This window comes from Acidobacteriota bacterium (assembly GCA_016196065.1).
Classification (GTDB): Bacteria; Acidobacteriota; Terriglobia; order Terriglobales; family Acidobacteriaceae; genus Acidiflorens.
Window position 1 is genome coordinate 403,700 of sequence record JACPYL010000008.1, and the last position, 57,671, is coordinate 461,370.

Consider the following 57,671-nt stretch of genomic DNA (forward strand, 5'->3'; position numbering starts at 1 on the left):
GCGGCTCGCAGCTACTTCACACCCACTCCACCCGCGGCGTCACTGGAATAATCCCCGCCTTGTGTCCCATATCGAGCAACCGCCGGACCGCTTCCCTGCCGTCGTCGCCGTAGTCGAGGGTGCGTTCGTTGACGTACATGCCGACAAATTTGTCGGCGAGTTGGGCGTCAAGGTCGCGGGCGAATTGCATTGCGTAGGAGAGAGCTTCTTCGCGGTGATCGAGGGCGTACTGGATGCTGTCGCGCAGGGCCTGGGTCACATTCGTGATCGTTTCAGCGCCGAGCGAGCGGCGGATCGCATTCCCGCCTAGCGGCAGGGGCAGGCCGGTGACTTTCTGCCACCATTTTCCTAGGTCAACGACGCGCTGCAATCCGGCTTTCGAATAGCTGAGCTGGCCTTCGTGGATGATCAGTCCGGCTTCGAATTTGCCTTCCACTACCTGCGGGATGATCTGATCGAAGGGAACAACTTCAGTTTCGATCCCCGGCGCGAATAGTTCCAGGGCTAGATAGGCGGTCGTCAGTTTGCCGGGAATGGCGATTTTGATTTTCTTGATTTCAGTCTGCGAGAAGGGGCGCGGCGAGACGATCATCGGACCGTAGCCGTCGCCGACGCTGCCTCCGCAGGCCATGAGCGCGTAGTGGTCCTGGATGTAGGGATAGGCGTGAAACGACACTGCCGTCACGTCGTAGACCCCCTCCTGCGCTTTCTGGTTCAGGGTTTCGATATCGCAAAGAGTGTGGTTGAAACGCAGTCCGGGCACGCGGACTTTGTTGGTGGCGAGGCCGTAGAACATGAAGGCATCGTCAGAGTCCGGGCTGTGAGCCACGTTGATATCGCGAACGGGAGCGGAGACAGTATTCATAAGAATTCAAGGATTTCTACAAGCGGAGGGCTAACCCCTCAGGGGCTAAAGCCTGGTCTTCCACTCCGGCATAATCGCAGCGCTGAAGCGCTGCGCCACCCAAAAGCAACGTCATGAATACAACGGCACAGAAGCAACCTCGTGAAAGCAACGTCACGATAGCAACGTGGCGAGAGCAGTGTCACGATAACAACGTCTTTGAAGCAACGCCTTGAAAACAACGTCCGTTCTAGGAACGTGGAGAAAGCCGTTTGTTCCAGCGTTCTGCGAAACCGGCGGCCATTACGATCTTGATCACTTCGGCGAATACGAACCAGTACAAGCCCCACTTGATTGCCTGCGACATGGAGTGCGTCAGAGCGAACAGCCATCCCAAGCCACCTGCGAACAACACGATCTCACCGGCGAAACCTGCAACGGCCGCCCACGCGAAGCGTCGCGAGGAATGTTCGTAGATCCATCCGGCAACAAACGCTACCAACGGATACGCCATCAAGAAACCGCCTGTCGGCCCAAGAATCTGTGCGATTCCGCCGGGGCCAGCCGGATTGAAAACAGGCAGACCGGAGGCTCCTTCCATCAGGTAGACCGCCATCACGGCAAAGCCGCGGCGCGATCCCAGGAGCAATCCGACGAGCAAGACCCCAAAATTTTGCAGGGTCAGCGGCACGGGCGTAGGCAAAGGCACGGTCAGGCGTGCGCACAGAGCCACAAAGAGGCTGGCGCCGATCACAATACCGGCCTGCTTGGCCCACTCCACGGACCGGCTGGGGCGTTCGAGAGCTTGGATCGCTACTTTGGACATAGAAAATCCTCTCTGCGTGGGCGAATCGTACATCTGCAGGTCACACCTCTGCAGATCAAGCCTCGGAAGGAGGCTGGTCGTGGTCATCCAGTGGCGGCTTGGGACTAGCGGCAGGGCGCTTCATTTGATGGCGCACCTGCACATACAGAAGCATCCCAACCACAACCACTACCACCGTACTGGCTCCGAGTATGAGGAACCACCAGAGCATCCGCACAGCAATTTAGGATAGCAGAAGCGAGGGCCGCCGGATTGTGACTCGTGTCACTTGGAGGGCTTTGCCATCGATTTCAGGCGCTGCTGGACGTTTTTCGAGACGCGCTCCAGGCGTTTGCGGGCCAGCTTTGACCCCGTAGCGAGCTTCTCAATGTTGGCGAAGGCATCGGGATTGCCCATCTTCTCGCGGATTTCCTTCAAGAATGGCTGGATCTTCGCGAAGATGAAAAACATCTCGCCGCTCACTCCACCTTGCAGGAAGAGTTCCTGGTTGACCGCGCCGAGCAGAACCATCGACGACGCCATGTCCCAATAACCGCCTACCTGGCGCAGCCAGGCATTTTCCTGACCGGGAAAAGCGTTGGCAACCTTCAGAAATTCGTCGGCACTGGTAGGCCAGAATTCGGCTGTGGCCCAGTGGCGGGCCTTGCGCATCTCCGCTTCGCGGCGGAGATCGTACAGTTGCATGATGACCTGGGCGTCGTGGGCAGTTGGTTTTTTTGCCATCGCATTGTCCTCAGTATTCTGAATTTGAAAGTAGCGCCCGCTCCTTTGTCTGGGACAGGGCGCCGCTACGAAACTGTTGCTCCCGCTGCATCCGCGCTGGTTGGTTCCGCGGCGCGCTCGTAATCACATTCCTTGTTGGGGCAGGCAATCACTGTGCCGTCCTTGCGCAGGCGCTCGACCAGAAATTCGTGACCGCAACTCGGACACTTCTCCGCAATCGGTTTTGCAGCCGAAGTGAACTTGCACTTTGGATAGCGTCCGCATCCGTAGAACGTGTTGCCTTTGCGGGCACGCTTTTCGACCAGGTCGCCTTCCTTGCAATCCGGGCACTTTACCCCGATGAAATTCTGCTTCACGTACTTGCAGTCGGGATACCCGCTGCATGACGTGAACTCACCGTAACGCCCGTGGCGGATGATCAGGTTGCGCGTCTTGCACTCCGGACAGATCTCTTCGAGTGGAATATCCGGCACGCGCTTGCCCTGATCGAGTCGGCGTGTCGTCTTGCAATCAGGATATCCAGTGCAGGCCATGAACTGGCCAAAGCGTCCGCGCTTGAGAACCATGACCCGGCCGCAGTTCTCGCAATATTCCTCCTGCGCCGTTTCCTGCATGTCGGCAGAGTCGAGGTCGGGCAGGTTAATCGGATTTTCTTTGGTGAACTTGCAGCTTTCAGGATTTTCCTTGTCGTAGGTGCTGCACGCATAGAAAGATCCGTGCTTGCCCCACTTGATAACCAGCGGCGAACCGCAGAGTTCACACTTTTCGTCCGTCGGCTTCTCCATACGCTTGATGTTTTCCATGTGCTTCTCGGCGTATTTGAGATCCTTGGAGAATTTCTTGTAGAACTCGGCGAGCGTGTCGGTCCACGTCTCCTTGCCTTCTTCAATGTCGTCCAGCTCTTCTTCCAGATGCGCGGTGTACTGGAAATCGAAGATGTCCTTGAAGTTTTCGACCAGCAGGTCGGTAACAACCAGGCCGATTTCGGTCGGAGCAAACTTGCCGCCAATCTTGGTGGCGTACTGGCGCTCCTGAATGGTGCTAAGGATGGTTGCGTAGGTCGAGGGACGCCCGATGCCGCGTTCTTCCAGTTCTTTCACGAGCGACGCTTCGTTGTAGCGCGGAGGCGGCTCGGTGAAATGCTGTTCGGGCTTCAATTCTTTCAACGTCAGCTTCTGTCCGGTTTCGAGCGGCGGTAGTTTGTGTTTTAGCTCTTCGTCCTCTTCGTCCTTATTGTCCTTGGACTCTTCATAGACTTTGAGGAAGCCGTCGAACTTCATGACCGAACCGGTGACACGGAACCAGAATGTTTCGCTGGCGGACTTCGCGTCAATGTCGACCGTCGTCTGATCGAAGATCGCCGGATTCATCTGCGACGCGATGAAGCGCTGCCAGATGAGTTTGTATACCTTGAACTCGTCTTCCTGCAGATATTGCTTGACGGTGTCGGGATGCCGCATCGCCGACGTCGGACGAATCGCTTCGTGCGCGGCCTGCGCTTCCTTCTTCTCCTTATATGTATTCGGCGTCTCCGGAATGTACTGAGGGCCAAACTGCTCGGCAATGTATTCGCGCACTTCGACGATGGCGTCAGGAGAGACGCGGGTCGAATCGGTACGCATGTAAGTAATCAGGCCGACCAGCCCTTCTTCGCCCAGTTCAATGCCTTCATAGAGTCGCTGCGCGATCATCATCGTGCGCTTGACGCTGAAGCGCAGCTTGCGCGACGAATCCTGCTGCAACTTGCTGGTCGTGAACGGAGGAGTCGCATTGCGGCGACGCTCTTTCTTTTCTACCGAGCGAACCAGCCAGTCGGACTTCTCCAGAGCCGCGCGGATCTTTTCGGCGTCCTCGCCGTTGGTGACTTCTACTTTTTCTTCGCCTTTACCGACGAAGCGGGCGTCGAACGCCGGGGGCTTGTCGCCCGACAGATGGGCGTCGATGGTCCAATATTCTTTCTTTTCGAAGGCCTTAATCTCGCGTTCGCGATCAACGATCAGGCGCAGCGCAACGGTCTGGACGCGTCCGGCGGAAATACCACGGCGAACTTTGTCCCATAAAAGAGGAGAGACCTGATATCCCACCAGACGGTCAAGAACGCGGCGAGCCTGCTGGGCGTCGACCAGGTTGCGATCGATGTCGCGAGGATTTTCAAACGCAGCCTTCACGGCGCGCTGGGTGATTTCGTTGAAGGTGACGCGGCGGATGTTCACGCCATCGGGATGCTCTTCCAGCTCCTTCTGCGCCTTCTTGCTGACTTTCCCCTTTTTCTTTTTCTTTTCGCCGTCGCCAAGTTCAAACGCAAGGTGCGCAGCGATGGCTTCGCCTTCGCGGTCCGGGTCTGGCGCCAGGTAGATCATGTCGGCTGACTGCGCCAGCTTCTTCAGCTTGGCGAGCACCTTCTCTTTGCCAGGGATGACGATGTATTCGGTTTCGAAATCGTTGTCGATGTCGACGCCGAGACTGCTCTTGGGCAGATCCTTCACGTGGCCGTACGAGGCATCCACGGTGAAGCCCTTGCCTAAATACTTCTGAATTGTTTTCGCCTTGGCAGGCGATTCGACGATGACGAGTCCTTTGGACAATGGTTCCTCAGTTTGCCAATTGTTGGATTTGAAACTAGCACGAACAGGCAAGGGGCAACAACTGCACTTCCCCGTTAGCTACTAGCTACTGGCTGCTAGCTACTAGCAATCACGAGCTTTGCCGCCACTATGATCCTAGCCGGATCGCCGTACGGGTTGGACCTTCTGAACAAGCGAAGTCAACATTCTTTGCACCTCTTGGATCTTCTGTTCCGTCTTTTGGAAGTCGGCTTCTAGAAGGAGGCCCAAGTCCTTTGCTAGAAGCAAGTGGTATTCAGTTTCACTGGCGGAACCTCGCGCGATTTGCAGGAAGCGCGTCATCTCTCGTCTGAGTGCCGCCCGCAGCCTTCCGCGATATTCGCTCCGATCGAAGCCGCGGAACGCCGCACTTGTGAGGCGATGCCGTAAATTTCATCGCGAGGAAACGATCGCGTCACACCATAGATCAATACCGTCAATTCGTGAGCCTTTGACCACACCCTCAACTCCTTAAAGTCCTTCATATTGCCTCCGTTCGAGTAGCTGTTTGCTAGAGGTCAGAAGCTAGTAGCTAGCAGCCCGCAGCTAAAAGCTCTTCACAAAATTCTTTCCCGGCAACTGCCGGATTTTCCCGCTTAGTTCCAGCTCAAAAAGTGCGGCGAAGATTTCTGAAGAGGAGACTTCGCTTTCCAGGGTCTCGACGATCTCGTCAATGTGTGTCGATTCGTCTGGCTTCAACAATCGAAGGATTTTCCTTTCATACGGCGAGGTGTCGTCTTCGGGGAATAGAGATGCGGTTTCGGAGGCGGAAGATTCATCGCGGACGGCGGTGAGAGTGTCTTGAATGTCCGTAGGTAGTTCTTCCCAAACGTCTTCCCAGGTTGCAACCAACTTGGCACCCTGCTTAATCAAAGTGTTCGGTCCCCACGATCCTTTATTGGTTACGTTGCCGGGGACGGCATACACGTCACGGTTCTGTTCGAGCGCGCAGCGGGCGGTGATCCGCGTTCCGCTATATTCAGCAGCTTCGACGACCAGCACGCCGACCGACATGCCGCTGATGATGCGGTTGCGGATCGGAAAATTCTGAGGCGCGGCAAATGTGCCGATCGGAAACTCGGAAATCAGTGCGCCTCCGAGGCTCAGGATCTGCTCCGCGAGGCGCGAATTTTCTTTGGGATACAACACGTCAACGCCCGTGCCAAATACGGCAACTGTTTTTCCTCCCGCTGCGATTGCGCCGCGATGCGAGGCGGTATCCACGCCACGCGCCATGCCACTGATGATGACCAGTCCGCGGGCGGCCAGATCTTTGGATAATCGCTCGGCCATACCAAGTCCGTAGGGCGTTGGGTGCCGCGTGCCGACCATCGCGATACCCGCCAGCGAGAGCACTTCGACGCTGCCGCGCACAAAAAGTACAACCGGCGGATCGTAGATTTCTTTCAGGTGACTTGGATACGCAGGATCGTCGAGAGCGATGATCTTCGCGCCGCAAGCGACTGCCTTTGCAGTCTCCTGCTGCGCCAGTTCCATCGAGTCCCCCGTGGCCAACGATTGCGCGGAGGCAACGGGCATCCCAGTCGCTTCCAGTTCCGTGAGGGTGGCCTGAAACACGCGTTCGGCGCTGCCAAAGTGCTCAACAAGTTTCCGAACACGCGTGGGACCAAGGCGCGGCGTCAGCGCGAGGGCCAACCAGTAGGCGGCCGGTTGCAGCGTGGAATTCGGCGTACTGAGGACAGGGCTCGACATGGTGCGTGGACTCTACGGGCTTGGCAAGCGGCTGTCTGTGAGGGCGCGCACACCATATTTGTTAGAATTCGTAAATCAATGAGCCGGTTGAAGATTTCGGCGATTTCCTATCTGAACACGGCCCCGCTCCTGTGGGATTTCGAGCATGGAGATGCGGGCGCTGACTTCGAAATTTCCTACACGGTGCCGTCGGCCTGTGCGGCGGCCCTGCACTCAGGAACGGCGGATATCGGGATCATTCCCGCCGCTGCCTACAGCACCATCCCCGGCCTGGTCATTGTTCCTGAAATCGCGATTGCGGCACGCCACCCGGTGCGATCCATTCTGCTGGTCAGCAAGGTTCCTATCGAAAAAGTACGCACGGTGGCGCTCGACACTTCGTCGATGACCTCGGTTGCCTTAACTCAAATTCTGTTCGCGAAGTGGCTAGGCGGCGCGCGCGACTACAAGGCCATGGATCCCGATCTGGACGTAATGCTCAGCGCGTGCGATGCCGGGTTACTCATTGGAGACCCGGCCCTGCAAGTTGACCGTGGGCGTTACGTCACGCTGGATCTGGCCGAGGAGTGGATCGCGCGAACGGGCAAGTCATTCGTGTTTGCGTTCTGGGCGATTCGCCGGGAAGCGCTTGCCGGACGCGACGCCCCTGCAATTGGCGATATATTCAAGAAATCGCGGGATCATGGTTTGCGTCCAGAGAATCTGGAGAATGTTGTGCAGGAGTGGGGGCCGCGGCTGAATTTGTCCGCCGCGGTGATCCGGAGGTATCTCACACATAACATTCATTACTACCTCGATCCGCCGTGCCTGGAGGGATTGCAGCTTTTCTACCGCTACGGGGCGGAACAGGGCGTCTTGCCTTCGGTGCGGGAATTGGAATTTGCAGTTTAGGAAAATTGGCCCCCTCTCCATTCTCCCCAGACCATGCGCCATGAACTTCGTCCCACGACCGCCATCGGTTCGTGTTTCGGGCGGATTGCGCAAACAGTTGCCATTTAGCTGCACTCCGGATGATCGTTGCATATTTATTTTCGAAACATCGCCGATTGGCGCCCGGAATACGCACTATTGTATGAACGGGAATTTCTGTGAGGAGAAAATCGTTTATGAAGGTCGTCGTCTTTGCTTGTTGCTGTCTGTTGATGGTTGGTCTCGCAACGCAACCGTCCCTCGCCGCATGGGGACCATTCGCTTCGATGGGAAGCACTACGGTGAATTCCGATCCCTCGTGCGCGCCGATGCCCGGAGGAAAAGCAGTCTGCTCGGCACGTGGTTTCACCAACAGTCTGCTGGTCAACCAATTTGATGGAACCGCCTGGTCGGGCTGGACGAAGCTTGCCGGGACGGTGACGTCCGGTCCCAGTTGCGCAACAGACGGCAATGGGAAAGTGATTTGCGCCGCGCGCGCCGCAAGTGGCGTGATGGTCTACACCATCTTCAATGGCACCACGTGGTCCGCGGAGGTGAAGCTCAAGGGCCTGTTGGCGAGCGGCCCGAGTTGTGCCAGCCTGGGCGCTGGGCGTGTGCTCTGCGCTGCGCGCAGTTCCAGTGGCGGCCTCACATCCAGCGTCTTTAGTGGAACGGCCTGGAGCACCTTCGATAACCAGGCCGCGACCAGCACCAGCGAACCGAGTTGTGGCGGTGACGATGCCGGTCGAGCAGTCTGCGCCATGCGGGACACGACGGGAAAGATTATCGTCAACCGCTACAACGGAACTGCCTGGGACGGATTCCTCAACATTGGGGGGCTCGCCAGCGACGGGCCGGTTTGCTCGAACTTCGGCATCGGCAGCCATGTAGTGTGCTTCGCCCGCGGGACCGACATGAACTATTTCGGCAGTCAATTCTTAGGGGGATCATGGGTCGCGGCGCAATGGACGACATGGTCATCGCTCGCAGGAGGGTTCGTGTATTCCAAAGGCGGTTGTGCCGTGATTGGAACCGGACAAATGATCTGCGGAGTCATCGCCGTGACGGACAGTGGCTTTTACATCACGCAATTCAATGGGAGCAACTGGAGCAGTTACCTCGGCCTCGGGCAGACTTCAATCGGCAACCCGGGGTGTACCACGCTAGGCGGCGGTAAGGCGCTATGCACGGTCGTCGGTGTGAACAACAAGGTGCAGAGTACGGTCGGGCCGTAAGTTGGCTGAAGCCTAAGAGGACGGGCACAGGGGCGAGGGATCCTCCAGGTTCGGTGCGCTTTCGGTAGTGGGCTACTTTGAAGTACCGAATAGATTCAAGCCCACTAGGAACGCCATAACTGCAGCCCCTGACACAATGACAAGAAATACGAGAGTGCCTACAGCCATGCCAATCCAGTAGCTGATGGGTTCCTTGTCCCGGCGAGAGGTGTGGCCTTTGACCGTAAGGACACCACTGCGGAAGGATTCGTAGTAACCCTTCCCAAGGAGGAAGGCCACCGTCGCACACAAAAAGAATATGCAGAGTTCGCGTGCCATTTTGAATCACGATTCTAAGCGGAAGTAGCCCATTACCGCGCTGTCACATCGCAACTTCCTCGCTCCAATCCTGTTTTAATAAGGAAATGCCATCGTTCGCGGTTGTCCTGCTTGCCACCCACAAGAGCGCGTTGCGATGGCTGATTGGCTTGGGCGGTCCCGGTTTGATTCTTCTGGGCCTCGCCGACAACTCGCTCGTTCCCATGCCCGGTAGCACCGACGTGGTCACGATTCTTTTGGCGGCACACCACCGCGAATGGTGGATCTACTATGCGCTGATGGCCACGAACGGAGCCGTTCTTGGCGGTTTTCTAACTTACCGGATGGCGCGACGAGGCGGCAAGGCAACGCTGGAGAAAAGGTTCTCGCAGAAGAGAATCAAAAAGGTCTACGCGATTTTTGAGCGATGGGGATTCGCGTCGGTAGCAATCTCGGCAATCCTGCCGCCGCCCTTTCCGATTGTTCCCATTCTTCTGGCCGCCGGAGCCATGCAATATCCCACCAGGAAGTTCCTGAGCGCTTTGGCGGTTGGGCGCGGCATTCGATTCACGATCCTGGGATATCTCGGAGCGCACTACGGAACGCACATCGTGCGTTTCTTCGCGAAGTACTACTGGCCGGTGCTGATCGTTTTGATCGCTTCAGCAGTTTTAGGCGCGCTGCTCGGGCTGTACCAGTATTTGCGGAGAAAATAACGCAGTGCTGCAGTGCGACGCATCATTGATTCGTATCAGGGGTTTGTCGTGGATTGGCATCAGGGATGCGTAGCGGGGATTCGTATCAGGGCATCGCTTTAGCGATGCCGCAATGCCCGGAACAGAGACGCGGCTTTAGCCGCTGGGGGCAACGCCGGCGCTGAAGCCGATCGAGTGGTCGATCCTTGGGCGGGCCTGAAGACCCGGCCCTGTTACGAATCTTTTCAAACGGCACCTCCGACGAAAATAACGCAAACTCGCACCCAACTCGTATCACCAGCTAAAATAGAGGTGATTGAGGGGTGAGAGGATGGCGTTGACCAAACAGCAAGCTCTGGAGATGTTTCAGTCCGATGATCTGATCGGCATTGGCATGGAAGCCGATGCGGTGCGCCGCCGGATTCATCCCGAGGGCACGGTCACCTACATCATCGACCGCAATATCAATTACACGAATTTTTGCACCGAGTACTGCACGTTCTGCGCTTTCTACCGCCCACTGAAGGGACCCGCTTCCAAAGAAGGCTACATCCTCGATTTCGAAACCATCTACGACAAGATTCAGGAGACGGTGGAACTGGGCGGCACGGGCGTTCTCATGCAGGGTGGACTGCATCCGGACCTCAAAATCGATTGGCACGAAAAAATGCTGAGCGGCATCAAGCAACGCTTTCCAAAGATTCATCTGCATTGCTATTCCGCGTCGGAGATTTTAGCGATCGCGGAATACAGCGATCTCAACGTGCGCGACACAATCGTCCGCCTGCGTGACGCCGGATTGGATTCCATCCCTGGTGGTGGAGCTGAAATTCTCGACGATGAAGTTCGGCACAAGATTGCCCGTCTGAAATGCCTGACCGAGGATTGGCTGCTGGTGCATCGCACGGCACATCAACTCGGCATGCGTACGACGGCCACCATGATGTTTGGCGTTGGCGAAACCGCGGAGCATCGCATCAATCATTTCCAGAAGCTTTATGAACTCCAGGAAGAGACGGGCGGATTCACCGCTTTTATCCCGTGGAGTTTCCAACCAGCCAACACGGCCCTGGGCGGACGACGCTGGGAGGAAGCCACTGCGGTGGAGTATCTGAAAGTTCTGGCGATCTCGCGGCTGTATCTGTCGAATTTTCTGAATGTGCAATCGAGTTGGGTAACGCAGGGATTGAAAGTCTGCCAGATGGGCCTACGTTTTGGCGGCAATGATGTCGGCTCCGTGATGCTGGAAGAAAATGTGGTGCGGGCGGCAGGCGTCACGAACTGCACGACGGAGGAAGAATTGCGCCGCATTATCCGCGATGCCGGATTCCGTCCGGCGCAGCGGGATACGTTGTACCGGCAGTATTTCCTGAATTAGTTGACCAGGGCGTCGATTTTGGGTGGCGCAGCGCTTCAGCGCTGCGATGGGGATCATTATCTGCTTGGGCTTCAGCCCTGAGGGCCCGTCATTGTGCGGTTCTTCTAATTTTCGGGCGCAGGAGTAACTGACATTGCCTCTTCCTTGCGACCACTCGACCGCAGCGGCTAAAGCCTATTTATTTTTTAGCGGTGATCGCAGCGGTAAACCGCTGCGCCACCCAAAACCAACGACAGCATCGACTTTCGTTTCCGTTTTCAAATCTGCGCTCACAGGGATGAGATTTACCCCTATCAATCGCTCGTTCGCTCTCATTTTCCTTGTTGGCTTCATTCTGTTGATTCAGGCAAGAGCGCAAGACGCGACTCACACTTCTACCGCAACGTTGGCAGGCGTGGTCGTCAAGGAACCAGGTAGCCAGCCACTGAAGAAAGTCTTGCTCCACCTGATTGCGGAAGATCAAAAAGATGGCGGCAACTACACTGCTGACACCGACTCCGAGGGACATTTTCAGTTTGAGAAAGTGCAGCCAGGACGCTACCGCATGCTGCTGGAGAAAACTGGATTCCATCCCATCAATCTGCGCGGGCGGCAGTCGGACGGCTCGGTCCTCAGCATAAGGACGGGGCAGGAAATCAACGACTTGCTCTTCCAGATGGTATCGGCGGCCGTCGTCACTGGCCGGGTCGTCGATGAAGACGGCGATTCACTGCCGGCCTTCGGGGTGACACTCTGGCGCAGGCGTCCCGGCAAAACGCGAGATCCAGAGATTGCAGGGGAAGAACGCACCAACGATCGGGGTGAGTACCGATTTTCGGGACTCTTCCCGGGTCAGTATTACGTCGCGGTGATTCCACCACCGGACGTCCGCAATTTCATTCGTACCAAAGAGAAAGATGATCCTCCCAAACCGAATCTGAGCTATTTGACCACGTACTATCCGAGCACCAACGATTTCACGCAGGCGGCGGCGATTGATCTGCGGGCGGGCGACGAGATGCCGGTGAACTTCTCGCTGATTCCCGCACGGACGTATCGCATTCGTGGCATGGTCACGGGTATTCCTGCCAACCAGAAACCCATGGTGCAACTGATGTCCAAGGGAGTGGGGCGGACGATGAATGGAGCCGACGTGGCGGCCGATGGCCAATTTGAGATTCGAGGAGTTGCGCCGGGATCGTATTCGATTACAGTTTTCGCCGGCTCGGAAGGGCAAATACTGAGTGCCCGGGAGAGCGTGTCAGTGGTTGCAGCCGACGTAGAGGGACTGAAACTCACTCCCGTTCAGCCTTTCACCATCGCCGGGGCCGTCCGTTTCGACGCCCCAGTTCCGCGGCAACTTGCGCAATGTTCGGTCTATCTGCGCGCGCTGGAAGACGACGAGTCAACATCCAGCCCTGGCGGTGTCGTGACTGCGCAGGTCGATCGTTTCGGAAGTTTTCAGTGGACGGGCGTTATGCCTGGCGCCTACGTCGCGCAATTCAGTTGTGACAGCGAGCGCGACTTGTATTTGAAGTACGTCCGAATCGGTGCCAGCCACAACGATGCGGGCTTTCGTTTAACGGGACCTGCTTCCGTAGAACTGGTAGTAAGTCCGAAAAGTGGGATTCTCGAAGGCGTTGTCATGGATCACGACAATCCGTCATCCAATGCAAATGTTGTGGCCGTTCCGGAAGAGAAGTATCGAAAAATTACAGAACACTTCGGCACCGGATCCACGGATCAGAACGGACATTTCACGATTCGAGGGCTCACCCCGGGCAGCTACATGGTTTTCGCGTGGCAGGACTTGGATGAAGGCTTGTTCTACGATTCCGCATTTCTCAAATCTCAGGAATCGAATGGCGTGTCGTTGAAGGTCGAAGAAGCGTCAAGGCAGAAGATCGAGTTGAAAATCTCGGATGTCGGCGACGACTGGCGATAGGCTGGGTCGCAGGTCTTAGGTGTCAGGAAACCCGCTGTCGGCTGTCAGGTACAATGACTGGTCGTCTCTACCCTTCTGAATTCATGACTGTCATCCTCTCCAATGCTGCAATCGTGTTGGCTTTTGCGCCGAAGGGCGTATTGCCATATATCCGGCAGCATTTTCTGGATAAGACTTTTCAGGGACTTTACAAAATCAATGGATTTGATCTCGCGCTACTCATTCCCTATTTCATCGTTCTGATTATTCTGGCCGCGTACGGCGCGCATCGCTATTGGCTGGTCTATCTTTATTACAAAAACAAGAAAAACAAGACGACCGAACCCGCCGCTCGTTTCGACGAACTCCCGCGCGTCACAGTGCAACTGCCAATTTTCAATGAGCAGTATGTTGTGGATCGCCTGCTGGACGCGATCTGCAAACTCGATTACCCGCGCGAAAAGCTCGACATACAACTGCTTGACGACTCAACCGACGAAACCGTCGCCGTAGCGCGCGAACTGGTCGAGCGTTATGCTGCGCTTGGACACCCTGTTTACTACCTCCACCGCGAAAATCGCGCCGGTTACAAAGCAGGCGCGCTTGAAGAAGGACTGAAAACTGCCAAGGGTGAATTCGTCGCGATCTTCGACGCCGACTTCGTGCCTCCCACAGATTTTCTGATGAAGTGCATTCATCACTTCACGAATCCGAAGATCGGGATGGTGCAAACTCGTTGGACTCATATCAACCGGACCTACTCGTTGCTCACCGAGGTGGAAGCGATTCTGCTCGATGGCCACTTTGTGCTGGAGCACTCCGGACGCGCCCGCAGCGGTGTTTTCTTTAACTTCAACGGCACGGCAGGCATGTGGCGGCGTGTTGCCATAGAAGAAGCGGGAGGCTGGCAACACGACACACTGACGGAAGATACCGATCTTTCTTACCGGGCACAGCTCAAGGGATGGAAATTTCTCTATCTACAGGACGTGGAGTGTCCTGCCGAGTTGCCGGTAGAGATGACTGCCTTCAAGACGCAGCAGGCGCGCTGGGCAAAGGGATTGATCCAGGTATCGAAGAAAATTCTGCCGAAGGTATTCGCCAGCGATGTGCCGCGGGCGGTTAAGGTCGAAGCGTGGTATCACCTGACCGCGAATCTCAGCTATCCGCTGATGATCGTACTTTCCGTGCTGTTGATGCCGGCCATGATCATCCGCTTCTACCAGGGCTGGTTTCAGATGCTTTATATCGATCTGCCCTTGTTCATGGCATCGACGTTTTCAATTTCGAGTTTCTATCTGGTTTCACAAAAGGAACTTTTCCCGAAAACGTGGCTGCGCGCATTTCTCTTCCTGCCGCTTCTGATGGCTCTGGGGATTGGCTTGACCATCACCAACACGCGCGCGGTTCTGGAAGCGCTGGCGGGCAAGCAAACGGCATTTGCGCGCACTCCTAAATATCGTGTGGAGTCAAAGAAAGACAAAGTGGGCGGCGCCAGCAAATATCGCAAGCGCCTGGGATGGGTTCCCTGGATCGAGCTAATGATTGGGACCTACTTCGCGGCAGCGGTGTATTACGCGATCGACAACGAAAACTACTTCACGGTTCCCTTCCTCCTGCTCTTCGTGCTGGGCTACTGGTGTACTGGCCTGATGTCGTTGCTGCAAGGCCGCTTCAGCGGCATGTCGGTCAGTTCCGATGCGCACAGCAAGCCTTTCCCGGTGGGCGTCTAATCCAGCAGATGCGAGGCCGCGCGCTGCGAAAAAATCCCAGCGCTTCTCCTGCAACCGTTGTGCGAGAAGAAGGGCCGGGATTCAAACCTGCCTGCTTTCTAACTCTGCGAACTAGTTAAGATCGGACAGGACAATCGCCGTCAGCGGCGTTCCTCCGTTCTGCTTGTCGAGCGCTACAGCAGTGCGAATCTGACCTGCCGTAAGTGTCAACGCTCCGCTGTCGATCGCGATCGTCTTCGATCCGGTCGGCGTGATAAACACTTCGTAGCTGCCAGCAGCCACGCTCAAATAGTCCGACACACCCTTGAAAGGCACATTGGTGAGCGTTGGCGTAACAGTAGTGATATCCGTTCCTGGGGCTTCGACATAGATATCGACCGGGCCCGCGCTGGGCGCCGCATGGACCAATCGCAATTTGACTTGTCCCGCAGCAGGGGCGGTGTTGTTATCGGTGAGCAGCAGTGGTTCGATGTTTGCCAGCGTATTCACCGCCAGCAACGTGTAATCGCCGTTGGCAGAGAAAACCGGCTTGGCATCAATCACATCGGTAGTTCCGCCCGTGGCGCGCACTTCAACGTGGCGAGTACCCGAACCCACAGTCAAATACGCGGACGCAGTCTCGTAGGCTGCGTTGGTCACAACCGCCTTGCCGTCCACCAGGACGTCAACGTTGGGCGCATCCGGCGAGGCATGGACAACCCGCAATCGTGAGCGATGGTCGTCGCCGCATCCAGTAGTAAAAAGAGCTGCACCGAGAATGATCGTGCTCAAGGCTAGGGAAAGAAAACGTGAATACATGGACATCATTCGAACTCCTTATGGTTTTGCCCCTAATGGGGATCGTTTGCAAAATGACCGGTCGCACCGGCCCGTGGATGGTCGATCTACCTATGGGTCGCCGGGAGTCTTGTGCACTCCGTTTGGCTGTACCTTCTCGGATGGCGAAAACAGGTTTGCTGTTGGCGACAAACCAGGCGGGGACGAAGTTCTTTTTCCTTACGTTCAAAAGGCTACGGAGCGTTTGCCTGTCAATCCCAGGGATTTAGGAAGAGGCAGGCGGGCCCTTGGTGGACGGGCCCGCGCAAGGCATGGATTGATGGAGTGGGACGGTTGAAATACTCTCTTAGTTCGCGTCGGTCAACATCGTGAACTCAAAACCGCCAACCGGATTGTTCAGGCCCAAAGCTGTGCGAATCTGACGGGAGGCAAACGTGATCTTGCCGCTGTCGAGATTGATAAATTTCTGCCCGGGCACAGCGAAAATGACGTGATAGTCTCCCGCCGCCAGGCCGGAGTAAGTCGTGACGCCTTGAAATGCCAATCCCGGAAACGTTGGATCGACGGAACTGATATCAGTGCCGTCCGGCACGATGTAGACATCCTGGATACCCATCCCTGGAGACGCATTGATGACGCGCAACTTGAAATTGCCTGAGTCGGGGGCAGTGTTGTCATCGATCAGTAACACGCTTTGCGGATCGAAGGAGAAGTTCATGGAGAGCAAGGTGTAGTTCGTGCCGGCCGAGATACTGTCGGATCGATCCGCCAAAAGGTTAGTCGCGCCGGTCGGTTCGATCTGCAACTCACGAGTCCCGGTCGCAATGGTGATGTACGAAGAGGAAGCGCCATAGGCAACACTGGTTGCAGCGCTCTTGGTGTCGATCAGCAGGTCGAGGCCGGCCTCGTCAGGTGTGCCGTTCACCAGACGAACTTTGGCGCCAGTGGAAGATGATCCGCAGCTAGTGGTGAAGGCGGTGAGAGCAGTAAGAGTGAAGACGGCGGCGAAAAGTACACACGTACGACGAAGCATTCGCGGGAACTCCTGGATAGTGAAGGTTTTTGGTGAACACTTGACTGGATGCGCACGACAGATCGCAAAGTTGCCGGGGTTCTGTAAATAGTCGTCAATGCGACGTAAAGTCTTGTAAAGCAGAGACGTCTATCTCTGTTTCGCACTCTGTTTAGAAGATCGAAGCGATAGAAGTAGGATGCCGAAAAAGGCGGCGAGGTTCAGCCATGCGAACCAATCGCCGAGGCGACGGTAAAGCGTAGATTCGTGGATCGTGGGGAGCGACACGCTTGCCATGGCAAACGTGGAAGAAGAACTGTCCGCTTCCGCTAGAATGCGGCCGCGACTGTCATTGATCGTGAGGAGCCCGTTGCGCGCGGATCGCGCGATCCCAAACCCATTCTCCACGCTGCGCAGTACGGCCATGCGGCCGTGCAGCCATCCATCGACGCGAAAATCCCACGCAGGCACAAGCAGCAATGTCGCTCCGTCACGGCCGTACTCGCTGCTCAGAGCGGGGAAATCCATGTCCTTGCAAATTTCCAGCCCCCACGCGCCCGCGGGTTGCGGCACCAGCGTTCGAGAGGAGCCGGGAAGTTCTGGCTCGAGCCCTGGGATCAGGTGGTGTTTGTCATAGCTGGCCTGCAACTTCCCTTCGGGAGAATAGTAACGGGACTCATTGAACGACCCGTTTGCAGTACGGCGCACCAGGCCAACGACGATGCCGGAATGGAGATCCGCGGCTGCGCGGGAAAATATCTCGTCGACTTGCGGGCGGGCGCCTTCCGAGACGCGCGCAATTTTTTCGGGAAGAACAATCACTTGTGTTCCTGGAGGCGTGATCCGCCGAAGTTCATCCACATACTCGTGGAGCAACGCCAGTGCCTCCGCATCATGCCCGGGATACGCGCTGTCTGGGACATCCTTCGCGACGAGCAAGACGGCCGCAGTGGAATCCGAGGAAGGACGACTACTCAAGCGCAAAGCTCCGTAGAAGAAGACGGCTCCCAGGATCAGGCCCACTCCGCACGCAAGGCTCCGCCGCTGCTTCGCACTAACTTTTTTGTTGAGGAGAGTGGCGAGAGTCCCCGCAAACAGAAAGATCACAAAGCTGATGCCCCAGATTCCACTGAGTGAGGCGATCTGAATCACCGGCAGAAAGTTCATCTGCGAGTAAGCCAGATTTCCAAACGTACTGTGCGGAGAGGTAACCGCGTTCAGGTATTCGTAGCTCACCCAGAAACTGGGTACGGCGAGAGCGGCGAGCCAGTATCTGCCTTTCAGCAACAATGACCGATGAAGGAGAACTGTCAGTCCGAAAATCAGCGCAGGGCCGGCGACAGCGAGAATCACGATGCCGAGCGGAATGCCGAGGATCCCGCGTAAGTACGGCCACATGTTCAGACCGCCCAATCCCCAGGCAAGGAAGGCTACGGCGAAACTGGAGGATCGCGAAAGCGACGGGGCCGCCATCAGGACAGGCGCGGGAGCAAGCCACATCACCCACCAAATAGGGTGAAGTCCGCTGCCGAAGTAGACGAGAACAGCGCCCGCGAGCGAAGCGACGGCGGCCAGAAGTGCAGTCCGGTAAGGCATCCGAACGAATATACATTCCACAACGATGCACACAAAACGGGTCCACCGTTACCGAGGCAACAACACTGGAGACCTGCCTGGAGTTGTATTGTCTGGATGCTTCCGGAAGCGCATTTTTACTGCACCAAACTAACCAACACGAGGGTCTGTGTCGCGCATGCTACGCTGATAACGCTCTGGTTTCTCAGCTGGCGCTCCGCGTGAGTTCTTGCAGGGAACCAATCTGAAAAAGCTGTTACGCACCGTGGAAGCACTGGCCGAGTTGGGTCCGGAACTGACAGCGGACCGCGACTTCGGGCAGACCGCGCGCACCATGCTTACGGCCATTATTGAGGCCGCGGGCGCGCGCGAGGCAGTCCTATTCTCATTCGGCGAGCGACCTTTTCTCCTCACCTCAGTCGGTGCGCAAGGATTCGCGCTCCTTCCCGAACCATCCCTGATCCCTCTTCTTCCCCGTCATGTTCACACCCTGGCCGCAGCGGCGGGACCCGTTCTACTGAACAGCAGCACGTATGACGTTTTCCTGAGTTCGAATGGCAATGTAGCTCCTGAATTATTCAAGTGCATTTGCCCCCTCAAAGTACGTGGAAGGTTGGTGGGAGCAATCGCGCTGGGCCGGCGAGTGGGCGATGCGGCCTATGAAGAAGACGCGCTCGACGCCTTACATTTGATCAGTAACTACGTGGCGTTGTCGATTCAGAATCACTCCTTGAGCCAGACTCTGGCGCAAAGGGTGTCCGAGAATTTGCGGCTGCTCGCTTCCCTGCATGGTTTTTACGACAACGCGCTCGAAGCCTTTGCCAGCGCCATCGACGTGAAGCACGTCAATATTCACGGCCATTCGCTCCGGGTGGGACGATACGCGCAAGCCATCGGAGAAGCACTCGGGATGCAGTCGGAGCAGGTGGGAGCGCTGCGATCGGCGGGTTATCTACACGACATCGGAAAGGTTGCGGTCGACAAAAGGCTGTTCAGCAAACCGTCGTCACTGAATCCCGAGGAATTTCGCGAGATGGCTGACCACACCGTGGTTGGCCACCAGATTGTCAGCAATGTGCAATTCCCGTGGCCGCAGATTCCCGAAATCGTGCGCTGGCATCACGAGCGCGGAGATGGAACGGGATACCCCGACGGACTCCACCGGGACGAGATGCCCCAACCCGTCCGCATCATCGCGTTGGCCGATACCTTCGACGCGATGGTCAGCGCGCGTCCTTATCGGGAACCATTGCCACTCGGGAGCGCCCTGCAGGATCTGATTCGCATGACTCCCCAGAAATATGACGCGGAAGCGATGCAGGCTTTGCTCATCCAAGTGCGGCGAGATGCGGTGGGCAGCAACCGCGTGCCGTTGCTCGAACCCGGAGTCGTGAACCTGTCTGCCAGCGATGTGGATCAGTTGGCTTCTACATTGCACCACAAGATCACCCAGAACAAAGTATTCCTGACATAGGGCCCTTTTTCCGAAATTGTGATCTTGTTCTTGCGAAGAGGGCTGCCGGGATGCAAAGTCCACAACCCGCAGATTGTCTCCGGTGTAAAATCGAAGTTCAACCATGAAGGCAGGTCTCTGCAACAAAATGCCCTGATCTTCATCTAATTATCCGTACATCCCGGGATCCCAAAGACTGAAGAGGGGGACTTGATGGCCGTAAGCGATCAGGCTGTAGCCACCGATGCAAAGCTCGATCAGCTCAGTATCAATACCATCCGGACACTTTCGATGGACGGCGTGCAGAAGGCGAACTCGGGACATCCCGGGACGCCGATGGCGCTCGCTCCAGTCGCCTATACCCTCTGGCAACAGTTCCTTCGCTATGACCCGGAAGATCCGCTTTGGCCTAATCGCGACCGTTTCGTGCTATCGAATGGACATGCCTCGATGCTGCTGTACTCGATGCTGCATCTAGCGGGCGTTCGGTCCGTAAACAAGAAAGGCGAAGTCCTGCCCGACTTGTCGATTTCCCTGGATGATCTGAAACAGTTTCGCCAGATCGGCAGCAAGACTCCTGGACATCCTGAATACGGCTTTGCCACTGGCGTGGAAACGACTACAGGCCCCCTGGGCCAGGGCGTTGCGACCAGCGTCGGGATGGCGATCGCGGGCCGGTGGCTGGGCGCGAACTACAATCGTCCTGGATTCGACCTCTTCAACTACAACGTCTGGGTATTCTGCGGCGACGGCGACCTCATGGAGGGTGTCTCCTCCGAGGCAGCATCCGTTGCCGGTCACTTGAAGCTCTCCAACCTGTGTTGGGTGTACGACAACAACCAGATTACGATCGAAGGAAACACTGATCTCGCGTTCAGCGAGGATGTGACTGGACGGTTCAGGAGTTATGGATGGGATGTAACCCACGTTACCGATGCCAACGATCTCGGACAACTTGCGAAAGCTTTCCAGCACGCGACCGGCGTGCAGGATCGGCCGCAGTTGATTATTGTCGACAGCCATATTGGTTTTGGATCTCCCCACCGGCAGGACACGAAAGAAGCGCACGGCGAAGCCCTCGGCGACGAAGAAGTGAAGTTGACCAAGCGCGCCTATGGCTGGCCCGAAGACGCACAATTCCTGGTTCCGGATGGAGTCCGCGAGTGTTTCCGCGACGGCATCGGCAAGCGCGGCAAACACCTGCGCGATCAGTGGACCACGATGTACAACAAATACGGCGAGCAGTTCCCCGACCTCTCTAACCAACTCAGCCAAATGCAGCAGCACCAACTTCCGAGCGGCTGGGACAAGGATCTGCCAAGTTTTCCCGCGGACGCCAAGGGAACAGCAAGCCGCGAGTCTTCGTCCAAAGTTCTGAATGCGCTGGCGAAGAATATTCCGTGGCTGATGGGTGGCGCGGCGGATCTGTATCCGAGCACGAAGACTCGCCTGACGTTCGACGGTGCCGGGGATTTTGAAGCGGGCAAATATCAGGGCCGCAATTTCCACTTTGGTATTCGCGAACACGGGATGGGCGCAATCGTGAACGGCATGACGCTCTGCAATGTCCGCGCTTACGGTTCCACGTTTTTCATTTTCACCGACTACATGAAGCCGGCGATGCGGCTCTCCGCTCTGATGGAGATACCGGCGATCTGGATTTTCACGCACGATTCCATCGGCCTCGGCGAAGATGGTCCGACCCACCAATCGATCGAGCAACTGATCGCCTTGCGGGCAGTTCCGGACATGACTGTTCTGAGGCCGGGCGACGCCAACGAAGTAGTGGAAGCGTACAAGGTGATCATGAAGCTGCAGCACAGGCCAGCGGTTCTCGTGTTGAGCCGGCAGAATCTGCCCACTCTCGACCGCACGAAGTACGCCTCCGCGGCAGGCGTGGCCAAAGGCGCGTACGTTGTCGCTGACGCCGAAGGCGGCAAGCCGCAAGTCATCCTGATCGGCACCGGCAGCGAGTTGAGCCTGTGCGTTGACGCTTACGAAAAGTTGAAACAGGAAGGCATCAAGGCTCGAGTGGTCAGCATGCCTTCATGGGACATCTTCGATCGCCAGGAACAGAGCTACCGCGATCAAGTGCTTCCGCCGGATGTCACGGCGCGGCTGGCTGTCGAAGCCGGTTCGGCGCTTGGGTGGTCGCAGTATGTCGGCACCAAGGGCCGGGTGATCGGGATGCACACTTTCGGCGCTTCGGCTCCCCTGAAGGACGTCATGAAGAAATTCGGCTTCACGGTCGATAACGTACTGCAGAATGCGCGCGAACTGGTTGCAAAGTAACGAATCTGTAACGTCCATCGGCGAATCTGGTCGGGACATGAGTAGTCGTGAGGAGAGGTCATGAATCCTGTTGGAACTTTGGAAACGAGCAAAGCCGTCAACCCGTTGAAACAGCTGCAGGGGCTCGGCCAGTCGATCTGGCTGGACTACATCCGCCGCGATCTGATGACCGGCGGCGAACTCAAGCGCCTGATTGACGAAGATGGGCTCGCAGGCATGACCTCGAATCCGGCGATTTTTGAAAAGGCCATTGTCGGCAGCACGCTCTACCAGGATTTTCTCGACTCGCTTGCGAATCGCACCGACCTCGACGCCAAGGGTCGCTACGAACTGCTCGCTCTCCGCGACATTCAGGACGCCGCTGACTTTCTGCGGCCGGTATACCAAAGCACGAAACGCCGGGATGGCTACGTCAGCCTGGAAGTTTCTCCGTACCTGGCCAACGACACGCAAGGGACGATCGAAGAAGCGCGCCGTCTGTGGCGAGCGGTTGCCCGAGAGAACGTGATGATCAAGATTCCCGCCACACCCGCGGGGATTCTTGCCATTCGCCAGATGCTGAGCGAGGGCATCAACATTAATATCACTCTGCTCTTTGCCCAGAGCGTGTATGAGGAAGTCGCGCAGACGTATGTCGATGCGCTGGAAATCTATTCGGCCGGCGGCGGCGATGTCAGCAGAGTAGCCAGCGTGGCCAGCTTCTTTATCAGCCGCATTGATTCGCTGGTGGACTCGCTGCTCAACGAACAAATCAAGAAAGAAACCGATCCCGCGCGGAAAGCCAAGCTGCAAGGGATCCTCGGCAAGGTCGCAATCGCGAACGCCAAGCTGACCTACGAGGCCTACCAGAAGATCTTCTCCACTCCACGCTGGAAAGCACTCGCTGCCAAGGGAGGCCAGACACAGCGCGTATTGTGGGCAAGCACAAGCACCAAGAACCCGGCATATCGCGATGTCATGTACATCGAAGAACTGATTGGGCCGGACACAGTAAACACCGTGCCTCCCGCGACGCTCGACGCATTTCGAGATCACGGCAAAGTGCGTTTGAGCTTGACCGAGAATATTCCGGCAGCGCGCCAAACCATGGCCGATCTGGCTGCAGTCGGCATTTCAATGAAAGAAGTCACGGAAAAGCTCATCACGGACGCTGTAAAGCTTTTCGCCGACCCCTTCAAGCTTTTACTTGACGCAGTCGAGAAGAACAGCAAGGGCGGTGGGGCGAAGACCAACGCTCAGACCGCTACACTGCCCGCCGACCTTGACGGTGCCGTAAAAAAAAACCTTAGCGACTGGCAATCCGGCAACAAAGTAAAGCGTCTGTGGGATCACGACCAGACACTCTGGACGGGCGAAGACGAAGCAGCCTGGCTGGGATGGCTCGACATCACTGAGCAACAACTGGCCAATGTCGGCAAGTTGAAAGAACTCGGCGCCGAAATCAAGAGCGGCGGCTTCCGTGACATTCTCCTTCTCGGCATGGGCGGATCCAGCCTCTGTCCGGAGGTCCTGGCGCTTACATTCGGCCAGCAGCCTGGTTTTCCGAAGCTTCACGTCCTCGATTCCGTTGATCCGGCGCAGATCCGGCACACCGAAGCCAAGATCGATCTGGCCAAGACTCTCTTCATAGTCTCCAGTAAATCGGGTAGCACGCTCGAACCGAACATCTACAAGCAGTATTTCTTCGAACGCGTGAAGCAGGTACTGGGTGCGGACAAGGCAGGAGACCGCTTCATCGCGATCACCGATCCAGGGTCGAAAATGCAGCAGGTCGCGGAGCGCGACCGCTTCCGTCACATCTTCTACGGGCTTCCTACGATCGGCGGCCGCTATTCGGCTCTTTCGAACTTCGGCATGGTGCCAGCCGCTGCGATGGGACTTGATACGGAGAAGTTCCTCAATCGCACCGAGCAGATGGTTAAGGCTTGCAAGGCAAACGTTCCTGTCGCAGAAAATCCCGGAGTGGTGCTGGGCCTGATTCTGGGCACGGCCGCGAAGATGGGACGCGACAAGATCACGGTTATCACGTCGCCCGGTATTTTCGATCTCGGCGCTTGGCTCGAGCAATTGATTGCGGAGTCAACCGGCAAACTAGGCAAGGGCATCATCCCAGTGGATCGCGAAGCACTGGCTGCACCGGCGGTGTATGGCAAAGACCGTATCTTCGCCTACGTTCGACTGGAAACTGCGCCGGACGCGGCCCAGGACGCCAAGGTCGCCGCACTGGAAAAAGCAGGGCATCCCGTCGTTCACATCACCATGACCGACACCTATAACCTTGGCCAGGAATTCTTCCGCTGGGAAATTGCGACCGCCGTTGCCGGATCAATCCTCGGCATCAATGCGTTCAACCAGCCCGACGTCGAAGCCAGCAAGATCGAGACCAAGAAACTGACCACGCAATATGAGACGAGCGGTTCACTTCCAACCGAAACGCCAATCCTCGAAGACGCCGGCTTCAAACTCTTCACTGATCAAAAGAATGCGGATGCGTTGGCAATCGCAACTGGCTCTGACAAGTCAGTGAAGAATTATCTGAAAGCGCACCTGGCTCGCCTGGGCGCGGGCGATTATTTCGCGGTACTCGGCTACGTAGAGATGAATGCGGAGCACGAGGCGATACTGCAGGAACTACGAACGGCCGTCCGCGACCGCAAGCGCGTGGCGACTTGTTTGGGCTTTGGACCACGTTTTCTGCACTCGACGGGTCAGGCATACAAAGGCGGCCCAAACAGCGGAGTCGTACTGCAGATCACATGTGATGATGCCCAGGATTTGCAGGTGCCCGGACAGAAATTCACATTCGGTATTGTGAAAGCGGCACAGGCTCGCGGCGACTTTGCCGTGCTTGCTGAGCGCAATCGGAGAGCGCTGCGGATCCATCTCGGTCCGGATGTGAAAACAGGGCTCAGCAAGTTGGCGGAGTTAGTAAAACAAGTTCTAGCGTAAGTGCAGCGTAGAGGCTCGGCTTGCCTCATCTTCGTTGCGACAGAGATGCGGCAAGCCGTGTCTCTACATTCAGATTTTGGTGTCTTGAACGTTTTCTGTGTTTCCGAAAATAAGGAGCATGGCATGCAATTAGGAATGGTAGGGCTGGGGCGCATGGGCGCCAACATGACGCGGCGACTGCTGCGCGGTGGACACAAGCTGGTCGTTTCCGATCTCAGTTCCGAAGCGGTCAAGCAACTGGCCGGCGAAGGAGCCTCTGGATCGACCTCGCTCCAGGACCTGGTCAGCCAATTGAGCGCTCCCCGCGCAGTCTGGGTGATGGTGCCCGCAGGCGGGCCAACCGAGAACACGGTGCAGTCGCTCCTGCAGTACATGCAACCGGGAGACGTCGTCATTGACGGCGGTAACTCCTACTTTAAGGATGATGTGCGACGTTCGCTGATCTGCAAGGCAAAAGGTGTCGATTATGTGGATGTAGGGACCAGTGGCGGCGTCTGGGGACTTGAACGCGGCTATTGCATGATGATCGGCGGGCCTGACGGTGCTGTAAAACGCCTCGACCCGATCTTTAAGACGCTGGCTCCCGGACGCGGCGACATTCCGCGTACTCCGGGCCGCGAGAAGATGGGCGGCACGTCGGAGGATGGCTATATCCATTGCGGACCGTCCGGCGCGGGACACTTTGTGAAGATGGTGCACAACGGTATCGAGTACGGCATGATGCAGGCCTATGCCGAAGGCTTCGACATTTTCAAGAACGCGACCAGCAAGGACCTTCCCGAAGAAATTCGCTACGACCTGAATCTGGCGGATATCGCGGAAGTCTGGCGACGGGGCAGTGTGGTCAGTTCATGGCTGCTCGACCTCACCGCCATTGCCTTGGCGGAAAATCCGACGCTCTCTGAATACAGCGGATTTGTGCAGGATTCGGGCGAAGGCCGCTGGACGATCCAGGCAGCCATCGAAGAATCCGTTCCTGCGGAAGTACTGACTGCGTCGTTGTTCACGCGCTTCCGCTCTCGCCAGGAACATACGTTTGCAGAAAAGATACTTTCTGCGATGCGCCAGAAATTCGGCGGACACGTCGAGCCGAAAGCACAACCGAAGAAAGCGTAAGGGGCGCTCGCAAACTCCCCTGACAGGACAAACATGGCTTTGACCGAAGCGGCACCGACTTCAGCAAAACCGCGCGTTGGACGCGTGGCCGATCCCTGCGTGATGGTGATTTTTGGCGCGACTGGCGACCTCACGCGCCGGAAACTGATTCCCGCGCTTTACAACCTGGCCAGCCAGCAATTGCTGTCGCGGGAGTTCGCCATCATCGGAGTCGGACGCACTCCCATGACCAACGATGAGGCACGCAAGAAGCTTTCCGAGGACTTCAAGCAGTTCGCGACCGGCCCGGTTGATCCCGATTTGTGGGAATGGTTTGTCCGGCACTTGCACTACGTGTCGGGAAACTTCGACGATCCTGCAACCTATGACCGGCTGAAGCAGGAACTCACGAAGGTGGAGAAGGACCATTCCACGCATGGCAACGTCTTTTTCTACCTGGCGACAGCGCCGAACTACTTTTGCGAGATCGTGCAGAGCCTGGCCAAAGTGGATCTGATGAAAGAAGAGAACGGCCAGTGGCGGCGCGTGATTGTTGAAAAGCCGTTTGGCCACGACTTGGAGTCGGCGCGAACGCTGAATCAGAATCTTCTCAAGTTCGCCTCCGAGCACCAGATCTACCGCATTGATCATTATCTGGGCAAGGAAACGGTCCAAAACATCCTGGCGTTTCGGTTTGCGAACGGAATCTTCGAACCCATCTGGAATCGCCGCTACATCGACAACGTGCAGATTTCCGTGGCCGAAACAGTGGGCGTGGAAGGCCGCGGCGGTTACTACGATACGGCGGGAGCTCTGCGTGACATGGTGCCGAACCACATCATGCAGCTGATCACGCTCACGACGATGGAGCCTCCGATTTCGTTCGAAGCGAACGCGGTGCGCGACGAACAAGCCAAAATCCTGCACGCGATCCAGCCGTTCACTTCCGAAGACGTGCTCAGCAAAACCGTCCGCGGGCAGTATGGAGATGGTGTAGTCAACGGTCAGCGTCTGCCTGCATACCGTTCGGAACCCGGCGTTCCCGCCGACTCCAAGGCTGAGACCTACGTCGCCATGAAGCTGCTGATCGACAACTGGCGCTGGGCGGGAGTTCCCTTCTTCCTGCGCACCGGCAAGCGCATGGCGAGCCGCAATACCCATGTGGTGATCGAATTCCGGCGCGCTCCGTTCGTGCTGTTCCGGGAGACGCAGGTGGAAGACCTGATGCCGAATCAACTCGTCATGCACATTCAGCCCGAGGAAGGCATCTCACTGCGTTTTGCGGCCAAGACACCCGGCCCCGCAATGAATCTGGGCGAAGTCGATATGGACTTCAAATACGCCGACTACTTTGGCGAGACCACCGCCACTGGATACGAACGCCTGCTCCACGATTGCATGATTGGCGACGCTACGCTATTTCAGCGTGCCGATATGGTTGAGGCGGGATGGAGCATCGTCACTCCTGTGCTCGATGTATGGAAAGCGTTGCCTCCGCGCAATTTCCCGAACTATCCGTCGGGCGCGTGGGGACCGAAAGACGCGGACGAATTGCTGGAGCGCGATGGCCGGGCGTGGAGAAATTTCGAGAAATAATGCGCCAGCCACTCTAGCCAGGAGCATCCTCAGAACGTATGACGTGCATTCGGATCATCGAAGTACTTCCCGCGCCTGCCGAACTCTTCGAAGCTGCCGCGAAAGAATTCGTTCGCATTGGCCGCGCCGCCATCGCCGAACGCGGACGCTTTACGGTGGCTCTCTCCGGCGGTTCGACTCCCCGAACTCTCTATTCACTGCTCGCTAAAGAGCATGCCGACTTTGCATGGAAGAAGACTTTCCTCTTCTTTGGCGACGAGCGCCACGTGCCACCCGACCACCACGACAGCAACTATCGCATGGTGAACGAAGCGTTGCTTTCAAAGGTATCGATCCCCGCCAAGAATGTGTATCGCGTTCAGGCCGAGGACCCGGAAGCAGCGATGGCGGCATCGGATTATGAAAAGCAATTGCGCAGCTTCTTCAAATTGACACCGGGAGAGTTTCCGCACTTCGACCTGATCCTGCTGGGACTTGGACCCGACGGCCACACGGCTTCCCTGTTTCCCGGCTCAGATGGATTGAAGGAACGTTCCCGTCTGGTGATCGCGAACTGGGTGGAGAAGTTCAAGACCCACCGCATCACCTTCACGTTCCCGGTTTTGAACCACACGACCGACGTCATGTTCCTTTCGAGCGGACCCGAAAAAGCGGATATGGTTCGCGAAATCCTGGAAGGCCATCACAGGCCTCCCTATCCTGCACAGCAAATTGAGCCCGAAGGTCGGTTGGTTTGGATGCTGGACGAGGCTGCGGCTGCAAAATTGACGAGCTAAGTTGTGATCCTGATTATCGGAATCGGGCACGGTGCTCTTTCAGAATGCAACGGTCCATTACGACGAAAATCCCCGCCTGGCGGGCCTTTTCAGCGGCCTGTTCGTTGATCACATCTTCCTGAAGCCAGATCGCGGGAATCTTCAACTGGATGGCTTGCTCAACAATCTCATCCACATATTCTGGACGTCGAAAAACGTCGACGAGATCAATCTTGCCGGGGACATCGAACAGGGACGGATAGGCTATTTCTCCCAACGCCTCGGAAATGTGCGGGTTCACGGGAATGATTTTGTATCCCTGCGATTGCATGTACGCAGAAACGCCATGGCTCGGGCGCATCGCACTATCGGACTGTCCCACGACGGCAATGGTTTTGACCCGGGACAGCAATTCGTAGATGGCGTCTGGTTGCTTCAAGAGAGCACGCTCACTGGTTGCAGCTGGCAGAAATTAGTCTTTGCCACCCTTCTCCATTTTCTGTTTGAACATCCGCAAGGCAAGCTTGCGAACCGTGTCGGACACTTCTTTGTTCCCCGACAGATTCTTCAAATCGTGAATCAACAGGTTCTTCATGAGGCCGAGCGAGATATCCAGCGGCGTGCGTGGATTGAACACCAGATTGCGCACGATCGTGTAGTTCTTCATGAAGCGGCGGCGCATGGGTATGGCGCGCAAGACCGCCTCCAGTACATTCTTCTGGAGTGCGAATTTTTCTACCTCGCCGTCGGAGACTTTCGGAGAATCGAGTACCGCCAGTGCCACCAGTTTGGTGCTATCGCGGATTAGGATGGATCGCTCTTCTTTGCTGCCGCGCATCGCCAGCGCAATGCGCCCCGTAATGTCGAGCTTGGAGATCTTCTGGAGCGTGCTGTCACGCTTGGTGTCCCCCAGTGCCACGATCGGCTTTCTGCCTGCCTTGATGCCGGCGGCACTCGGCGATGCAGGAGTCGCGGGAGCTTCCGGTACTGGTGCGGTTGCGGTTCCACCCTCGATGCCAGTTCCCTCCTGCACAACGACTGCTTCAAACGGCTTATCGCCTGCCGCAGCCAATTCGGATTGATTTTGCTTCAGGTAGTCCACAATCGCCTGCTCAACGGCGGGTTCGTTCACGCCTTCGGAGTCGTCCGCAGGAATTGAGGGATCCACAATCGGAGCCGCCCCAGCTTCTGGATTCGCAGCCGCCGTCTCAACCGGCGCAACGGCTTCCACGGGAGGCGTCGCGGGCGCTGTGGCGGACGCGCCTTGTCCGGGATTGACGAGTGCTGCCAGTTCATTGGCCCGAACCCGCGGATTGCTTTGCAGCGCCGTCATGAGCGCAGTTGATTTCTTGAAGGTCTCGTCGGCAAGCAGCGCCTCGACCACCCAACGAGCACCTGTGCCGGCTACTTCCAATAGCGACTTTTGTGGGACCGCGGGATTCTTCAATAGCGCCGGCAGCGTTACCGGACGAAGGTTCTTCGGCGACACCAGGTATCCCAAAACCTCAGCGCTGGTATTCGGGTCGGCGGCAACCGATGTTGATGCATTTTCATCCCAGCCAGCCAGGGTCATACGCGCCTGTTCCGCAAATACCTTGTTGTGGAGGGCGAGGTGGACGAGAATTTCCATCATCTCGGCGGGCTGTACAGAGAGCGCACCGCGCGCCGCCGCCTGCATCATTTGCGATGACATCTGCGATTTGCGGACCAGATCAATCATCCGATGCTGCATGATTCATCTCCCTCGTTTGTCCTGAACCCTTGCTGCGCGCCGCTTTCGGGCGGCTCGGGGCGGTTTTACCCCGGCCATCATTTCCAGTTCGCACACGACAATCGCCAGCTGACGGGTGGTCCGATTCGCTTTGCGGCGCTGAAATTCTTCATTCAAGGCGCGATAGTACCAGAGCGTGCCGTCACGGCCGCCGCTGAAACGTTTCCAGATGGACTCCCCGTCGTAGCGATAGTCGGCAATGATGGTGCGAACGTTATGCAACTTGTCGGAAGCTGAGACCAGGCGGGTTTCGGCGTCTTCGCTCTTCAGCCGGGATAGATATTCGCTCTTGCGGACGATCCACGGCAGTTTCGGATCGGAGAACGAATCCGTGCAGCCTTCGACAATCTTCGCTACACGGCCGCCAAACATTTTATGAACCTCGCGCAGCCTCGGCATGCCGCCACAGTCTTCCACCACATCGTGCAGGAGTGCTGCGATGGCCATATCCTCGTCGCCGCCGCTTTCCATTACCAACGACGCAACCGCCATCAGATGCGACAGATAGGGCACGGCAGTTTGTTTGCGAGTCTGTCCTGCATGCTTATCGGCAGCATAGCGAAATGCCTTCTGCAGACGCGGGCCTAAGTGTGGCGGCTTGGGGGCGCCAGGTTTCATGTTGTTTTTTCACCTCTCCGCATGCGCAGGTACGCCTGCATGAACGGCCTCAAATTGCCGTCCAGTACACGGTCTACGTCGCCGACTTCGAACTTCGTCCGGTGATCTTTGATCAGGCGGTACGGTTGCAGGACATAAGAGCGGATTTGCGATCCGAAACCGATATCGAGTTTGGAGTCTTCAATTTTCTTGGTTACTGCGCGCTTCTTCTCCATTTCGAATTCGTAGATTTTTGAACGCAGCATGCTCATCGCCTTTTCTTTGTTCTTATGCTGGGAGCGTTCGTTCTGGCAACTGGCAACAAGTCCCGTAGGGATGTGCGTAATCCGCACCGCCGAATCGGTTGTGTTGACGTGCTGGCCGCCCTTGCCGCTGGAGCGATAGGTATCGATACGAATATCGTCCGGCTTGATGATGACTTCGATGCTGTCATCAATTTCCGGCGACACAAAGACGCTGGCAAACGAAGTATGGCGCCGCTTTGCCTGGTCGAAAGGTGAAATGCGGACGAGGCGGTGTACTCCGATTTCGCTGGAAAGGTAGCCGAAGGCATACTGGCCGTTGACCACGAAGGTCGCGGACTTGATGCCCGCTTCTTCGCCGGGCTGCTCGTCGTACATTTCCGTCTGAAAGCCCTGCTGCTCAGCCCATCGCAGATACATACGCAGCAGGATCTGCGCCCAGTCCTGGGACTCCGTACCGCCCGCACCCGGATGGATGGTCACGATGGCGTTGCGTCCATCGTTGTCGCCGGAAAGCAGCGTTTCAGTTTCTACGCGGTCGACAAGTTCGGTCAGGCTCGTCAGGTCGCGCTGCAATTCGCTGGTGACGTTTTCGCCTTCGCCGGCAAGATCAAAATACGCGCCGATATCATCGGTGCGCCGCGCCAGATCGCTTTCCAGGGACAACATGCCTTCCAGGCGCTTGCGTTCCCGCATCACTTGTTGGGATTTCGCGGGATTCGACCACAGACTCGGGTCAGCCGCCTGCTTTTCGATTTCGGCTAACTGCGGGCGCAGTTTACCGGCGTCAAAGATACTCCCGAAGGTCGTGGACTTTGCTTTTGAGTGCGGTGTATTGCTGCTCGAGTTCAGCTAGAAGGTTGTCGCTCATATTTGCGAAAAACAAAACGCGCTGGGATTGCGCCTAAAGAAATTATCGCACAGAGAACCGCGAACCAATCCCCATGCCGCGTGTAGAACGTGGTACTCGAAAGCAGGCTGTAGGGTGCGGAAAGAGTCGTACGGAATTTACGGCCCGTGGCGGCCACGATCCGGCCATAAGGATCGACCGAGGCGGTCTTGCCGGTATTCGTTGCAACCAGCATCCAGCGGCCATTTTCGATGGCCCTCATCTGCGTCATTTCAAGATGCTGTTTCCAGGCGCCGCTGTCGCCGTACCAGCCGTCGTTGGTCAGATTGATCAGGACGTCGGCTCCACGCTGCACGTATTCGCGGACTTCGTCGGGAAAAATTGATTCGTAGCAGATCGCGATTCCCAGCTTTTGCCCGCCTGCCTCCAGCGGCTCCCGGGAGTGCCCCCAGGCGAAGTTGCCGATCTGGTCGGTCAACATATTCATGAACGGGAGAAGGCGCTGGAATGGAATGTATTCGCCGAAAGGTACGAGATGAGTCTTGTCGTAGCGGGCGGCCAGTTCTCCGGACGGGTTAATCAATCCGGCGGAATTGAAGACTTCACTACGATGTTCGAACGACATCGATGCATTTTGCACGCCTATACTGCCAACCAGCAGCCAGGACTGGCTTTGACGCGCCAGTTCCTCGACGGGTCGTCGAAAATTGGGGTCGTTCAACAGGAATGGCGAGGGCGACTCGGGCCAGACGATCAAGTCGTAATGCTGGCCTTCTTTTCCGCCGGGAGGATGCAGGCTGATCCACGACAAGTCCCGCAGCGTCCCTTGAAAATAGTCGGTCGTCCAGGTCGATTCCGCCGGAATGTTCTGCTGCACAAGAAGGGCTGTATGGTCGGTGGAAACGGGCGGCGGCGATATCAATTGTCCAGCCTGCAATACACTCGCTGATGCAAAAGCCGCTGCCAGAAGCCACTTTCGACGATCTTTCGGCACCAGGAACGCAGCGGCGAACACGCTGTTTACCAGCATGATTTCAAACGACAGTCCGTAGACTCCCACCAGCGTTGTCACGCGGGCGAGCGCTGCATTGTTGGTTTGCGTGTAGCCGAGCAATTCCCATGGATACGCCGAGATCCGTGTCCGCGCCAACTCGATTGCGACCCACAGGAACGGGGCCACGGCCAGCGCGCGGCGCTGCAAGACTTTGTTGCCCGCGGAGTGTGCGAGAAGCAGTCCGAACACTCCGTGATAGGTGCCCATGTACATGCAGGCAGCCAGCAGCACCAGCAGTGCGAGCGGGATCGGCAATCCGCCATAGTGGCGCATGGTATCGAAAATCCAGTAGCAGGTTCCGAGGTACCACAAAGTGCCGCAGGTGTAACACATCAGGAATGCCTGCCAGGGGCTGGCGGGTTCGAGCCGCACGGAAGCATCCACTTGCAGGCTACCGGGCGTCTGGGTACGGCGCAGGGCAATCAGTAGGGGCGCCACTGCGATCCAGGAAAGCCAGAACAACCCGGGCAAGGGAAAAACTATAATCTGCAGAATCGCTGACAGCAGAACCAGAAGCCACGCGCTGGAGTGGATCTTTCGCACGCCGCAAGAATAGCAAATTCGTTCCCATTTCTGAGCCACCTCTGAGCGGAAGCCTGTTCTCCAGAGCGAGTATCAGATACCATGTTGTACTCATGCCTTTGCGGGTCGAACACATCGCACTTTTTTCAGAAGGAATGTGCCTTCTCGGATTGCTCGGCTCGTTCGTAGTCCCGGTACTCAGCGGCATCGAGAACTTGGAGACGCTCTTTGGCATGGATTTGAAGGAGGAAAAACCCTCCTGAGGGCCATCCTGATTTAGCATGTCGACTCCCAACCTGCCTACATCCCCGGGCTCAAACCGGGTTCGAATCGTAGTCGCCACGTCGGTGATGCTGACGTTCATCTCCTACTGGCGCGCGGCTGCGATCGTGCTCAACGACCTTGGCTCTTCCGCCTTTTATGCATGCGGCATCGCCGAACAGGCCGTCGGAAAATCAGCAGCCTGGTTCATCGTGGGCGTCATGCTGTTCTCGTTTACGGTACGAGCGGTGTATGTCGAGAGCTGCTCGATGTTTGTCCGGGGCGGCGTTTATCGAGTCGTAAAAGAGGCTTTAGGCGGAACTCTCGCCAAGGTCAGCGTTTCTGCGCTGATGTTCGACTACATCCTGACCGGGCCGATCTCGGGAGTATCCGCCGGCCAATATATTGCCGGACTGGTGAACGATACCCTGGTCACCGCCGACGCGCACGGCTGGATCCCGCGCGCCGTCCACACAATTTTCCACGGTACTCCGCACATCAACGTCAACTGGACCTCGGTCGTGCTGGCGCTGGTTGTCACGATTTATTACTGGCACGAAAACATCAAGGGCATCCACGAGTCGAGCGAACGGGCGCTGCAGGTCATGCAGATCACAACCGTGATGGTGGTCATTCTGCTCGGCTGGTCGGCCTTCACGCTGGTCAAATCCGGGTATCAGTCCGTACCTCTGCCAACGCCCGAGAATCTCCATTTCAGCAAGGAATCGCTTGGCTTCCTGAAAAGCAGCTTCCCGGAGCAGGGCCTGGCGAAGATGTTCGGCATACTCGGAATCCTGATGGCATTCGGGCACTCCGTGCTTGCCATGAGCGGCGAGGAATCGCTGGCTCAGGTCAATCGTGAACTGGCACATCCGAAGCTGAAGAACCTGAAAAAGGCCGCGATCGTCATCGCGATCTATAGTTTCGTATTCACCGGACTGACCGCCCTTCTGTCGGTCATGCTGATTCCGGACGCGGTCCGAGTCCCCGTTTACAAGGACAACCTGATTGCCGGACTGGCCATGCATTTGTACGGGCCGGAAATCCTGCGCCTGCTGTTCCGGGCGTTTGTTGTGGTCGTCGGCTTCCTGATTCTTTCGGGTGCGGTCAACACCGCAATCATCGGATCCAATGGCGTCTTGAACCGGGTTTCGGAAGACGGAGTTCTGGCCGACTGGTTCCGCTTTCCTCATCGCAAGTACGGCACCAGTTCCCGCATTATCAACATGGTGGTCGTTCTCCAGATTTTGACCATCCTGGCGAGCCGGGGAGATGTCTACGTCCTCGGCGAAGCGTACGCGTTCGGCGTGATCTGGAGCTTTACGTTTAACAGCCTGGCCATGCTGGTTCTGCGCTTTAAATACAAAGGCGAGCGTGGCTGGAAAGTGCCGCCGAATATCACGATTGGCGGACGGGAATTCCCGATTGGCCTGGCTTCGGTGTTTTTGGTATTGCTCGCAACCGCAATCGTGAACCTGTTCACGAAGTCGGTCGCGACGGTGGCTGGAGTTTCGTTTGCGGTTGTGTTCTTTGTGGTCTTCAGCGTGTCCGAGCGTGTGAACAATCGCAAGTCCGCGCTGGCGCAGAAGACGATGAAAGACCAGTTCCAACTCCTGCAGAGTGACACGGTCGAGCGCGCGTCGCTCAACATTCGCCGGGGCAATGTGCTGGTTCCCGTGCGCGATTACAACACGCTGGCTCACCTGCGCTGGGCTCTGGAGCGGATCGACACCCGGGAGCAGGATGTAGTCGTGATGTCGGCGCGAGTCAGCCGGTTTGGCGCGGCCGCCTACGACCTTTCCATGGAACAGATTTTCAGTGACTACGAGCAGACGCTGTTTACGCGCGCTGTGTCAGTAGCGGAGAGCGTCGGAAAACACGTGTCATTGCTAGTGGTTCCGGCCGCCGACGTCTGGTCTGCGATCGTACAGACGGCCAACAATCTCGACTCCTCGGCGGTCGTGCTGGGCCTGTCCAGCAAGATGCTGCCTGCGGAGCAAGCTTTGGCGCTGGGACAATCCTGGGAAGGCCTGCCGGAACCGAAGCGCCAGTTTGTGCTGCAAATCGTTCATCCCGAAGGTAAGGTGGATTCCTTCCGTATCGGTCCACACACGCCGACCATGATGAACGAGGATGTTCTGCTGCTCCACCGCTTGTGGCTGAACATCACCCGCGAACCGGGACTGGAAAATGTTCACCACCATGAAATCCTGACCGAAGCGTTGACTCGCTTCGCCCGTGATTACGGAGCTCGCGATCGTCAGGAAATCATCAAGGAATTGCGCCGGATCAGTGGCGAAGGCAGCACGTTTGCGCCGCGTCGCAGCGCGGGTCCGACTCTACCCATGCAAGTCGAACCCAGCCAGTCTGATCCTAAGAACGGCCCGCCGACCGCGATTTAAGAGCTTCTAATAGTGCCCCGTCGAAGACTTCCGATCCGATCTCACTTCAGCTTGGGTGAACTCAGATCGGCAGGCTTCTGATCGTCGCCGTGAATGATCCCATCGTCTTCCGCGTAGAACGAGCGATGTTCCGTATCCATTTGTTTGGGAGTCATGGTGAACACGAAGCCATCTTTCTTGGAGCGGAAGCTGGCAGTGTAGTCGCCGCGTTCAGGAGACCGCGCCATGCGCTTGGTCAGGGAGCCGGTACCCGCCAAAGCCGGGAGTGATTCGGCAAATTTGTCGTGGCGCTTCTTGTATTCCTTCTGCGCGCGGAGCACAACGCGCATATAGCCAAGCGCCTGCGCTTCGGATTCCGAGCGTGCAGGATCGCCTGCGAATTTTGGTTGGTACGCGCTGGGAGCTGCGGCGGGTGCGGGTGCGGCGGTAGTCTCGGGGGCAGCGCCCGGCTCCTGTGTTTGCGCCCATCCGGGCACGGCTGCGGTCAGAGCGAACCCCACGACCAGAACCGCAAGCCGGCTTGTCTGCGTGTTTTTCACGGCCAATTCCTCCTCGTATGCCTCTTCTATTACGTTACCGCCGTAATTTCTCATCCCCTACCAATCATTCCAATTCCATGACAAATCAGGCACTCTACTAATTGGATGCAATCCTAACAGGGAAACCTATGAAAGCTGCAGTCGCGAGAAAGCCGCTTATTCGTATTGCCGTCGTGGAAAGTGATCCGCTTCGGTTTGTGGGATTCCGCGCGCTCTTCGATTCGGAACCGGATCTGGAACTGGTCTCCGCCTCACTGGCCGATCTAAGCCAGCTACCCAGTATTGATCTGGCTCTGCTCGGCAACCGCTCGGGTCAAAATTTATTCGACATTATGGCGAGCCTTAAAGCGGTGCGCCCGGATGTCCGCATCATCGTTACGGGATCAGGCATGGACGAGGAGAGCATCCTCAAAGCGATCGCCGCCGGCGCCAAGGGATATGTGGACGAAGCCGCGTCGCCGACCGAGTTTGTGCAGGCTCTGCGCGTCGTCAACCAGGGCTCAGTCTGGGCTCCGCGTCACGTACTCTCGACGTTCATCGAACGCGTCACGCAGTCGCCGGGCCGCATTTTCCCGGCCGGACGCGTCACCTTCACCGACCGCGAAAAAGAAGTTCTGGAAATGCTGGTCGCAGGACGCTCCAATAAAGAAATCGGCGCGGCTCTGGGAATCGAAGAACGCACCGTGAAAGCACACGTGGCCAAACTGATGCGAAAAGTTGGAGTGCAGAATCGCATCGCGCTTTCGGTCCACGCCATTACCCATTCGCTGGTGACAGCGAAATAGTCGTCATAGCCGGCGCCCCCGCCGGCTGTCCGGTCGGCGCCTGGCCGACCGTAGCCACGGCCCGTCCCTGGTCACCCCCTTTGGCTCATCTACTGGATATGAATGCATTCAATGTGATTTCCCCTGTCCTTGCCATCTGCCTGGTTACTACCGGACAGTGACCCTCGTAATCTTGTCGGTTTTTGGCGCCTGTCGCATACTCGCCTCACCTACCACAGAACCTGGGAGACGGGGTTGGAAGCGGAGATTAGGGTCGCCGCCTTCAGCCCCGATTTTTCTTGAAGTTGAAAGAGCACGACAATGAAACCGCATTCCGTACCCGTACTGCTATTTATCCTCGCCATTCTTCTGGCATTGACTACCAGTTGCGGAACAACAACACCTCTGCAGAGCGGATTTCCACCAGGGCAGTCGTTCGTTTATGTCGCCAATGATGGCTCGCAGACGATTTCCGGCTTCAAACGAGATATCACTACCGGCGCCTTGACGCCAGTTCAAGGGTCGCCCTTCGCGGCCGATGTTGAGCCTGGACTCTGGTCTTCATCGCTCGCCGTTGATCCCAAAAATTTGATGCTTTTCGCCCTCGGTCACAAGGCACCGGGAGGCCAGCTTTCCGTTTATCTGATCAATTCTGATACGGGTGCGCTCGCACCCGCAGCGGGCTCGCCCTTCAACTTTCCCGCGGCCTGCAGCACGCGTTCAATCTCTGTCGATCCAACGGGACGCTTTGTTTATGTCGGAACCCAGTGCGCAGGCATCTTGGCGTGGCAGATCGACCGTCGTGGCAGAACTCTGGTTCCCGTGCCCGGTTCGCCCTTCGGCAACCTCAATGCGCCCTATAACGCCACCGTGGACACGGCGGGCAAATACCTCTACGCAGCCGAGTACACCAACGGGATCGAAACGTTCGCCATTGATCAGAGCACGGGCTCCCTGCAACTCGTCAACGGCCCCTTCTACATTCCGCATGACGGTCCCAAGTCGATCATAATGCATCCCAGCGGCAACTTCGCATACGTGATGGGAGATGCCAACGACCTCAGCCTGGAGCTGTGGGTTTGCGCGGTAATTCCCTCGGATGGAGCCGTCTCCGCTCTCGAACGACAGAGTGGCGGAGTTCCGCTTCTTGCGCTCGCGCCGGATGCCAAGTTCCTCTTCACTTCCATCGGCACCTATGGCACTCTCACGGGCCAACCCAACCTTAGCGGTTCCTATTCGGCGGAACCACTACGCTCGCTTCTGCCGAGCGCGGCGGCAGTGACACCAGACAATCGATTTGTTTTTGCGACCGTTAATTCCCCGCAACAGTCAGCGCCGGGAACCCTTTCTGTGTTCAGGCTGGATGAAACGACCGGCGCATTGACGCCAATTCCAGGGTCTCCCTACTCGGTCGGCGCACAGCCCACTGCAGTTGCGGTAACCCACTAACAATAGGGACGATATTCGTTCGACCCGGTTCCGCCCGACTCTTCCTGATCACCCCTGCCACCAAGCGATGCAAATCGTGCATCCTATAGAATTAAGACAATTCCTAACTCCCAAGTGAGGCATCATGAAAAGGCTTCTGGTTCTGGCATTATCCGTCTGTCTGTTGACTACCGTTCTCTTTGCTGCCGACGAGGCTGACACGAAAGCAAACAGGCGCGTGGAATCGGCCGCCACGGTCCTCGACGAGATTCAGGGAGCGCCCGACCAGGGCATCCCGGAAGAAGTGCTGGGATCAGCGGAATGCGTTGCCGTGATTCCAACGCTCCTCAAGGGCGGCTTCATATTCGGAGGCCGGTATGGCAAAGGCGTGGCTAGTTGCCGCACCCCCAAGGGCTGGAGCGCGCCCGCGTTCTTCACCATCGGGGGCGGCAGCTTCGGACTCCAAATCGGTGGCGAAGCCGTCGACCTGGTCATGCTGGTCATGAACAAGGACGGCATGAAGAATCTGCTCTCCAGCAATTTCAAGCTGGGCGCAGATGCCAGTGCGGCTGCTGGTCCTGTGGGACGCCATGCGTCTGCCAATACAGATTGGAAAATGCGCGCCCAGATTCTTACCTATTCCCGTGCCCGTGGCGCCTTCGCCGGACTGGAACTCAGCGGAGCGGTCGTAAAGCAGGACAAAGACAGCACGCGCGATTTCTACGGCCGCATGGTTCCATTCAAGACATCGCTGGAAGGCAACATTGAAGCGCCAAAAGACGCCTACCCGTTCTTAAACACGCTGGCGAAGTGGGCCAAGGCCGCGGAACAGAAGTAGGGAAAAAGGATTCCTCAGCGCCGCGTGGCATGTAGCCTCTAGTAGTCGCCTTGCCTGGTCTCTGGTCTCTGGTCGCTGCTGCTGCTTGCTCGCGGTTTGCTACTTGCCCGTTCGCATCGCAATCCACAGTCTCCAAAAGAAAACCAGACCGAGTGCTGCGAAGAATGAGCCCAGCACAACCCGCTGGTCGGATGCGCCGGACATGTAACCCAAGCCAAACAGCAGGAGATAGAAGGCAATGAAACTCCGAATCGTGAGCCAAATATCCATGGCTGGCACTTTACGCCGAAAGTAGGCCGGATTCCAGCGGCCCGGGTTGGATCTGTCCTTTGTAGAATCCTTGGCCTGCCTGCTAAACTCCCGCACAGTGCGCGAACGCCTCGAATACTGGCTCGTGTGGGTCTTCCTGAAGGTGATGGGGATTCTTCCCCGTCCGCTGGCCCGCGCGAAAGGTATCAGCCTCGGCTTGCTGGTCTACGTCCTGCATGGACGCCTGCGGCGCGTCGGGATGCAGAACTTGTCGCTGGCCTTTCCAGAAATGTCGCGAAAGCAGAGAGTTCGCATCCTGCGTGGGGAATACATCTCTTTGGGACGTCAACTCGCCGAGGTCTGCCTCTTCCCTCGCTATACGCGGGAGAATGTCACGCAGGTAGTTGTCTACGACGGCTTCGAGAATTTCGAGCGTGCCTTCGCGCGCGGCAAGGGCGTCCTGTTTCTGACCGGTCACCTGGGCGGCTGGGAGCTTTCCGCCTTCGCACACTCTTTGCAAGGGCATCCTCTGTCCGTCGTCATGCGCTCGCTGGACAATCCTCGCGTCGACCATCTGATTCAGAGTTATCGCACCATGCACGGCAATCGCACCGTCGATAAAGACGATTTCGTGCGCGGCCTGCTGGCAGCCATGAAGAAGGGCGAGGTCGTGGGTATCCTGATGGACACGAACATGACTCCGCCGCAGGGCGTGTTCGTGGACTTCTTCGGGATCCCGGCATATACGGCGAGCGGGTTGTCGCGTATCGCCCTACGCACGGATGCAGCCGTGATCCCCACGTTCACGATCTGGGATGCGAAGCTCGGGAAATATCGCCTGCGATTCGATCCGGCCGTGAAACTGATCCGCACGGACAACAACGAAAGCGACATCGTCGCCAACACAGCGCAGTTCACGAAAATTATTGAAAGCTATGTCCGGCGCTACCCTGAACAGTGGCTGTGGGTACACCGCCGATGGAAGACGCGGCCGGAGGGGGACAAGCCGCTGTACTAGTTGTCGGTAAAAGCTATTCGCCCTCAGGTTTTTTGCGGCGCCGAGAATGATTTGCGAACGTAACGGTTGAACGCGACAATAGAGGTTCATGAAACGCACTCTTCAATATCTTGCGGAGCGCCTTGGCGGCAGAGTAATTGGCAATGGGACGGTTGAAGTTGCTGCGGTAACGAGCCTCCAGTCCGCAACGCAGGAAAGCCTTGTCTTCGTCGACGAGGCCAAGCACCTTGATTCCGCACTCACCTCACACGCGGCCGCGGTCATCGCAGGAGAATTTGCCACGTCGATCCCTTCCACGAAGCCACTACTGATCCATCCCCATCCACGCCTCGCATTTGCGCGCGCGTCCAAACTCCTGCGTAATGATGAGCAACGTGGCGGAGTGCACGCTTCGGCGATCGTCTCTGCTTCGGCTCGTCTCGGCAGAGGAGTCGCGATCGGGGCACGTGCCGTTATTGAGGAGAACGTTGTCGTAGGCGATGGAGCCGTCATTGGCGCCGGATGCGTGATTGGCGACGAAGTGAAGATTGGTACTGATTGCCGGATTGACCCGAACGTGACCGTCTATCCGGGCACGACGATCGGTGACCGCGTCGTGATCCAGGCAGGCGCGGTGCTGGGCAGCGAGGGTTTCGGGTATGTTCGCGACGCTGCGACTGGGCACTACGAACAATTTCCGCAAGTCGGACGCCTCGTGATCGAGGACGACGTCGAGATCGGCGCCAATGCAACCATTGATCGCGGCGCACTCGACGAAACTCGCATTCGCCGCGGCACAAAGATCGACAACCTGGTGCATGTGGGCCACAACGTCCAGATCGGCCATGATGTCGTGATCGCAGCGCAGACTGGGCTATCCGGGAGCGCGGTGGTCGAAGACAATGTCATCATCGGCGGGCAGGTTGGGATTGCAGACCACGTGCGGATCGAAGAAGGCGCGATCCTCGGCGCGCAGAGCGGCGTTCCATCGAAGAAAGTGATTCGCGGCAAAGGCATCGTGTTCTGGGGAACTCCGGCGCGTCCGCTGCGAGAGTATCTAAAGGAACTGGCATTCTTGGCGCGAGCGGCGAAGCGAAAAGAATAAAGAAAACGCCCTGCTGCGAGCTTGCAGCGGGAGTTCGAAAGCCCCCAAGATCGAAGCTCGCAGCTAATGATATGCCCATCCTCGTCATCGGCGGCCATTCCCGCAGCGTCGGCAAAACCAGCGTCGTCGCGGGTCTGATCTCTGCCCTGCCCGAGTTTCATTGGACTGCCTTCAAGATCACGCAATATGGACACGGCATATGCTCGGCCAACGGCGCAGCCTGTGACTGCGCGACAGACGATCATGCCTGGGCGGTATCGGAAGAAAGGAATCGCGATGGCGAGTCCGACAGTTCGCGATTCCTGGTTGCGGGTGCCGAGCGTGCGTGGTGGGTGCGTACGGAACAAGGAAGGCTTGCGGAAGCCATGCCGCGGGTCCGGCAGATTCTTGCCGGGACACAAAATGCGATCATCGAGTCGAACAGCATTCTGCGTTTTCTAAAACCTGATCTCTACCTGACGGTACTCGACCCATCGATTGCTGATTTCAAGAATTCCGCGCAAACGTTTCTCGATCGTGCGGATGCAGTCCTGCTGCACCCTGCCGAGGACTCCAGTTCCCCGGCGTGGGAGCGCGTCTCACTCAAGCCGGTGGCCAACCGTCCAATCTTCGCGATTCGTCCGCCGCAGTATGTCACGCCAGAAGTCGTTCAGTACGTCCGCGAGCGTCTTTCGACAGTGCTGCATCGGACGGAAGATCCCTCGCTCGCTCCGGATGACAGGATCAAATGAAAAGCGCTATTCCGCATACATCGCAATCACTCGCTCGATCGCCCGCCGGCATACACCACAGAACGCATTGTGCCGCGTGAACATAATGCAATTCATCTGCGGACGGTAGTATCCCTTCGCCTGATAGTTCGCGCCTTCGAAAGCCCCTACGCTACTGGCATTTTTTTGCGTCGCAAACATGGCATCTTCCTTCTCGCGCTCCTTGCGAAAAAGTTCTTCCATCTCCGCTTCCGGCTTTCCAGCAGCTCGCAGCTCCCTGCGCTGCTTCTGTATATCGGCTTCGTAACGCTCGAATTCTTCCTTCGGCCAGGGAGTGGGAAGCGGCGTGCCCTTCTCGACGAGATCTCTCCACTTCAAGTTTGCCGGATCCAGCAGGGCCGTCACGTTCGGCTCCCAGGGTTCTTTCTTCTCTGCCCCAGAAAGATACGCCACGTCGGATGTGTAATACTCGTCCGCCAAAGCAGCAAAGTGGTGGCCGAATTCGTGGACTCCCACATATCCGGCCCATCCGTTGTCGATCGCGACGGTTGCGTACTGATTGAAGATTCCTCCTCCGCCATAGGTCTTTCCGTTGACGAGGATCTCGATGAACTCGTAGGGAGCAAACGAAGCTGCGTCACGTAACGTGCGGTTCTCAGCGGTCAGAATGTAGCGCTCGCTGTCGAAGGTGTCGTAGGTAGCGCCCAGTGGCGATCGACGATAGATCCCGCTTGAAGGCCGCGCAATTCCGCTTTCCGCCGCCGGGGGACACAGTCCCCACACGTTGAAATCTTTCTGGTGCTCGCGAAATGGCGACGTCGAAAAGAGCGTTTCCAGGAATCGGCGAGCATCTTTTTCGAACTTACCGCGTTCAGCTTCCGTGTAGCCATCGCCCATTACAACCAGATCGACTTTCGTGGACGGGTCTCCCATCCTCTGCAACGGAATCAACGCGCCCACGGAAGGCGGACGCGACCGGTCGACAAACTTGTCATTCGGATCCACGGCTGTTTTCCAGACCTCTTGAAAGCCGCCGTCCGTGCGGGCTTTCACGGACACTTCGACGGGAACCGACGGGCTTGGAAAGCGCAGTGATTCGGAAAAAGTGCGGTTCGCGTGCAAGGCTTCGTCGGTATCGCGCCACTCTGTGAATACCGAACTGAACCCGCGCGAGTAAACGAGTTTCCCAGTCTGCTTTTCGCGGACCTCAAAAATGTAGTTGCCGAGAGCGCTGTCGTCGATTGCCTTGGTAGGATTCCCGGGCCACTCCAGCGGTTCAAGAACGGTCCTATCCAGGCTGAACCATTCCTGCTTGGAGTTCCCCGCGTGGTAGTAGTCCACGCGCATGGTGCGGGGGGCGGCAAAGCTGACGACGGAAAATGCGAGAGCAGACAAAACAACCGCGAGGGTTCGTCTCATGCGAGAAATTGTACTCGAGTGGCTTACTCTCCCGGCTTGATCTCCGTCGCCTTGTCATCCCGAAACGTAATTGTGAAAGGCTTGCCCCCGTTAGCGTATTTCAGCGTTCTGGAGCCGTAAGTTCCCGAACCTTCGGGGATGCCGAGCCCCAACGCGAGGCTCGCTTGCAGTTCACTCATTCCTTGGAGCGCCTCATGGCCGTCGATCGCTTTCCACATTTCGGCGGGCCACCGTTTGTAGAGCTCGTGCGGGTCTTCGATGAAGAACATTTCATCGGAATAAATTCTGAAGTCGCCACCTTGTTCGGCCCCGATGGGGACGGCAAAAGGCATTCCATCCAACTCGAACCTCGCTATCACCTGTTTGGCTTCGGGTGCTTTCGGAGAGACATCGGTGACGACGTCCTGAATTTGCAGCTTCTGAAGCGGCAGCAGCGTCCCGGATTCACGGCTGAAATCTACTTTGCGACGCGCGACATTGTAGGGATAGTAAGTGTATCCGTAACCGATCTTCACCCAGATCGGCTGCTTCGTCAGTTCGCGCGCCGACTTCAAATCGTAGGGATGCAGTTTCTTCGGCGTGATGTAGTAGTCGGCCTTGAGCGCTTTTTCCTGCTTTGGCTTGGCATCCTCTTTGCGTTCCTCATAGCGGTCGTAAACGATGTACGCGGCACGCGCTCCCGCCAGAACGATCGCGACCATCAGAAATATCTGTATTTTCTTTCGAGACTCAGGATCCATGGCCATAGGAATGATCTAAACTTATCGTTATGCCGTTAACCCAGGAAGACGTTCTTAGTGCCCTCAGGCAGTGTTATGACCCCGAAATCCCCGTCAACATTGTCGATTTGGGCCTGATCTATGACGTGCGCTTCGACGCACTACCGGAAGACCAGCAGGACGTCACCGTAGAGATGACACTCACTGCTCAAGGTTGCCCGGAGCACGTCAACATCAGTGCGCAGGTGAAGTCGCGAGTGGAACAACTTCCGGGTGTGCGCAATGCCAATGTCAACGTGGTCTGGGAGCCACCCTGGACCCCAGAACGCCTCAGCCCCGACGCGCGCAAGCAACTGGGGATTGAGTAGGGCGTCGTCAGTCGTTGGTGGTTCGTCCTTCGCGATGCGTCGCTCGTCCTTCGCTAAATGCAAAAGTCTCAGCTACGAAGTGCGAACGACGAACGACGGCCCTCAGAACTCTTCCAACTCCTCCAGCAAGCCGCGGCCCCGTTGCTCGACGAGTGCTCCGATCTTGCTACCGATCTTCATCGCCATATCGAAGAAACGCGTTCCCTGCTGGACGTAGCTGGGAATCTCTTCGCGAATCTGGGTGAATTTTTCGGGATATTCGGACGCCAGGACGGCCAGCCCGACTCCTGCCGCCAGAACTCCGGCTGGGCGTTTCCCTTTGACGATCAAGATTGTCGCCGCTCCCACCGATCCAGCGATCACTGCCTTCTTCCAGTTCTCCATGTCGACTCCAAGGTTCAAGAAAACTTTCTGGCTCTGGATTGTAAACCAGTCCTCGTGCTTCGATGCTTTATACTGCGCAGTGCGCTGCTCCTGTCTCTCTATGAAAATGAAAATGTCCATGACTTGTTCCGTCCGAACTCTGTCTGTGCTCCTCCTCGTGAGTGTTTCCGCATTCGGCCAAGGCAAGCCACGCGCACGCGATCTCGGCGTTCCCTTCGATGGAGATCCAGGACCGCTCAACGCAATCACCGACGTCAGAGGCGTCGAAGTCGGCCATACGACATTGATCTCTGGCAGCGGCAAGCTCAAGGTGGGCGAAGGTCCCGTCCGCACCGGCGTCACGGCTGTACTACCGCGGGGGAAAGATTCCCTGGATGCGGTGTTTGGCGCGTGGTTCACGCTCAACGGCAATGGTGAGATGACCGGCACAACCTGGCTCGACGACTCGGGCTTTCTCGAAGGCCCGGTCATGATCACGAACACGCACAGCGTCGGCGTCGTGCGGGATTCGGTCATTGCGTGGCGTATCAAAAAGGCTCCGCCCGATTCCGAAGGCTATAGCTGGTCCCTGCCCGTGGTGGCCGAAACGGCCGACGATGACCTCAACGACATGAACGGCTTTCATGTGAAGCCAGAACATGTTTTCCACGCGCTCAACAGCGCTCACGGTGGACCGGTCGAAGAAGGCAACGTGGGCGGCGGGACGGGCATGATCTGCAATGAGTTCAAGGGAGGGATTGGTACCGCTTCTCGCGTCCTGCCTGCCAAACTGGGCGGTTACACGGTCGGGGTGCTGGTCCAGTGCAATTACGGACGGCGAAGCCAGCTTCGTATCGCAGGCGTACCCGTGGGCAAGGAAATTCCCGATCACCTGGTGCGCGACGAAGACATAGGCTCCATCATCATCGTGGTGGCCACCGATGCACCGCTGATTCCGACCCAGCTCAAGCGCGTGGTGCGCCGGGCATCTCTTGGACTGGGACGTGTCGGCAGTTTTTCAGGCGACGGCTCGGGAGACATTTTTATCGCCTTCTCGACCGCGAACCCAGGCGCTGCGAACCCGAAGGAAATTCGTGATTTAAAGATGCTGCCCAACCAGCATTTGAATCCTATTTTTCTCGCCACCGTCCAGGCAACCGAAGAGGCCGTCGTCAATGCGATGGTCGCGGCGGAAACCATGACAGGCATCAACGACACGACCGTGATTGCATTACCGCACGACAAGTTGCGAGAGGTTTTGAAGAAATACAACCGGCTCGTGAAGTGACGACTGCGGATTATTGAGGAGCATCGACAAAGAATTCTCCGATATCAGGTGCGGTGGCGGCCGCTCCGGGGAACTCTTCCACTCCCAGCGCTCGCAAGCTGAGTCGCAGGACGCTTTCGTGATTGAACACCGCGTCCGAAACACATCCGCCTTCGGGAAGATGCGCTCCAACCAGGACAGCCGCAATGTGCCCGCCACCGTGTTTCCAGTTGGGTCGGAGGCTGCTGTCGCTCTTGGGACCGCGATCGCAAGCTTCGTCAAAGATAATCAGGAGCAAGCCATCTTTTTGAAACGGCTTGGCATTCACGAGCGGACCGATGTTCGCTCTCAGCCAGTTGTCGGCAACGGTCAAGCTTTCCGCCTCACCACAGGCAGCGCCTTTTCGCGTCTTGGGATTATCGTGGGCATCGTTCACAAGGTTGGGCACAACGAATGAATAGCTCGGCAGCTTATCGTCACGCAGGTCGGATGCAAACTCAGTAAAGGGGACAATGTTGCCACGCTGGTTGGCTCCAGACGCCGGATTCACTACGCTCTTGAAGTATGCAAAGGGGACATGCCGCCTGGCGTATAACCGCTCCGGACCGGGGTCGGGCTCGACAGAACCTGCATGCGGAAGACTCTCGGCATAAGCCTTCCAGGTTTTGCCATTCCGCGTGAGAATGCTGGCCACATTCTCGCCACCCACGATTCCGCCAAACGTATCCGCCATGGCATACGGTAACGAGGTGCCGCGGCGTCCGGTAGTAAGAAGAAAATAGTTATTGATGGAGGGGTGGGTGTTCGCATAATAGCCGCGTGCCAAAGCACCCTGAGCGGCCAGCTCATTGAGGTATGGCATCCTCGAATTCTTGCCAATCACATCGTCGAAGCTCTGGTTCTCCTCCACCACAATGATTACGTTGCGAAATACCGGTATCTTCGATTTTTGCCCCTTACAGGCATTCTGCGCGAACGCGTTCACGCCGAACGCTGCCAACGCAAGAATCAAGAATTGCCGAATATACATGGACTTCCCCCAGGAATAATCCGACGCAGCTTTCAAAGGCTAAGATGCGGATTTGGCGGACTTCGCCACGAGAATGAGGGCACTCTCGGACAAACTACTTTATGGAGGTTCGAAAATCGCGATTTCCGCCTTGGAGAGAGGTCTCCAGATCCTTCAGGCGCCCCAGCGAGTGCGCTGCGGATTCGCGCTCTTTCGTATCACTCTCACGCTCAATAAGCTCTTCCAGGCGTCCGGTAACCACTCGTTTGACTTCCCGAATACGTTCCGGAAAATCAACCGGTCCGTTTTCGACATGGGCAAAGCGCTGACTCGCCTGCTTGTACTTGAGATACGTATAGGCAAGATACTGATTGAGTTCCGCGCGGAACAATTGTTCCCGCTCGCGCGGATCCTGCCCCGCGGCCGCCATTGTGGCTAGCCTTTCCTCGCAGGCTTCGCGCTCCGCGTGGCTCACATCGCTGAATTCACGCCATGTTTGCGGCGTAGGACATCCTTGAACCTTGATTTCGGGAATTACGCGGCCATCTTCGAGCAGGAAATCCCGCCACACTAGGCCCCAACGAACTTCTGCGAGGACGCCTTTATCCCAGGTCTCCCCCGACTTAAAAGAGATGACATGACCCGGCGGGGGAGGCCAGGTCTCGCCGACACTCATTTCCTCTGCCATGAAATTTGTCATTCGCTGGTACTAAGGATGGAAAATACTACCGCTTAGTTGCTCTCCTCGGGGCCAGGCTTACGCCCGATAATTTGTGTTCCCGAACCTGACTGCGCAGGCCACGTATGTCGCGATAATACGCGATCCACCGCTTGCTCCACCCAAACGATGAAGGACTCATCCTCCTTCACGCCGGAACTGGGCGTCGCCAGTGCCAGATTCATTCCACTCACAGGCGCCATGGTGAGCACAGGAACTTTCTCGCCCTCGCTCTCCTGCGCCAGATAGCCAATCCAGAGGATGGTCACTGCATTGTAGGCTGCGCTCTTCACCAGGCTTACCATTTCGTCGGCACTGCCACCGCGCCATATGGCCACGCTGACCAGGATCAATTCGATGCTCGCGAACACACCGAATCCTAGAGCGACTCCAAATACTGGCTGGCGCCAGCTATCCTTCAGAACGCGGCACAACAGCATCAACAGCAAGAACAAGCCGCACTGCATCAACCGGAGGCTGCGCTCGAAGTAAAGCACCGCGTCGATCACACGATCGGGAGTGGAGTCTGGACTGGTCACTGCCCCGACGATTGCAAGCAGCAACAGAAGTCCGCAGGACCATCGGAAAATCATCGTGCCCAGCGTCTGAATCCCGCCATATCGCTTAAACAGGTGATGCAGGATCTCATCCATTACCGCGACCGCCAGGAGGACGCTGATGGCATTTCCCGTCCAGTACACGTCGAAGTAGTTGTCCTGAGAATAGCGGTAGGTCAGGAAAAGAACTCCCGATTTGAGAACCTGAAACAGAATGTAGGAAAAAAATCTCGGAAAAACCTTGTGCAACTCGCGCCGGACCATGAAGGTTAGAAGAACAATCTGCAGCGCCGGCCCCGCGACCCAGCTCACTACTGTTAGCCAGTTCATCGCAATACGTGCCCCCGAAGCTCGGAAGCATACCTCTCCCCCGGCAGCCGTGGCAATGAAAATCTGAGCTACCCTAGTGTGCTGTTGTTTGCAAAATCACTTACCGATCGGCCTGCAGTGGCCGCGACGGCACAACGGCATGGGATCGCTACCGTCAGCAATCATGACCTCCTGTTGCGCCCGCACCGTAGTTCCCACTGGCGATATTTTGTTTGGGATTGCGCAATACATTCCGGCAAGAGCAAGAATTGTGAGCAGGACTTCAAATGCCTTATTCATTGGGGGAGTCTCCTACGCGCAAAGGCCGCGCGTGGCGCAGTATATGCCGGATTGGTCCTCCCGGAAACCTGTGGATAATTTTTATTTTTGACCAGCCCGATGGGCTGCCTGACGCGGTGTCGCGCTCGCCAGGTCAGCGGATGTTCCCGATGAGTTTATAATTTCTTTTCAATTTCCGAGCGACGGGTGCCCTTTGTCTTCGCTGGTCCAGATTCACGAGCGCGGGATGGTTCCAATATTTTGCCCGCTTCGATTCGTGCAGGGATTTCGTTGCTCCCGTTGTCCCTGGACTCGGCTCCTGCCTGACTGTCACACGCCTTGGGCCGTCCCGGCCTGTGAGATGGCCTCAACCTGCCGGGATTTCCAACTCCATTCCTGCCAATACGATCCACAACGCAATGTACCCTTCGTGGTCATTCAATAAAGCTAGGTGTAACCACTGAGAGCCTAAGTTCTATCCCCTATTTTTCCGTGACCTGCATGATGTTTCACTTTCCTGCCCTCGGCCCCACCGCGAAGTACTTTGCTTTGCTTGCAGAATCAGATGGCAGTGGACCTGCTCTTCAGAAGCACGGAGTTGTAACCGAGGTCCGTCTGCTTTGATTACTTAAGTAATCACGGCGGGAGCCGGCACTGTGAGTAGAAGGCCACATCCCCCTAGACGCCTTCGAGGCGTTAACAGACATTCGACAGACGAGGAAAGTTGAAAATTATGGGATGCCGTCGTCAACCGCGAGTACCAATGACCCTAAGCGCCACGGTATGTGGCATGGACGCCAAGGGGCGATCCTTCCTGGATCGCGTCCAGGTTTTGAATCTGAGCCGAGACGGAGCACTATTGGAAGACGTGAGCTGCGCGGTCCGCGTAGGGGACACCCTGGCGCTTCGTTGTGAGGGATCGACACGCCGTTACCGCGTGACGTGGGAACAGTCGACTGCAGAAGGGCGACGCGTGGGATTGGCTGGCGTCGGAAATACATCGGCGATTGCCGAAGCCTGGTTGCCTGCTTCAGGCACAGACGACTACCAGCGCCCTCGGATGACGGTCCGCCGCGAGCACGATCGGTATGTCTGCGAGATTGCGGTGGAGATGCGGCTGAAGGATGTCAGCACTCCGTTGTGGGTCACAGCCAGCGATCTGGGCGAGGGTGGCTGTCGCGTGCAAGTGCCGCATGCCATGACGACGGGGACTGAGGTCCATGTCGCTCTGTGGGTGGATAACGAGAGAGTGTGGGTACTGGGCGAAGTGACCCATTGCATCTACGGATGCGGAACCGGGATTCGCTTCAAGAAACTGGAGCGCGCCGCTCGCGAACGCATCGCAAGCCTGGTCACAAAGGGCGAAGCAATGGTATTCGACCGGCGTGAGGGGACAGAACTGATCACGGAGTTCTACCCAGCTTATTCGGCGACATCGTAAGCCGGAATGGACAACCGCTCGGACTCTGCTAGTCTTTCACTGCCTTGTCGGTGATCTCCAGACCCTTGTCGATGATGGCGAACGCTTCGCGTAACTGCTCTTCATTGATGCAGAGCGGCGGATTCGTATAGAACGTATTCCAGCGCACGAGCGTGTAAAGCCCATTCTCCCGGAAAAATTTCCCGAGAGCTGCCATTTCTTCCGACGTTCCGTTGAACGGAGCCATAGGCTGCCGAGTGGCACGGCTGCGAACCAATTCGACGATCCCGAACAAACCAATCGAGCGCACAACTCCGACCGATGGATGCTTCGCTTGTAACTGGGCTCCCAGTTCTTTCATGACCACACCCATCTTCCGCGTATTCTCAATCAGCTTGTCTTCCTCGTAGACGCGGATCGTCGCCAGGGCCGCCGCGCAGCCCATCGGGTGGGAGTTGTACGTCAGGCCTCCGTAAAAGACCTTGTCCTGGAAGTGTTGCGCGATGTGGTGGCGCATGCCGAGCGCACCCAGCGGCAGGTAGCTCGACGTAAGCCCTTTCGCCATGGAGATCAAGTCCGGCACAACCTTCCAGTGATCAATGGCAAACCACTCGCCGGTGCGGCCGAAACCGGCCATCACTTCGTCGGCAATCATGAGGATGCCGTATTTATCGCAGAGCTTGCGCACGCCCTGCATATAGCCATCGGGCGGCACCAGGATGCCGTTCGTACCAACTACGGTCTCCAGGATGAATGCGGCGATGGTGTGCGGGCCCTCGAGCTGCATGGTCTCTTCGATCATGGCGAGCGAGGCTTCCGCCGATTCCCATCCGCGCTCGATACCGTGATACGGATCGAGCACGCGCACGACACCCGGGATGCCCGGCTCGGCAGCCCATCTGCGCGGGTCTCCGGTCAGGCTGATCGCGCCGGCAGTGGCTCCGTGATAGGAGCGGTAGCGCGCCATGATCTTGTGACGTCCAGTGAAAGCCCTCGCAATCTTGATGGCATTCTCGTTACATTCGGCGCCACCATTCGTGAAAAAGAATGTATCAATGTCGCCGGGCGTGATCTCGGCTAACTTGGCGCCAAGGCGAGCCCGCGGCTCCGTGGCCATGAACGGGTTCGCATAGGCGAGGGTCTGCGCTTGCTCGTGAATTGCTTGGATCACACGTTCGTCACCGTGTCCGATATTTACGGACATCAACTGGCTGTTGAAGTCGATGAAGCGCTTCCCTTCCGGCGTCCAGAAGTAGATGCCTTTGGAGCGAGCAACTGGGATGGGATCGACCTTCGACTGCGCGGACCATTCGAACAGCGTGTGCTTTCTGGTGAGATCGACAATTTCTTTGCCGGTCATGCTCGGCGCTGCAGTAGCAGTAGTCATCAGTTTCTTATCCTCAATCGAGAGCTTCACCACAGAGTCACAGAGACTCAGAGAAATCTATAGAATTCGTCGGACAATTCCTTGCGTGAGTAACGGCACGTTGAAGTTGATCAGGAGGCCAACGCGCTTCCCGGAAAGTTTTAGATAGGTCAAGAGCTGCGCTTCGTAGATTGGAATGAGTTTCTCGACCGATTTCAGTTCCACCACCACTTCGCCGGCAACGATCAAATCGATTCTGTATCCGCAATGAAGGTTCAATCCCTTGTAGACAACCGGCAAGTCCACCTGGCGTTGAAAATCCAACCCAAGGAGGGTGAGTGCGTGGCACAAGCACTCCTCATAAGCAGACTCCAGAAGCCCCGGACCAAGATGGCGATGCACTTCGATGGCGGCGCCAATGATCGGAGCAGTTCTTCGATCCTGCCCTTCGATTTCTCTGTGTCTCTGTGCCTCTGTGGTGAGGATGTTCATCACGCCGGTTGCACAGCCAGCATACTCTTTTTCTCAGCGACGCTCGCGAGCGCGCCTTCCAGCACGTCGAGGGCTTCATCCATCTGCGCGTCAGTCAGGACCAGCGGCATCAAGAGGCGAATCACGTTGCCATACGAGCCTGCTGTGATCGTTACCAGGCCATGCTCGTAGCAATATTGTGCCACTTGCTTCGTCTCTTCGTCGGCCGGTTGGCGTGTCGTTTTCGAGCGGACAAGCTCCAGGGCCTGCATCGCGCCCAGTCCGCGCACTTCGCCGATCAGTTCCCATTGCGATTGCCATTTCGCGGCCCGCTTACGGAAACGCTCTCCGAGAATATTCGCTCGGGCACAGAGATCGTCTCTCTCGATAATATCGAGCACGGCGAGAGCAGCTTCGCAGGAAACAGGATTGCCACTAAACGTTCCGCCCAGCTGACCGGCTGCGGGCGCGTCCATGATCTCGGCCCGTCCGGTAACGGCTGCCATCGGCAGGCCACCCGTCAACGATTTCGCCATGCAAATCAAATCCGGCTCGAGGCCGAGTTGTTCGCAGGCGAAGAGCGTGCCGGTCCGGGCAAATCCGGTTTGGACTTCGTCCGCGATGAGCAGGATGCCGTACTTGCGGCAAATCTCGGAAAGCGTCGGGAAAAATTCCGCGGGCGGCGTCACGAAGCCGCCCTCTCCGAGAACGGGCTCCACGATGACCGCCGCGACTGTTTCCGCCGCAACCACGCGCTTGAACGTATCTTCGATGTGCTTCGCACAATGGACTTCGCACGACGGATACGTCATCGAATACGAGCAGCGGTAACAGTACGCATAGGGGATGCGATAGACTTCGCCCGGGAACGGCTCGAAGCCCGCCTTGTACGGATGCGTCTTACTGGTCATGGCCATCGCCATGTAGGTCCGTCCGTGAAACGCGTCCTCAAAACTGATGACCGCTTGCCGCTTGGTGAAACTGCGCGCGATTTTGATCGCATTCTCCGTCGCTTCAGCGCCAGTATTGACGAGTAACGTCTTTTTGCGGAATTTCCCGGGCGTCAGCGCGTTCAACCGCTCGCACACCGCGACGTAGCTTTCGTAAGGCAGCACGTTGAAGCTGGTGTGCAGAAAGCGATCGAGCTGGCGGCGAACCGCTTCCACGACCTCCGGAGCGCGATGGCCTGTATTAAGACAGCCGATGCCGCCGGCAAAATCGATCAGCCGGTTGCCATCCACATCTTCAACAACCGCACCTTCCGCTTTCGCGATGAAGACAGGCGTTGCGTGATACGCCGCCTGTACCACAGCGGCATTGCGGCGTTGCATCAGCTCTTGCGAGCGCGGACCAGGAATGGAAGTACGAAGTTGAATGGTAGCCATAGGAATTCTCTCTTCGTGGTTTGTGGCTAGTGCTTAGTGATTAGTAAACGACTGTTTCCTTCCATCCGTTTCGCTAACCACTAATCACCAACCACTATCCACTGGTTTTTCAGTACCAGCCGATTGGCGCTTCGTTCAAATTGATGTGGACCTGTTTCGTTTCGAGATACTCGTCGATTCCGTGTGGCCCCAACTCGCGACCGAACCCTGACTGCTTGTATCCTCCCCACGGCGCCTCGACGTAGGTCGGTTGCATGTGGTTGACCCAGACGATGCCTGCACGCAGCGACTTCACCGTGCGCATCGCTTTGAAAATGTCGCGGGTCCAAACTGCAGCGGCCAGGCCGTAAGGAGAATCGTTCGCAATTTTGAGTGCATCTTTTTCGTCGTCAAACGGAATCACCGTAGCGACCGGGCCAAAGATTTCTTCCCGAGCGATCCGGGCATTGTTGTCTACGTCGTAAAAGATAGTCGGCTGCACGTAGTAACCCTTGGCAAACTTGTCGGACTTGCCGCCTCCAGAAGCAACTTTCGCCTCTTTCTTTCCGATATCGATATAGGAAAGCACGCGGTCATATTGCTCTTTGCTGACCAATGCGCCCATTTTCGTTTCGCGTTCCAGAGGAGGACCAAGTTTGATCGCCTTTGCTTTCTCCGCCATCGCGTCAACGAATTTCTTGTAAATCGATTTCTGAACGAGAATGCGGCTGCCTGCCGAGCACACTTCGCCTTGATTGATGAACACGCCGAACAGTGCTCCGTCGATGGCAGCCTCAAAATCGGCGTCCGCAAAGAAAATATTCGGCGACTTCCCTCCAAGTTCCAGAGTCACTCGTTTCACCGTATCGGCAGCTTCTTTGACGATAATCTTGCCAACAGCGGCGGAACCCGTAAACGCAATCTTGTTCACGTCAGGATGCTTCACCAGCGGCGAGCCGCAGGTTTCTCCGAATCCCGTAATGACGTTCACTACGCCCTTCGGCAGCCCCACTTCGTCGAACCACTTCGCAACCTCGAGCGCTGTGAGCGGCGTTTGCTCGGCTGGCTTCAGCACGCAGGTACACCCGGCAGCGATCGCGGGTGCAAGCTTCCATGCTCCCATCAGGAGCGGATAGTTCCACGGAATAATCTGACCGGCCACGCCGACCGGTTCTTTCAACGTGAGGCTCATAGCGTTGTCGGGGACGGGATTCACATATCCCACAACCTTGGTGGCCAGGCCGCCGTAGTACTCGAAGCAAGTCGCGGCGTCGGTGATGTCATATTCGGCTTCGACGATCGGCTTGCCCGTGTTGCGGCACTCGATTTCGGCAAGCGCCGGCAGATTCTGACGGACTTTCTCCGCCAACCGGAATAAAACGCGGCCGCGCTCCTGGGCAGTAGTCGTCGACCATGGACCCTCTTCAAAAGCGGCTTTCGCGGCCGCGACGGCGCGGTTTACGTCGTCGGCGTTGGCCTCGGGCACCTGCGCGATGATCTCTTCGGTCGACGGATCGTAGACGGGAAAGGTCTTGTTCGACTTGCTCGCGACCCACTCACCGTTGATCAACATCTGATAAGTCTTGACGTCGGTCTGCACTCCACCTGGCATACACACCTCCACGAACTGTACTCGACTGGACGGACCAGTCGCCCGCCTCTACTCGGACTTGACGGCCTCTTCGACTGGCGCCTTCAGACGGCCGTAACCAAAGAAAAAGAATGCGGCCAGCACCAGAAAAAACAACGTGAACCCAACCATCTTCACTTCATACCACCACAGCGATGTAATCTGCTTCGCTGGAAAAAATGCCAGCGCGATGCCCAGCGTCGTCGTACAGAATCCGCTCACACCTGCAAAGACCAACGTGGCGCGACTGTAACGAACGCGGACGAAGTCCGAACGAAATGCGAACCGCAACAGCGCCGCAAATACGTAAAGAAACGGCACCAGCTGTAAAACGACCGCCAGCGACAGCATGGTCTGAAAAGCTTCCTGTACGCCCCCGGAGGCCGTGAAATTAATCACGATCAGGATTAGCGAAACGACCGCCTGCACGATCAGCGCAGCGTGTGGCGTTGAATACTTGGGATGGACTTTGCCCAACCACGCGGGCATGTACGAATCGAGGCCGGCGACAAATGGAATACGCGCCGAGCCACCCATCCATGCCGAGCCAATTCCTGCAATCGACAGACTCAGCATGATCGCGAACGGCGTAATGATCCATGTAACGCCGACTTCGCCAGCCATATGACTCACAGCCTGCACGATCCCCTGCAGCACGCTGATGTCATTCTTGCCGACCGCGACGAGCAGCGTGAGCGTAGCGCCGATATAGAGCGCGCCCGATATCACGCCGCCCCATGCAACCGCGCCGGGTAGAGTCTTCTGCGGATCGCGAATTTCGTCGCCCATGATGGATGCGAGTTCAAGTCCAACCAGGCCGAAGCAAATCACGCCAAACGAGTTCAGGACGAACTTGGGATCCGCGGGAACGCGAAAATCAGCTGCGCTTACCGGGCTTCCGAAGCGTGACCATACGGTAATTCCAAGCCCGATGAGGACAGCGGCCGCTACAAAGGTTCCAATTGCGCCGACATTGTTCAGCCACTTTCCGACGCCCAGTCCGACGATGTTCAGAATGGTCAGTAGGGCCAGGAGCGCGAGCGACGCGACCATCGCGAAGTTCTTGTTGTCCGCCAGGGCCGTGTGCCCGGGCCCGAGGGCAAATACCGACACGCCGACGAAGTACAGCATCACCGTCGGAACGTACAGCATGTTGTTCGTCCAATAACACCAGCCGGAAAGAAAACCGTGGAAGTCGCCGAACACTTCCTTGGCCCACAGATAGACGCCGCCTTCGCCGGGATAGCGTTGGGCCAATTCAATGACCGCGATTCCCTGCGGCCAGAAAAACAGGGCCAGCGAAATAATCCAGAGCCAGACGGTGACGCCGCCATTCGCGGCAATGCTGGGTACCACATTGAGGTTGAAGACAGCGACAACAAACAACAACACCAAGTCGAAGCGTCCGAGGACGCGCTTGAGGTGAGGCTGGCTGTCGGCTGATTGCGTCATCGGGTTATGGAGTCATGAATCATCGAGGCATTGAATCACTGAAAACGACAGGACTGGGGCAATGATTCAGTGAATCAATACCTCAATGACTCAATTGCCCCGATGACTCAATCCCCGATCTAGTGCGCTGCGACTGCTCCAATCCGCTCGTGCTGCGCAGCGGCGAGTGCGGGCGCAATGTCGGCGAATGCAGCCAGATGCTTGTCGATGTCCGCCTCGGTGTGTTGCACGGAAATCGTCCACTGTT

50 protein-coding genes and 1 pseudogene (1 of these 51 cut by a window edge) are annotated in these 57,671 nt (G+C 57.1%); 22 read left to right on the plus strand and 29 right to left on the minus strand.

Going from position 1 to position 57,671, the window contains the following annotated elements; genetic code table 11:
- Nucleotides 1-16: 16 nt before the first annotated feature.
- From HY010_02790 to dprA, 6 genes and pseudogenes are all read right to left on the minus strand, one after another.
- Nucleotides 17-865 (minus strand): ABC transporter substrate-binding protein, encoded by an 849-nt coding sequence (locus HY010_02790; GenBank protein MBI3474633.1) that lies wholly within the window; start codon nucleotides 863-865, stop codon nucleotides 17-19.
- 229 nt (nucleotides 866-1,094) lie between these two features.
- Complete coding sequence (locus HY010_02795) at nucleotides 1,095-1,670, minus strand: biotin transporter BioY (GenBank protein MBI3474634.1); 576 nt, start codon at nucleotides 1,668-1,670, stop codon at nucleotides 1,095-1,097.
- 264 nt (nucleotides 1,671-1,934) lie between these two features.
- Nucleotides 1,935-2,393, minus strand: a complete 459-nt coding sequence (locus HY010_02800; protein MBI3474635.1) for a hypothetical protein — start codon at nucleotides 2,391-2,393, stop codon at nucleotides 1,935-1,937.
- Between the two features lie 65 nt (nucleotides 2,394-2,458).
- Entirely contained in the window at nucleotides 2,459-4,978 is a 2,520-nt protein-coding gene (topA, locus tag HY010_02805) for a type I DNA topoisomerase (GenBank protein MBI3474636.1), read from the minus strand.
- A 135-nt stretch (nucleotides 4,979-5,113) separates the two neighbouring features.
- Nucleotides 5,114-5,481, minus strand: a pseudogene (locus HY010_02810) (four helix bundle protein).
- 61 nt (nucleotides 5,482-5,542) lie between these two features.
- Entirely contained in the window at nucleotides 5,543-6,709 is a 1,167-nt protein-coding gene (gene dprA / locus HY010_02815; protein MBI3474637.1) for a DNA-protecting protein DprA, read from the minus strand.
- 78 nt (nucleotides 6,710-6,787) lie between these two features.
- Between dprA and HY010_02820 the strand changes: the two genes are divergently transcribed.
- From HY010_02820 to HY010_02845, 6 genes are all read left to right on the plus strand, one after another.
- Entirely contained in the window at nucleotides 6,788-7,600 is an 813-nt protein-coding gene (locus HY010_02820) for a menaquinone biosynthesis protein (GenBank protein ID MBI3474638.1), read from the plus strand.
- 215 nt (nucleotides 7,601-7,815) lie between these two features.
- A complete protein-coding gene (locus HY010_02825; protein ID MBI3474639.1) occupies nucleotides 7,816-8,853 on the plus strand; it encodes a hypothetical protein in 1,038 nt (345 codons plus the stop codon).
- 404 nt (nucleotides 8,854-9,257) lie between these two features.
- Complete coding sequence (locus HY010_02830; protein MBI3474640.1) at nucleotides 9,258-9,866, plus strand: VTT domain-containing protein; 609 nt, start codon at nucleotides 9,258-9,260, stop codon at nucleotides 9,864-9,866.
- Between the two features lie 310 nt (nucleotides 9,867-10,176).
- Entirely contained in the window at nucleotides 10,177-11,223 is a 1,047-nt protein-coding gene (gene mqnC, locus HY010_02835) for a dehypoxanthine futalosine cyclase (GenBank protein MBI3474641.1), read from the plus strand.
- A gap of 277 nt (nucleotides 11,224-11,500) precedes the next feature.
- Entirely contained in the window at nucleotides 11,501-13,147 is a 1,647-nt protein-coding gene (locus tag HY010_02840; GenBank protein ID MBI3474642.1) for a carboxypeptidase regulatory-like domain-containing protein, read from the plus strand.
- Nucleotides 13,148-13,230: 83 nt separating this feature from the next.
- Complete coding sequence (locus tag HY010_02845; GenBank protein ID MBI3474643.1) at nucleotides 13,231-14,859, plus strand: glycosyltransferase; 1,629 nt, start codon at nucleotides 13,231-13,233, stop codon at nucleotides 14,857-14,859.
- Between the two features lie 111 nt (nucleotides 14,860-14,970).
- Here the strand turns inward: HY010_02845 and HY010_02850 are convergent, their stop codons facing one another.
- From HY010_02850 to HY010_02860, 3 genes are all read right to left on the minus strand, one after another.
- Nucleotides 14,971-15,666 (minus strand): DUF4397 domain-containing protein, encoded by a 696-nt coding sequence (locus HY010_02850; GenBank protein ID MBI3474644.1) that lies wholly within the window; start codon nucleotides 15,664-15,666, stop codon nucleotides 14,971-14,973.
- A 316-nt stretch (nucleotides 15,667-15,982) separates the two neighbouring features.
- A complete protein-coding gene (locus HY010_02855; protein ID MBI3474645.1) occupies nucleotides 15,983-16,669 on the minus strand; it encodes a DUF4397 domain-containing protein in 687 nt (228 codons plus the stop codon).
- Between the two features lie 129 nt (nucleotides 16,670-16,798).
- On the minus strand, nucleotides 16,799-18,244 hold the full coding sequence (locus tag HY010_02860; GenBank protein ID MBI3474646.1) for an apolipoprotein N-acyltransferase: 1,446 nt from the start codon (nucleotides 18,242-18,244) through the stop codon (nucleotides 16,799-16,801).
- Nucleotides 18,245-18,452: 208 nt separating this feature from the next.
- Here HY010_02860 and HY010_02865 point away from each other — a divergent pair, with 208 nt between their 5' ends.
- The 6 genes from HY010_02865 to pgl all read left to right on the plus strand — a co-directional run bounded on the left by HY010_02865 (nucleotide 18,453) and on the right by pgl (nucleotide 28,384).
- Nucleotides 18,453-19,697 (plus strand): HD domain-containing protein, encoded by a 1,245-nt coding sequence (locus tag HY010_02865; GenBank protein ID MBI3474647.1) that lies wholly within the window; start codon nucleotides 18,453-18,455, stop codon nucleotides 19,695-19,697.
- Between the two features lie 192 nt (nucleotides 19,698-19,889).
- Nucleotides 19,890-21,968 carry a transketolase gene (tkt, locus tag HY010_02870; GenBank protein ID MBI3474648.1) on the plus strand — a complete coding sequence of 693 codons (2,079 nt, stop codon included), beginning with the start codon at nucleotides 19,890-19,892 and terminating at the stop codon, nucleotides 21,966-21,968.
- Nucleotides 21,969-22,028: 60 nt separating this feature from the next.
- Complete coding sequence (locus tag HY010_02875; protein ID MBI3474649.1) at nucleotides 22,029-24,917, plus strand: bifunctional transaldolase/phosoglucose isomerase; 2,889 nt, start codon at nucleotides 22,029-22,031, stop codon at nucleotides 24,915-24,917.
- A gap of 123 nt (nucleotides 24,918-25,040) precedes the next feature.
- Entirely contained in the window at nucleotides 25,041-26,033 is a 993-nt protein-coding gene (gene gnd, locus HY010_02880; protein MBI3474650.1) for a decarboxylating 6-phosphogluconate dehydrogenase, read from the plus strand.
- A gap of 33 nt (nucleotides 26,034-26,066) precedes the next feature.
- The gene (locus tag HY010_02885; protein ID MBI3474651.1) at nucleotides 26,067-27,608 is read left to right on the plus strand and encodes a glucose-6-phosphate dehydrogenase; all 1,542 of its coding nucleotides are present in this window, start codon (nucleotides 26,067-26,069) and stop codon (nucleotides 27,606-27,608) included.
- Between the two features lie 38 nt (nucleotides 27,609-27,646).
- The gene (gene pgl / locus HY010_02890; protein ID MBI3474652.1) at nucleotides 27,647-28,384 is read left to right on the plus strand and encodes a 6-phosphogluconolactonase; all 738 of its coding nucleotides are present in this window, start codon (nucleotides 27,647-27,649) and stop codon (nucleotides 28,382-28,384) included.
- A gap of 13 nt (nucleotides 28,385-28,397) precedes the next feature.
- Here pgl and HY010_02895 read toward each other — a convergent pair whose 3' ends face one another.
- The 5 genes from HY010_02895 to lnt all read right to left on the minus strand — a co-directional run bounded on the left by HY010_02895 (nucleotide 28,398) and on the right by lnt (nucleotide 33,336).
- Nucleotides 28,398-28,802 carry a CoA-binding protein gene (locus HY010_02895; protein MBI3474653.1) on the minus strand — a complete coding sequence of 135 codons (405 nt, stop codon included), beginning with the start codon at nucleotides 28,800-28,802 and terminating at the stop codon, nucleotides 28,398-28,400.
- A gap of 33 nt (nucleotides 28,803-28,835) precedes the next feature.
- Nucleotides 28,836-30,095 (minus strand): hypothetical protein, encoded by a 1,260-nt coding sequence (locus tag HY010_02900; GenBank protein MBI3474654.1) that lies wholly within the window; start codon nucleotides 30,093-30,095, stop codon nucleotides 28,836-28,838.
- 3 nt (nucleotides 30,096-30,098) lie between these two features.
- On the minus strand, nucleotides 30,099-30,752 hold the full coding sequence (locus tag HY010_02905) for an HD domain-containing protein (GenBank protein MBI3474655.1): 654 nt from the start codon (nucleotides 30,750-30,752) through the stop codon (nucleotides 30,099-30,101).
- Nucleotides 30,749-31,865 (minus strand): peptide chain release factor 2 gene (gene prfB / locus HY010_02910; protein ID MBI3474656.1). Its coding sequence is split into 2 segments (ribosomal slippage): nucleotides 30,749-31,786 and nucleotides 31,788-31,865, totalling 1,116 coding nucleotides; the frame shifts between segments, so codons are not numbered across the junction. The genes HY010_02905 and prfB overlap by 4 nt, the downstream gene beginning before the upstream one ends.
- Nucleotides 31,843-33,336 carry an apolipoprotein N-acyltransferase gene (gene lnt / locus HY010_02915; GenBank protein ID MBI3474657.1) on the minus strand — a complete coding sequence of 498 codons (1,494 nt, stop codon included), beginning with the start codon at nucleotides 33,334-33,336 and terminating at the stop codon, nucleotides 31,843-31,845. The genes prfB and lnt overlap by 23 nt, the downstream gene beginning before the upstream one ends.
- A 434-nt stretch (nucleotides 33,337-33,770) precedes the next feature.
- Here lnt and HY010_02920 point away from each other — a divergent pair, with 434 nt between their 5' ends.
- Nucleotides 33,771-36,083, plus strand: a complete 2,313-nt coding sequence (locus HY010_02920) for an APC family permease (protein MBI3474658.1) — start codon at nucleotides 33,771-33,773, stop codon at nucleotides 36,081-36,083.
- Nucleotides 36,084-36,124: 41 nt separating this feature from the next.
- On the opposite strand, the gene HY010_02925 is transcribed toward HY010_02920, so the two are convergent.
- A complete protein-coding gene (locus tag HY010_02925) occupies nucleotides 36,125-36,622 on the minus strand; it encodes a hypothetical protein (protein MBI3474659.1) in 498 nt (165 codons plus the stop codon).
- A gap of 128 nt (nucleotides 36,623-36,750) precedes the next feature.
- Here HY010_02925 and HY010_02930 point away from each other — a divergent pair, with 128 nt between their 5' ends.
- The 3 genes from HY010_02930 (at nucleotide 36,751) to HY010_02940 (ending at nucleotide 39,652) form a co-directional block, all read left to right on the plus strand.
- The gene (locus HY010_02930; GenBank protein MBI3474660.1) at nucleotides 36,751-37,407 is read left to right on the plus strand and encodes a response regulator transcription factor; all 657 of its coding nucleotides are present in this window, start codon (nucleotides 36,751-36,753) and stop codon (nucleotides 37,405-37,407) included.
- A 300-nt stretch (nucleotides 37,408-37,707) separates the two neighbouring features.
- Nucleotides 37,708-38,835, plus strand: coding sequence for a beta-propeller fold lactonase family protein (locus HY010_02935; GenBank protein MBI3474661.1), 1,128 nt, complete (start codon nucleotides 37,708-37,710; stop codon nucleotides 38,833-38,835).
- Nucleotides 38,836-38,959: 124 nt separating this feature from the next.
- The gene (locus HY010_02940) at nucleotides 38,960-39,652 is read left to right on the plus strand and encodes a lipid-binding SYLF domain-containing protein (GenBank protein ID MBI3474662.1); all 693 of its coding nucleotides are present in this window, start codon (nucleotides 38,960-38,962) and stop codon (nucleotides 39,650-39,652) included.
- 99 nt (nucleotides 39,653-39,751) lie between these two features.
- On the opposite strand, the gene HY010_02945 is transcribed toward HY010_02940, so the two are convergent.
- Nucleotides 39,752-39,922 (minus strand): hypothetical protein, encoded by a 171-nt coding sequence (locus tag HY010_02945; protein MBI3474663.1) that lies wholly within the window; start codon nucleotides 39,920-39,922, stop codon nucleotides 39,752-39,754.
- Between the two features lie 145 nt (nucleotides 39,923-40,067).
- On the opposite strand from HY010_02945, the gene HY010_02950 reads away from it, so the two are divergent.
- The 3 genes from HY010_02950 to HY010_02960 all read left to right on the plus strand — a co-directional run bounded on the left by HY010_02950 (nucleotide 40,068) and on the right by HY010_02960 (nucleotide 42,734).
- Nucleotides 40,068-40,919 carry a lysophospholipid acyltransferase family protein gene (locus tag HY010_02950; GenBank protein MBI3474664.1) on the plus strand — a complete coding sequence of 284 codons (852 nt, stop codon included), beginning with the start codon at nucleotides 40,068-40,070 and terminating at the stop codon, nucleotides 40,917-40,919.
- 88 nt (nucleotides 40,920-41,007) lie between these two features.
- Nucleotides 41,008-42,003, plus strand: a complete 996-nt coding sequence (gene lpxD, locus HY010_02955; GenBank protein MBI3474665.1) for a UDP-3-O-(3-hydroxymyristoyl)glucosamine N-acyltransferase — start codon at nucleotides 41,008-41,010, stop codon at nucleotides 42,001-42,003.
- A gap of 71 nt (nucleotides 42,004-42,074) precedes the next feature.
- Nucleotides 42,075-42,734 carry a hypothetical protein gene (locus HY010_02960; protein MBI3474666.1) on the plus strand — a complete coding sequence of 220 codons (660 nt, stop codon included), beginning with the start codon at nucleotides 42,075-42,077 and terminating at the stop codon, nucleotides 42,732-42,734.
- Between the two features lie 6 nt (nucleotides 42,735-42,740).
- Here HY010_02960 and HY010_02965 read toward each other — a convergent pair whose 3' ends face one another.
- Together HY010_02965 and HY010_02970 are read right to left on the minus strand one after the other, a co-directional pair.
- Entirely contained in the window at nucleotides 42,741-44,132 is a 1,392-nt protein-coding gene (locus HY010_02965; GenBank protein MBI3474667.1) for an IgA Peptidase M64, read from the minus strand.
- Between the two features lie 23 nt (nucleotides 44,133-44,155).
- On the minus strand, nucleotides 44,156-44,878 hold the full coding sequence (locus HY010_02970) for a hypothetical protein (GenBank protein MBI3474668.1): 723 nt from the start codon (nucleotides 44,876-44,878) through the stop codon (nucleotides 44,156-44,158).
- 23 nt (nucleotides 44,879-44,901) lie between these two features.
- Between HY010_02970 and HY010_02975 the strand changes: the two genes are divergently transcribed.
- Nucleotides 44,902-45,219: a metal-sulfur cluster assembly factor gene (locus HY010_02975; protein MBI3474669.1), complete on the plus strand. Its 318-nt coding sequence runs from the start codon at nucleotides 44,902-44,904 to the stop codon at nucleotides 45,217-45,219.
- A 102-nt stretch (nucleotides 45,220-45,321) separates the two neighbouring features.
- Here HY010_02975 and HY010_02980 read toward each other — a convergent pair whose 3' ends face one another.
- On the minus strand, nucleotides 45,322-45,723 hold the full coding sequence (locus tag HY010_02980; GenBank protein ID MBI3474670.1) for a hypothetical protein: 402 nt from the start codon (nucleotides 45,721-45,723) through the stop codon (nucleotides 45,322-45,324).
- On the opposite strand from HY010_02980, the gene HY010_02985 reads away from it, so the two are divergent.
- Entirely contained in the window at nucleotides 45,722-46,870 is a 1,149-nt protein-coding gene (locus HY010_02985; GenBank protein ID MBI3474671.1) for a P1 family peptidase, read from the plus strand. The genes HY010_02980 and HY010_02985 overlap by 2 nt on opposite strands.
- Before the next feature lie 10 nt (nucleotides 46,871-46,880).
- Here the strand turns inward: HY010_02985 and HY010_02990 are convergent, their stop codons facing one another.
- The 4 genes from HY010_02990 to HY010_03005 all read right to left on the minus strand — a co-directional run bounded on the left by HY010_02990 (nucleotide 46,881) and on the right by HY010_03005 (nucleotide 49,742).
- Nucleotides 46,881-47,879 (minus strand): hypothetical protein, encoded by a 999-nt coding sequence (locus HY010_02990; GenBank protein MBI3474672.1) that lies wholly within the window; start codon nucleotides 47,877-47,879, stop codon nucleotides 46,881-46,883.
- Nucleotides 47,880-47,973: 94 nt separating this feature from the next.
- Nucleotides 47,974-48,546 (minus strand): hypothetical protein, encoded by a 573-nt coding sequence (locus HY010_02995; protein ID MBI3474673.1) that lies wholly within the window; start codon nucleotides 48,544-48,546, stop codon nucleotides 47,974-47,976.
- A 44-nt stretch (nucleotides 48,547-48,590) separates the two neighbouring features.
- Nucleotides 48,591-49,463: a hypothetical protein gene (locus HY010_03000; protein ID MBI3474674.1), complete on the minus strand. Its 873-nt coding sequence runs from the start codon at nucleotides 49,461-49,463 to the stop codon at nucleotides 48,591-48,593.
- A gap of 96 nt (nucleotides 49,464-49,559) precedes the next feature.
- Nucleotides 49,560-49,742 carry a hypothetical protein gene (locus tag HY010_03005; GenBank protein ID MBI3474675.1) on the minus strand — a complete coding sequence of 61 codons (183 nt, stop codon included), beginning with the start codon at nucleotides 49,740-49,742 and terminating at the stop codon, nucleotides 49,560-49,562.
- Nucleotides 49,743-50,484: 742 nt separating this feature from the next.
- Between HY010_03005 and HY010_03010 the strand changes: the two genes are divergently transcribed.
- Nucleotides 50,485-51,162, plus strand: a complete 678-nt coding sequence (locus HY010_03010) for a PilZ domain-containing protein (protein MBI3474676.1) — start codon at nucleotides 50,485-50,487, stop codon at nucleotides 51,160-51,162.
- Nucleotides 51,163-51,190: 28 nt separating this feature from the next.
- Here the strand turns inward: HY010_03010 and HY010_03015 are convergent, their stop codons facing one another.
- The 6 genes from HY010_03015 to HY010_03040 all read right to left on the minus strand — a co-directional run.
- The gene (locus HY010_03015; protein MBI3474677.1) at nucleotides 51,191-52,501 is read right to left on the minus strand and encodes an aminotransferase class III-fold pyridoxal phosphate-dependent enzyme; all 1,311 of its coding nucleotides are present in this window, start codon (nucleotides 52,499-52,501) and stop codon (nucleotides 51,191-51,193) included.
- Between the two features lie 84 nt (nucleotides 52,502-52,585).
- On the minus strand, nucleotides 52,586-52,999 hold the full coding sequence (locus HY010_03020) for a GxxExxY protein (GenBank protein MBI3474678.1): 414 nt from the start codon (nucleotides 52,997-52,999) through the stop codon (nucleotides 52,586-52,588).
- Complete coding sequence (gabT, locus tag HY010_03025) at nucleotides 52,999-54,363, minus strand: 4-aminobutyrate--2-oxoglutarate transaminase (protein MBI3474679.1); 1,365 nt, start codon at nucleotides 54,361-54,363, stop codon at nucleotides 52,999-53,001. Before gabT ends, HY010_03020 begins: the two co-directional genes overlap by 1 nt.
- Before the next feature lie 109 nt (nucleotides 54,364-54,472).
- Nucleotides 54,473-55,915: an aldehyde dehydrogenase family protein gene (locus HY010_03030; GenBank protein ID MBI3474680.1), complete on the minus strand. Its 1,443-nt coding sequence runs from the start codon at nucleotides 55,913-55,915 to the stop codon at nucleotides 54,473-54,475.
- 87 nt (nucleotides 55,916-56,002) lie between these two features.
- A complete protein-coding gene (locus HY010_03035; protein ID MBI3474681.1) occupies nucleotides 56,003-57,424 on the minus strand; it encodes an APC family permease in 1,422 nt (473 codons plus the stop codon).
- Nucleotides 57,425-57,543: 119 nt separating this feature from the next.
- Nucleotides 57,544-57,671, minus strand: the final stretch of a protein-coding gene (locus tag HY010_03040; GenBank protein ID MBI3474682.1) for a glutamate-1-semialdehyde 2,1-aminomutase. The gene runs 1,252 nt beyond the window's last position; 128 of the gene's 1,380 nt are visible here — the last part of the coding sequence; its start codon lies beyond the right edge, outside the window; the stop codon is at nucleotides 57,544-57,546.

Coding starts and splice junctions, on each gene's coding strand:
- HY010_02790 (MBI3474633.1), bottom strand. CDS start 865: ATGAATACTGTCTCCGCTCCCGTTCGCGATATCAACGTGGCTCACAGC.
- HY010_02795 (MBI3474634.1), bottom strand. CDS start 1,670: ATGTCCAAAGTAGCGATCCAAGCTCTCGAACGCCCCAGCCGGTCCGTG.
- HY010_02800 (MBI3474635.1), bottom strand. CDS start 2,393: ATGGCAAAAAAACCAACTGCCCACGACGCCCAGGTCATCATGCAACTG.
- dprA (MBI3474637.1), bottom strand. CDS start 6,709: ATGTCGAGCCCTGTCCTCAGTACGCCGAATTCCACGCTGCAACCGGCC.
- HY010_02820 (MBI3474638.1), top strand. CDS start 6,788: ATGAGCCGGTTGAAGATTTCGGCGATTTCCTATCTGAACACGGCCCCG.
- HY010_02825 (MBI3474639.1), top strand. CDS start 7,816: ATGAAGGTCGTCGTCTTTGCTTGTTGCTGTCTGTTGATGGTTGGTCTC.
- HY010_02830 (MBI3474640.1), top strand. CDS start 9,258: ATGCCATCGTTCGCGGTTGTCCTGCTTGCCACCCACAAGAGCGCGTTG.
- mqnC (MBI3474641.1), top strand. CDS start 10,177: ATGGCGTTGACCAAACAGCAAGCTCTGGAGATGTTTCAGTCCGATGAT.
- HY010_02840 (MBI3474642.1), top strand. CDS start 11,501: ATGAGATTTACCCCTATCAATCGCTCGTTCGCTCTCATTTTCCTTGTT.
- HY010_02845 (MBI3474643.1), top strand. CDS start 13,231: ATGACTGTCATCCTCTCCAATGCTGCAATCGTGTTGGCTTTTGCGCCG.
- HY010_02850 (MBI3474644.1), bottom strand. CDS start 15,666: ATGATGTCCATGTATTCACGTTTTCTTTCCCTAGCCTTGAGCACGATC.
- HY010_02855 (MBI3474645.1), bottom strand. CDS start 16,669: ATGCTTCGTCGTACGTGTGTACTTTTCGCCGCCGTCTTCACTCTTACT.
- HY010_02860 (MBI3474646.1), bottom strand. CDS start 18,244: ATGCCTTACCGGACTGCACTTCTGGCCGCCGTCGCTTCGCTCGCGGGC.
- tkt (MBI3474648.1), top strand. CDS start 19,890: ATGGCCGTAAGCGATCAGGCTGTAGCCACCGATGCAAAGCTCGATCAG.
- HY010_02875 (MBI3474649.1), top strand. CDS start 22,029: ATGAATCCTGTTGGAACTTTGGAAACGAGCAAAGCCGTCAACCCGTTG.
- gnd (MBI3474650.1), top strand. CDS start 25,041: ATGCAATTAGGAATGGTAGGGCTGGGGCGCATGGGCGCCAACATGACG.
- HY010_02885 (MBI3474651.1), top strand. CDS start 26,067: ATGGCTTTGACCGAAGCGGCACCGACTTCAGCAAAACCGCGCGTTGGA.
- pgl (MBI3474652.1), top strand. CDS start 27,647: ATGACGTGCATTCGGATCATCGAAGTACTTCCCGCGCCTGCCGAACTC.
- HY010_02900 (MBI3474654.1), bottom strand. CDS start 30,095: ATGCAGCATCGGATGATTGATCTGGTCCGCAAATCGCAGATGTCATCG.
- HY010_02905 (MBI3474655.1), bottom strand. CDS start 30,752: ATGAAACCTGGCGCCCCCAAGCCGCCACACTTAGGCCCGCGTCTGCAG.
- HY010_02920 (MBI3474658.1), top strand. CDS start 33,771: ATGCTGACGTTCATCTCCTACTGGCGCGCGGCTGCGATCGTGCTCAAC.
- HY010_02930 (MBI3474660.1), top strand. CDS start 36,751: ATGAAAGCTGCAGTCGCGAGAAAGCCGCTTATTCGTATTGCCGTCGTG.
- HY010_02935 (MBI3474661.1), top strand. CDS start 37,708: ATGAAACCGCATTCCGTACCCGTACTGCTATTTATCCTCGCCATTCTT.
- HY010_02940 (MBI3474662.1), top strand. CDS start 38,960: ATGAAAAGGCTTCTGGTTCTGGCATTATCCGTCTGTCTGTTGACTACC.
- HY010_02945 (MBI3474663.1), bottom strand. CDS start 39,922: ATGGATATTTGGCTCACGATTCGGAGTTTCATTGCCTTCTATCTCCTG.
- HY010_02950 (MBI3474664.1), top strand. CDS start 40,068: ATGGGGATTCTTCCCCGTCCGCTGGCCCGCGCGAAAGGTATCAGCCTC.
- lpxD (MBI3474665.1), top strand. CDS start 41,008: ATGAAACGCACTCTTCAATATCTTGCGGAGCGCCTTGGCGGCAGAGTA.
- HY010_02960 (MBI3474666.1), top strand. CDS start 42,075: ATGCCCATCCTCGTCATCGGCGGCCATTCCCGCAGCGTCGGCAAAACC.
- HY010_02965 (MBI3474667.1), bottom strand. CDS start 44,132: ATGAGACGAACCCTCGCGGTTGTTTTGTCTGCTCTCGCATTTTCCGTC.
- HY010_02970 (MBI3474668.1), bottom strand. CDS start 44,878: ATGGCCATGGATCCTGAGTCTCGAAAGAAAATACAGATATTTCTGATG.
- HY010_02975 (MBI3474669.1), top strand. CDS start 44,902: ATGCCGTTAACCCAGGAAGACGTTCTTAGTGCCCTCAGGCAGTGTTAT.
- HY010_02985 (MBI3474671.1), top strand. CDS start 45,722: ATGACTTGTTCCGTCCGAACTCTGTCTGTGCTCCTCCTCGTGAGTGTT.
- HY010_02980 (MBI3474670.1), bottom strand. CDS start 45,723: ATGGACATTTTCATTTTCATAGAGAGACAGGAGCAGCGCACTGCGCAG.
- HY010_02990 (MBI3474672.1), bottom strand. CDS start 47,879: ATGTATATTCGGCAATTCTTGATTCTTGCGTTGGCAGCGTTCGGCGTG.
- HY010_02995 (MBI3474673.1), bottom strand. CDS start 48,546: ATGGCAGAGGAAATGAGTGTCGGCGAGACCTGGCCTCCCCCGCCGGGT.
- HY010_03000 (MBI3474674.1), bottom strand. CDS start 49,463: ATGAACTGGCTAACAGTAGTGAGCTGGGTCGCGGGGCCGGCGCTGCAG.
- HY010_03005 (MBI3474675.1), bottom strand. CDS start 49,742: ATGAATAAGGCATTTGAAGTCCTGCTCACAATTCTTGCTCTTGCCGGA.
- HY010_03010 (MBI3474676.1), top strand. CDS start 50,485: ATGACCCTAAGCGCCACGGTATGTGGCATGGACGCCAAGGGGCGATCC.
- HY010_03015 (MBI3474677.1), bottom strand. CDS start 52,501: ATGACCGGCAAAGAAATTGTCGATCTCACCAGAAAGCACACGCTGTTC.
- HY010_03020 (MBI3474678.1), bottom strand. CDS start 52,999: ATGAACATCCTCACCACAGAGGCACAGAGACACAGAGAAATCGAAGGG.
- gabT (MBI3474679.1), bottom strand. CDS start 54,363: ATGGCTACCATTCAACTTCGTACTTCCATTCCTGGTCCGCGCTCGCAA.
- HY010_03030 (MBI3474680.1), bottom strand. CDS start 55,915: ATGTTGATCAACGGTGAGTGGGTCGCGAGCAAGTCGAACAAGACCTTT.
- HY010_03035 (MBI3474681.1), bottom strand. CDS start 57,424: ATGACGCAATCAGCCGACAGCCAGCCTCACCTCAAGCGCGTCCTCGGA.